The sequence below is a fragment of the Reinekea marinisedimentorum genome, assembly GCF_004341165.1.
GTDB classification, from domain to species: domain Bacteria; phylum Pseudomonadota; class Gammaproteobacteria; order Pseudomonadales; family Natronospirillaceae; genus Reinekea; species Reinekea marinisedimentorum.
On sequence record NZ_SLZR01000003.1, the window covers coordinates 1 to 57,671 of the forward strand.

Here is a 57,671-nt window from a genome sequence, read left to right on the forward strand (position 1 = left end):
GCAACAGTTAAAACGAATCAAAGGTCATAGAAGTAACGACACCTAACCGGCCATCATAGTTGTCGCGGACCGGACAAAGTAATTGACGTCTAACAGTATCGTTTTATTGCCTTAAAGAGTCCATGGCTTCATCGCGGAGATGGGCTGTACGGTGCAGCAATTCCTGACTATTTTCCAATCGCTTTATGCTGCATCGGCGAAACCTTATTCTGATAAGGCTAAACATCCAACAGGAAGCAGCCAGTGCCGGTGACGCCTGGCCCTGGCTTAGAGTTAGATTGCTCTTTAATCCAGTACAGAAGGATCCTGTTGGATGATTAAAGCTTTCATTTCTTCGAAGTGCTGTCGTGAAAAATCAGTGATTTTTTCCCAGTCACGAGCGGTTTTTTCTGCGACCTCATCCGATAAAACGTTTAGCGGTTGTCCGGTTGATAGGGCGACCGTCAGAATTTGACAGGCCCGTTCCAGTGTCCAGATGTCATCAAAAGCAATCCCAATGTCGGTGCCGGTAACCATTACGCCATGGTTGCCCATAAGTAGTCTGCTGTTGCTTTCCAGCAGGTTGCACAGGCGGGCGCCTTCTTCAACGGTATCTGCCATGCCGCCAAACATAGTATCGATAGATACTCGGTTGAAGTAACGGGCGGTATTCTGGTCAATCGGCAGGATTTTGGGGTTTTTCATAGTTGAAACTGCTGTGGTGTAGACCGGGTGCAGGTGCATCGCCACGCGAACATGCGGCAGTTTTTGGTGCAGTTGACCATGGATAGACCAGGCTGTCGCATCGACATCCGGGCGTTCAGCGCTTGATGTATCATCGGCATTAAGCAGCAATAGATCACTCGCACGGATGCGCGAAAAATGCATCCACTTGGGGTTGATGAGGAAGTCTTTGCCATCATCGGAGATGGCTGCACTGAAATGGTTTGCAACGGCTTCATGCATGCCTAGATGGGCGACGACCCTAAACGCTGCAGCTAAGTCTATTCGTGTTTGTTCTTCTGTCGATAAAGACATAATTGACTCCGGGTAACAGTGCGCAAGAACGACCCCTTGCGCACCTCAATATTTAAGGCTTTGGCATCAGCTTTTCAATGTCTTCCGGTGTAGGTGCCTGGAAGTTATATTTTTTCAACAGTGCCTGATACTCAGCGGTTTTACTGAATTTTTCGATACCTTCTATTAAGGCATCTTTGACTTCATCGTTACCTTTTCGAACAGCCATTCCGTTCAGGACGGGAAAGAGCAGTTCTTCAGAGGTGATTTCAATACGGCCACCCAGCTTTTCAACAATGCCTGCTGCCACGGAGCCATCAGTCACCTGTACCTCTACAGCCCGGGAAAGTACTGCCTGAGTGGTTTCCGGGTCGGTCGGATATTCACTAATGGCAATCGGGTCGAGGCCTTTTGCTTCACAATGCTCTGCAGATATTTGCTGAACCTTGCTTAGAAATACAGTGCCAGCCATAGAGCCTACTTTGTGGCCGCACAGGTCTTCAAAGGTTTTTGGTTTAAATTTGGAGCCGCTTAAGGCGACGATTGACTGACCACTCTTCAGATAGGGGATCATATCGATCACCTTAACCCGCTCTTCAGTGATGTACATAGAGGAGTTCAGGATATCAAATCGGCCACCGCGTAACCCGGGGATCAGGTTGGCCCAACGTGTATCGATGTTCTCGGCCTTCATGCCCATAACCTTGGCGACACCTGCTAAAAACTCAATATCAAACCCCGCCGGCTTGTTGTTTTCTATAAATTCAAACGGGGGGTAGGTCATATCTGATCCGGCGATAATTTTCCCCGGTTCTTTGAATGCCATAGCCATCGAGGCCGTCAATGCGAGCGTTATGCCGGCGATGCCAGTTGCTGCAATACGGGTGTTTCGTTTAAGTGTGTTCATGGTTATTCCTCTCTCTGGTGTTATCACATGTTGTGCTGGTCTTGGCCTTCCTGTTGTACAAAAAATGAAGCCCCTTTGGGTTTTTTAGGTAGCCTCAATTTGTTCTCTGTCGATCGAATTTCACCACTGCTTTCACCCCAGACAAGGGCGCCTTCGTGCTTGCTTGGTAGAGGGTTTTCGCCGTAGGGCAGTGCATCTTCTGCTGCGTAAACAGCAATGAAGAGTGTTCTTGGCATTTGTGTATTATTCGGGCTGGATGCATGCAGCAGGCGGGTGTGCATAAAACATACAGACCCTGCCGGTCCGAAGCAGGACGTCGGCTGCTGGCAGTATTTTTCCTGAACCTCGGGGCTTACCTGCCCGGTAAAGTTGTCATCATCCCAGTGGCTGAAAAGTTCACCTTTGTGGCTGCCGGGTATCACCTGCAGCGGACCGTTTTCAGCAGTAACGTCGCTAACCATCAGCAAGCTGGTGATCAGGTCGTCATTGCTGTGTGGCGTGAATGGAAAATCCTGATGCCATTTCACCTGAGTAGAGGTGTACGGTAATTTAGAATTCACCTTGCTGTGGTGTAGCCGTGCGCCAGAACCGCCAATGAGCTGTCCGGAATAATGTGCCAGCCTGGATGACAAAGCCGTGTGTTTGAATACGTCGGATATTTCCGTGGGGGATGCCACGCGCCGCAACGAGGGCCGTTCTGCACTGTGGTCTTTATCGACATCAAATCGGGGGCGGCCGTCTATGGTTTCTCCCCAGGCAACTTCTTGTGTTCGGCTGTCTTCGACCCAACGATTGAACGCTTCCTGCAGCGATTTAATTTCGGATGGGGTGAATACATTTTCAACAACTAGAAAACCCTGTTCATGGTACTGGTCTATCTGCCATTGCTCTAACATGGATATCTACTCCTATTCTTTTATGCTGGTGCTTTAAGCCAACGATACATTTTTCAGGAAGGCATCAACTCGCGGATTGTCACGAACTTTTAGCTGATCAGGGCTGTCGTCACATACAACGCGGCCTTTTTCCATAAAGACGATTCGATCAGATACCTTGAATGCAAAGTTCATTTCATGGGTGACAACAACCATGGTCACACCTTCACGGGCCAGGCCTTCAATTACGGTGAGCACTTCATGAACTTTTTCCGGGTCCAGTGCAGACGTAGGCTCGTCGAACAGCATGATTTCAGGCTTCATCATCAGTGCGCGGGCAATGGCAACACGTTGCTGTTGACCGCCGGAAAGCTGGTGAGGGTATTTCCATGCGTGCTCGAGCATGCCCACTTTATTAAGCAGCTGATACGCCTGCATGCTGAGTTCGGCTTTTGTCCCCATCTTGTGGTAACGCGGGGCCAGTAATAGATTGTCCAGCACAGTAAGGTGAGGGAAGAGGTTGAAGCCCTGGAAAACCATGCCAATTTTAGTTTGATGTTCCTGGTTTCGAACCAGTCGTCCTTTGTCTGCGCCATACTTTAGTAGTTTCAGGAAGGACTTTCCGTTCAGGCAGATTTCGCCATTATCGAGCTGCTCTAAACCGTTCAGCAATCGAATGAGTGTTGTCTTACCGGAGCCTGACGGACCAATAATCGATACAACCTCGCCCGGTTGAATGCTCAGGTCTACAGAGCCGAGAACCTCTACATTGTTGAAGGCTTTGTGTAGCTTGGTGGCTTGCAGTGCCGGAAGCTCAGACTCGGCAATTGGCGTGAATTTAGGTATTGGAGCTTGTCTGACTTGTTCAGCGAATGCATCCGAGAGTTGTTTTGTTTGTTTAACTTTCGTTACGTCCAGATGGTTTTCCAGGCGCTTAAGCAGAAAATCGAAAACGGTGACAATCATTATGTAGTAAATGGCAACCGCAGCCATGGTTTCGAGAACCAGGAAGTTTTGGGTATATAACCTTTGGCCAACCAGGAGAACTTCGGTTAAGGAAATCACTGAGACCAGAGATGTCAGTTTCACTATGGAAATAAATTCATTTGTTAAGGCGGGCAGGGCAATGCGTACCGCCTGAGGAATAATGACCAGCTGTTGCACGCCGATAAACCGAATGCCCAGCGCATGGGCTGCCTCTGTTTGGCCTTTAGGAACAGACAGCAATCCACCGCGATGGATTTCCGCGATATAGGCGCTTTCACATATCACCATGGCAATAAGGCCAGCCGCAAAAGGGTTGGACAGAACTGCGCCGGTGGCGGGAATCAATTGAGGCATGTTATAAACAAAAATCAGTAAGACCAGCAGTGGCAGGCTGCGGAAAAGCCAGATATAAGCCTTCGCAGGTAGACTAAAGACGGTAAATTTAGAACTTTGAGCGAGTGCAAGTATAAATCCGACGATGTTGCTGAGTACCCAGCTGGCGATACTAAGTTTAATGACCGTCCAGCTTGCCCACCAAAACTCTGATAGACTGAACAAACTAAAAAGGTATTCCCAATCAAACATCATAAATAACAACCTCAAAGTGTAAAAAGTTGATTGAATCCTGCTCTGAATCAGGTTTTCAGATACTAAAATCTGGTAATCACTATGGCGGGAGTTTATTTAGTCTGGCAATTATTTTTTTCTTCTCTTCTGGTTTAAAAAAAACTAACTAGATAAAATCTGGCTTGCCTCTCTGCTACTTTCACCGTTGTTCAACATGGCTTGCTACCACCCGATGATGATTAGCAACATCTTGGCTAGCCATCGTTAATCTGGCGCAGGCCACCGCAAAAAAGGCCGGTAATTTCTGTCATCCGCATGTGAACATCCAGCCCAAAGCCAAACTGATGTAGTTACGGTGCGCCGGTGCCCTGAAACGAATCACCTGGCTAGAAGGAGAGTGTCGTCGTTGCAGGCTGTGTTGGTTGATTTCTAAAAAGAATAATGAAATCAATAGCTTAGGGGGTGGTATGAATTGATGATCTAGGCTGGCATATCGGTTGCAAATAGAAAAGCTATCTTAGGGCCCTGTCTGGCCATATTTTTTCTACGAGGAAAGTCATGAGGTATTTCACTCTTAAGCAACTGCATTATTTTGTCACGACAGTCGAAACCGAGAGCATCGCAGAGGCATCAAGAAAGCTTCATATCGCGCAGCCGTCAATCTCCATTGCTATCAAAAACCTGGAGGACTCTTTTGATCAACAGCTGTTGATCCGCCACCATGCCCAAGGCATTTCGCTGACCCCAAGTGGCCGACGTTTTTTTAACAAAGCCAGAGAACTGCTGCGGCTTTCACATGAGTTTGAACAAAACACGCTTGCAGACAGTGAAGCGATCAGCGGCACGATATCTGTGGGTTGCTTTGAATCGGTAGCACCGGTTTATATTCCCAAACTGATCGCGGATTTTAAGAAGAAGTACCCGAATATCGTGATACAGCTGCACGATGGCGAACAGCACGAGGTGATGGTTGGTTTGCACAGAGGGGAATTTGATCTGGCATTTCTATACGACCTGGAGTTGGATAATTCTGTGCAGAAGGTGCATCTGCATGCGCCCAGTAAGCCCTATGCATTGTTACCGGAAAATCACCCTTTAGCCGGCAAATCGTCAGTCACACTGGACGAACTCAGTCGTGAACCGCTTATCCTGTTGGATGTGATTCCGAGTAAAAACTATTTCTTAAACATTTTTTCAGAAAAAGGTTTGCACCCGGAAATCGCCTACGCATCGCCATCAATTGAAATGGTTCGCTGTATGGTTGGGCGAGGGCAGGGCATCTCTGTTTTGGTCACTCGACCATGTACCGACATGACCTACGATGGCCAGAGAGTCGTTTATGTCGATATAGAAGATGAGATGGAAAGTTCTAATTTGATCATGGCGTATCTTAAAACCAATGAGCCTACAAAGCCGGCTCAACTCTTTATGGATTACTGCCTCTCTGGTGGTTTAGGTGTTTAATCCAACTGGATTTAAAGTTGAATGAGTGTGAATTCCCGGATTGAGCTAGCGATTTTTCCGAGGATATTTTTCCTATCTAGGTCGTAAAATAAAAATAATTTACTGAACTAATGGGCTGCCATAAGCTGATTTTTAATGATTCAGATCAATTAAATTTCTCTTATGAGGGCCCATGTAGATGATGAAGCCAGATTATAAAGAACTCGATACCCTGGTAATTGGTGCAGGTCAGGCTGGTATCGCAATGAGCGAGCATCTAAGCCGCCAGGATGTACCTCACCTTGTTCTGGAAAAAAACAGAATCGCAGAAGCCTGGCGCAGTTGCCGGTGGGATTCCCTAGTGGCGAATGGCCCGGCATGGCATGACCGGTTTCCAGGATTGGAGTTTTCCAACACAAGCCCGGAAAGTTTTGTGCCCAAAGAGCAGGTGGCAGATTATTTTAATGAGTATGTTAAAAAATTCGATCTGCCGGTAAAGACCGGGGTTGAAGTTTTAAGTGCCGTTAAAAACAAAAACAGCAGTGGCTTTACGGTAGAAACAACCGCAGGAACTTATCAGGTTGAGCGAATTGTTTCAGCAACAGGCCCTTTTCAGACGCCGGTGATCCCATCTATCGCGCCAACAGACGAAGAGCTGTGCCAAATTCACTCTGCAGACTACCGTAACCCGCAGCAGTTGCCAGAGGGCGCTGTGTTGGTGGTCGGTGCTGGCTCTTCTGGTGTGCAGATTGCCGAAGAATTACGGCAATCAGGAAAAACAGTTTACTTATCGGTAGGCCCGCACGATCGACCGCCGCGTCGCTACCGGGGCCGCGACTTCGTTTGGTGGTTGGGTGTTTTGGGGTTGTGGGAAGCCTCCGCCAGTGAACCCGGAAAAGAGCATGTGACGATTGCGGTCAGTGGTGCCAATGGGGGCAAGACCATCGATTTTCGTCAACTGGCAGCTGAAGGTATTCGACTGGTTGGGCGAACCCAGGCCTTCGCGAATGACTGCGTGATCTTTGATCATGACCTTGCGGATAACATTCGATTGGGCGATGAAAACTACCTGTCGTTATTAGACAGAGCCGATGCCTATGTTGAGCAGAACGGGCTGGATTTGCCGGAAGAGCCGGACGCACGAACACTGCTGCCAGACCCGGATTGCATGCTCAATCCAACCTACCAACTTAATCTGCGGCAGGCGGGTGTTTCAGCCATTATTTGGGCGACAGGGTATTCTACGGATTACAGCTGGCTCAAGGTTGAGGCGTTCAATGAGCAGAATCGGCCGGTGCATCATCGGGGTGTTGCAAACTATCCGGGGGTTTATTTTCTTGGTTTGCCCTGGCTGTCTCGTCGGGGTTCCAGTTTTATTTGGGGTGTTTGGCACGATGCTAAATTCATCGCCGACCAGATTGTGATTCAGCGCCAGTACCAGCAATACCGTAACTGATAAGTGGAGACCCTTTATGCCAACTCATACTCGTATCAGAATGTTTAACACGAAAGAAACCTACCCGAATCAATCGTTGGATAACGACCTGTGCCAAGCCGTCGTCGCCGGTAATACTGTTTATGTGCGCGGGCAGGTAGGTACCGATTTTGAGGGTAACTTAGTTGGCTTGGGTAACCCGGCCGAGCAGGCTGAACAGGCGATGAAAAATGTTAAACAATTGCTGGAAGAGGCAGGAAGTGATCTGTCTCATATCGTGAAGACCACAACCTATATTACCGATCCGCGATTTCGTGAACCGGTGTACCGCGAAGTTGGGCGCTGGTTAAAAGGGGTTTACCCCATCTCCACAGGCCTGGTGGTAGCCGGGCTGGCACAGCCGGAGTGGTTGATGGAAATAGATGTTATTGCCGTCATCCCGGAAGACAATTAAGGAGGCCTCATCATGACAATTTCTATTGCTGCTTATTGCCCGCAAACTGGCCAGATAGGCATTGCTATTAGCTCGTCCAGTATTGCGGTGGGTGCCCGCTGCCCTTGGTTGAAAGCCGGTGTTGGTGCCGTTTCCAGCCAGAACATTACGCTGCCGGCGTTAGGCCCTAAAGTCCTGGCTAATCTGGAGCAGGGGTTAGGTCTTGAACAGGCGCTGGCAACAGCGTTGGCGAGCGATCAATTCAGCGCTTACCGGCAGGTGGCCGTCATTAATGCACTCGGTGAGAGTGCCTGTTTCAGCGGTGAGGAGACATTAGGTATTCACAATACCGCCAAAGGCCAATCGTGCATCGCGGCGGGTAACATGCTGTCAGATTCGTCTGTTATTTCCTCGATGGTTTCCGCTTTTGAGGCGTCATCCGGTCAGCTCAGTAGCCGGCTGATTGCGGCGCTTGATGAGGGTGTTAAGCGCGGTGGTGAAGCCGGCCCGGTTCATTCGGCGGCCTTAAAAGTAGTGCATGCGCAGGAGTGGCCGCTTGTTGATTTGCGGGTTGATTGGAAAGATGACGATCCTGTTGCTGAATTAACAAAGCTATGGCGGGCCTACGAACCTCAGATGCAGGACTACGTGACCCGAGCGCTCGACCCTAGCCAGGCCCCAAGTTATGGAGTTCCCGGTAATGAGTGAGTGCCTGGACGATTTTTCACCACCGCTGAAGAAGATTCTCGGTCAGTTGTTGGCATTCGATACTGTCAGCCGACATTCCAACCTGGCCTTGATTGAATTTATCCAGGGTTACCTGAGCGATTTGGGTATTGAAGCGACCCTGATTTTCAATGATGAGGGCTCTAAGGCCAATCTGTATGCCCGGCTGGGGCCGGAGGTTGACGGTGGTGTTTTATTGTCCGGCCATACAGATGTTGTACCGGTTGATGGTCAGGCATGGCGTGTGCCTCCCTTCCAGTTAACGGAGAGCGATGGCAGGTGTTATGGCCGGGGCAGTGCAGATATGAAAGGTTTCTTAGCTTGTGTGCTGGAGTCTGTCCCCAGTTTCCAGCAGGCAAACTTGCGCATGCCTCTGTATCTTGCATTTTCCTATGACGAAGAGGTTGGCTGCCTTGGAGTGCGCTCGCTGATTGAACATTTAGGCTCGTCTGATAAAAAGCCAGCGATGTGTATTGTGGGTGAGCCAACGAACATGCAGCCGGTTTATGGGCATAAGGGTAAGACCGCAATGCGTTGCCATGTTCATGGTCATGCCTGTCATTCAGCCTACGCACCGGAAGGTGTGAATGCTATTGAGTATGCTGCCAAACTGGTTAATAAACTGTCTGATCTTTCCGACCAATTGAAAGCGGATAGCGATAGCCGCTTTGACCCTCCCTACAGTACATTGCATACCGGTGTGATATCTGGAGGAACCGCATTGAATATCGTGCCCAACCTCTGTCAGTTCGATATAGAGCTAAGATACCTGCCCCATGTCAATGCTCAACCGATCTTGGGTTCGTTAAAAAATTATGCAGAGTATTCGCTGAAGCCAGCTATGCAAGCGGTAAATGAGGATGCTGACATTGAGTTCGAATTGTTGGCGGAATACCCGCCGCTGCTGACCGAGCCACAATCTGATTTAGCACAATGGGTTGCGCAATGGTCTGGTTGCAGTGATCTCGGTACTGTTTCATTTGGTACCGAAGGCGGACTGTTCGATAAGGCAGGCGTCGCAACCATAGTTTGTGGTCCGGGCAGTATGGACCAGGGCCATAAGGCTGATGAGTTTGTCTCTTTGGAGCAGCTTAAAAGCTGCTGTTCAATGTTAGCAAATCTTCGGCATTGGATGAGCGTGGAGCCTTCACAATGAACTGTGACAACCGTGTTGGTGTTATGCAGAAAAAGAAAGTTGTTTATTACAACATGCCGGGTGATTTGGCGTATGAGCGACAACTGCTGCGCCAATGGAAGATCGATGATTTGGAACTGGTGCAGGTATCCGGCCAGGATATGCTTAAAGATGTGAAAGATGCCGACTCACTGACGCTGGAATACACCCGGGTAACCGCAGAGATACTAAAGAACCTACCGCAACTAAAGCTAATTGCCTTACAGAGTATCGGCTATGATGAAATCGACATAGAGGCCGCGGATGCCGAAGGTATCTATGTGACTAATACCCCTGGCTTCTGTGCCTATGAGGTGGCCAGCCATGTGATGGCGCTGCTTCTTAATTTGAACCGGCAGATTAGTTTTTACCACCAAGCTGTAAAGAGTGGGTTGGGGGTGCCATCCGCAGTAACCGGGCTGGAACGCTTGCGGGGTAAAACTTGCGGCATTGTTTCCTTTGGCTCTATTGCTCGCGAGTTAGTGCCCATGCTGCAGGGTTTTGGAATAGATGTCGTATTTTATAGCCGAACAAAAAAAGAGTCGGAATCCAAACTGTTTGGCATAACTCAGTGTGATTCACTTGAGGCGTTGCTGAGTCAGTCTGACATAGTGTCATTGCATACACCGTTAAACGAAGACACAAGGCATATGATGAATGACCGGCTTTTCTCATTAATGAAAGAGGGCGCAATTTTTATCAATACTGCTCGTGGTGCTCTGGTAGACGAAGAAGCGCTAATTAAAAGCCTGAAGTCGAAAAAAATAGCTGCAGCCGGGTTGGATGTGATGAATGATGAAAATAACTACGACAGCGAGCTGCTTCATCTGGACAATGTCATCGTAACACCACACGTTGGCTATTTATCGAACGAATCCACACTGGAAAGTAAGAAAACGGCGCTGGAACAAATTATTTCCGTACTTTCTAAAGGGCGTGCGCCGGATCATGCAGTTAATAAAAACAAAGCCATACTGAGAATTTCAAAACAGGTTTCTAACACAGAGTAGCTGCCTGCTATCAGCCTTTAAACCGATCATACGGAAAGCCAGAGTCAACAGACGGAAGGTCAGTAAAGTCAAAGTACTCGAAGTACTCAGTGGTGAGCCAGAAGAGATGGGCATGATGATGCAACTGCGTGGAAAGATAGTTCGCTAAAGCCTTATCTCTAGTGGCTGCAACGATATGGAATTATGTTAAAGTGGCGTAAATGATAATTGCTTGCATTTGGGTGGGTGTAATATTGCACACGCAAGCAGACTAATGAGCACTGCGCTAATACTGATTCTATGATGACCCAGACACTGGCTAGCCAAAACCCAACCGATGCGTTGATTACTCAATTGAGCGCAGGCAAAGCTGTTGCGCTTGGTGATGCGCACTGGTACGGCGATATTTTTGAACAAATTACGGATTTGGTTTTATCGGATGCTGTGCTTGCAGTTTGCCATACCCTGGTTCTGGAAATGGGCGCACGTTCGCATCAGGCCTGGCTGAATGATTACCTGTGTGGAAAGGCAGATAATGAAGCCGGTCGGCTGCAACAACTGCTGCTCGATAGCCTGGTCTTTCCTGCCTGGTTCGCACCATGCTATCTGCAGTTTTTTAAGCGGCTGCGTAAAAAAAACCGGAAAAGAACGGCCTCTGGGCAGCCGTCTATCCGTGTGTTGTTGGCAGAGCCAGAATTTAGCTGGTGCGAGATTCGCACGGTTCAGCAATACCGCATGCTTTGCGCGCAGCGCGACCAATCCTTATTTGAAGCCGTACACGGCCTGCAGGCAGAAAACCAGTCGTGCATTGTGCTGTGCGGTGCCTGGCATATTTTAAAGCAAACACCTGATGGCATGCCGTCTAGCTTTGGTGCTTTGATGCAGAGCGCACATGCCGAGTGTTTTTTTTCAATTTGGCCGCATATGCAAATGCAGGCGCCCGCGCACTTGTCCCAGCAGCAGTTGCCAGTGCTGATCGATTGTCGGCAATCGGCGCTTGGGGATTTGCCTTTGAGTGAAATAGTTCCTGCAATGCGCCAAGACGGTCGCGCAGTGGCAATTACAGTTCGTGATGCTGTTGATGGCTATCTTTATCTTGGCCCGCAGAAGCGACGCAGTGATTATGACTTTTCCATTTGGCAGGGGATAGATGCCCAGCTGGTGGTGGAGCGTGCTCGCTTACTGGGTGAGCGCCAACGAATGGTTGTTGAGCAGGTGCTATCTGCTGTTGTACAGGGTTAACAGCTGATCTGTAAGTCTTGAAGTAAAGTTCATAGGCGGGGCAAGTGTTGCTGGCCTAAGATCCAGATGGGCGTAGTCAATTTAATAGCAGCGACGGCAGTGACAGTATTGGTTTTCAGAAGCGTCTGGTGGTCGGCGGGTGTCTTACAAAAAATGGTGCGCTGAATAATAAAGCGCACCTTTTGTTTGGGTTAGTATTTTTGCGTTGTTTCTGCTCGTGAAACCGACTTACTTGCTGTTGCCGGTGAAGGATGTCAGCAGCTCTCTAACTTCATCAGAGGTTGCTGAATTCAGGCATTGTTGTAATAGCGTCTGGCAGGCGCGACTGTCCAGTTGTCGTATCCGTTGCTTAACTTCGGCAATGACTGGGGCAGATACAGATAGCTCACTCAACCCCATACCCACCAGAAGCGGGGTGGCGTCGAGATCACCGGCTAAGCCACCACACAGGCCTACCCAGACGCCTTTTTCTTGGGCGGCTGTTGCGGCCATACTCATCAGGCGCAACAGACCCGGGTTAAGCGGGTCGGCCAGGTAGTCTAACCCGGCATGACCGCGGTCGACGGCTGTTACATATTGCGCCAGATCGTTCGAGCCAATTGAGAAGAAATCAACCTCTCTGGCGAACGTATCTGCCTGCAGCGCTGCGGAGGGCACTTCTATCATAATTCCCAGCGGGCAGAGCGGGATACTCAGTTCTTCAGCTATGGTTTTAGCAAAGGCTTTTACTACCCGGAATTCCTGAACAGTGGTAATCATTGGCAGCATGATCTTCATTGGACCATGAACACTGGCACGTAGAAGGGCCCTGAGTTGTTGTCGCAATATTGCTGGCTTGCAAATGCCTACCCGAATGCCGCGCTCGCCCAGGAAGGGGTTTTCCTCTGCAGGGAGTGGCAGGTAGGGCAGAGGCTTGTCGCCACCAACATCCAGTGTGCGCACAATAAGTGGTCGGCCGTCCAGAGCACCGAGAATAGCCCGGTATGTCTGGTACTGTTCTTCTTCATCTGGAGGTGTTGGGCGGTCCAGGAATAAAAATTCTGAACGAAGCAGGCCGACACCGTCGGTGCCCAAGTTGACTGCCTGAGATGCTTCAGCATCATTGGCGATATTAGCGGCAACCTCAATCTCTATGCCGTCCAGGGTGATCGCAGCGTCATGCGCCTGTCTGGATGCGATATCGCGATTATCTGCTCTGCGCTGCTGTTCCTGCTTCAGTTGCGCGAGCTTTTGATCATCTGGTTCGAGCTCAACGCTTGCGCTATCGGCCTGTACCAGCAGCATGGTGCCTTCTTCGATGCTGTGGATACGCTCACCCAGGGCAAACACGGCGGGGATACCCTTGGCGCGCGCGATGATGGCGCCATGTGAAAAGGCGCCGCCATGGCAGGCTACAACAGCTTGTATGCGACCGGCATCAAGGCTGGCGGCTACCGAAGGGATCAGCTCATCGACCACGACAACGCTGCCGGCCGGAAGTGAAGCAAGATCCTGAGGCTGGCCACGCAGCACACGTAAGACTCGTAACCGCACATCCCGAAGGTCGGCAGCTCGTCCGGCCAGCAGGGAGTTGTCCAGGTTGAGCAGGGTTTTAATCTGGCTTTCCAGGGCTTCAAAGATTGCCTGCTCAGCGTTCACACCGCTGCTAATAGATTGAAGGCACTGAGATTCCAGCTCTTTGTCTTTCAAAAAGCCTATCTGCGCGGTGAATATTTCAGCAGATTCAGCAGAGCTTTCGGCTAACTGTTGCAGTCCGCTTATGGCCTGCGAAATAGCCTCTTTGAATTTGGCTTGTTCCTGTTCAATATTACTGACCGTTGAAGCATCAGGCTCGATGGCATCTGTGAGTATCCGGGCATTACCCCAGCCCAGTCCTGGTGAGGCTTTAACGCCTTTCCAAACGTTGCCCTCCGCTGCTGAGGTGTTAATTAGTGGGGGTTCCTGCTCCCAATTAACCTGGCTTGCAGTGTCTGTTGCTGCCTGTATGTTATCGCCAAGACCATCACGGATCGCCTGGGATATCGCTTCAATGGCTTCTTCAGCCTGCTCGCCCTGGGCCTGAATCTCTACCTTGTCGCCGCAATGAGTGTTTAGCGCCATCAGTTGAACAATGCTTTCGGCGCTGGCTTTCTGGCCCTCTTTAGTCACGCTGATTCTGGCCTGATATTCACCTGCTAGCGCAACCAGTTGCGAGGCTGGTCGTGCATGCCAGCCCTGCGGGTTAGGGATTTGAACCTGAGTGGTAACCATCGGGCCGTAGCTTTCGTGCCCGGCGTCTTTAGCTTTGGTTACAGCCTTCCAGTGGGCGGTCATTACCACTCCGTCGTTGGCAACTACCTCACCCTGAACTGACTCAATAGATTGCAGTTGCTTTTTGTTCGTTAGCAGAATCAGGGTGATTGAGCTGGTTGCCTCAGCTTTAATCAGTGCCAGATCGAACGAGATCAGTGGTTCACCGGCGCCTACTCGCTGACCTGCTTTGACCAGAACCTGAAACCCTTTGCCCTTCATGGCAACAGTATCGATGCCAATATGGATGAGCAGGTCTGCTCCCTCCTTATTGCGCAAATTGATAGCGTGACCGGTTGCCTCTACAGATATAACAGTGGCTTCGCAGGGGGAGGTAAGCACTGAGTTGGTGGGTTCTATGGCAATACCATCGCCGACGACACGCTGCGCAAAGGCTGGATCAGGCACCGCTTCTAATGGAATTATTTTGCCGCTCAAGGGTGCTTCGAATTGGCTGCTGCCGGACGGCACTGTAATTTCTTCAGGTGCAGAAGGCTGGCTGGCCACCGTCGCCACTGGCGCTGCATTTTCATTCGCGCCTGTATTTGGGTGTTCTGCGTTGCGGCGTAAAAGCCAGTCGATCATTTGCATCAGTGGGGAGCGTGTATCAGACATTGTATTCTCCAGATTCTGTTACTTTACAACTAATAGCTGATTGTTCTCGCCTGTTTCAATTTTCATTGGGTGTGCGAGCGTATAGGCGGCGGCATTTTCAGCGTATTGCGTACCTTCATCGGCTCCGGCCCGCCAACTCCAGAGAGTTAGCTGCCCATTTTCATCGCGCCAGAATCGGGCTGTATAAAGTGCATCGTCAGACGTCAGCAGGGCTGAGTCATGAGCGGGTAACACGAACTCACCTTCCAGGCTGTCTGACACCAGATAGCGAACGCCCGTAACTGGTGTGTCATGATGAGAGCCGCTCGGATGGTGCCAAGTTTCTTTGACAGCAAACAGCATGTACCAACAGCCCTTGTGCTGAATGACATCCGGTACTTCCATATCTGTATACCGCCGCGGATCAGCAGCAGGCGGCAATACCTTCCAGTTAATCAAATCCTGTGAATAGGCTCGGCCAATAGCTCCGCGTTTCAGCGGGTCACCCTGTTGGGCACGGCAGGTGAAGAAGGCGTAAAAACCACCTTTTTCGTCTGCAACAATACAGGGGTCGCGCCAGCCCAGATGCTTATTAAAAGCCTCTTGCTGAGTTTCATAAGGAGCACCGGGGCAGCTAAGGATTGGGTTGGCTGGGTGCTTGGTCCAGTTCACCAAATCCGTAGATGTGGCCACACCGATTCTCTGTGTGTGTCCAATATAGCCATCTTCAGCTACGTCACTTTGGCAACGCGCTGTGTAGAAAAGGTAATAGATGCCATCGTGTTTCAGGGTGTAGCCGGTCCACAGTGATACAGAATCCCAGGCTTTGGGGTCTGAATTCCTTTGCAGAATGATGCCCTGGTCTTGCCATTCACCACCGGTGGTTCGCTTTGCCATAGCGATAGCCGAGCTTCTGTGGCGCGAACGAGGAGTGCAGGATTCTGGCGCTGTCAAATAGAACAGGTACTCGTTTGTACCTTCTCTGTACAACCAGAAATCCCAGAGATAGCGATTATCGTCTGGTTTAAACATCTTTGAATCTCTGTATGTCGGGCGGGCACAGTTTGATTTGATAGTGCCCGCCGGGTTTGCGTGTTATTGCGTGTTTTAGTCGTCAGCACCGCCAATGCGCATTGCTGCCACAGGGGTGATAAGGATGGTGACCAGGCAGGAGGCCACAAACGCGAGAATCATGCCGATAATATAAGGCAGCAGTGAACTGCCGGCGATGGCCAGTGCGGGTATGCCTGTCAGCCCGATGCCGGTAAAGCCAACCTTCATCAGCACAATGAAGCAGCCAGATACTGCACCACCAATGGCAGCACCAATGAACGGGCGAACCAGACGCAGGTTGACACCAAAGATGGCCGGTTCTGTTATGCCCAGCATGCAGGTTAGAGAGGCCGGCAGTGCAAGAGCCTTAAGCTTTTCATCGCGGGTGCGCAGGAACACGCCCATTGCCGCACCGCCCTGAGAGACATTTGCAACAGCCCAGATAGGCAGCAGGAAGTTGATCGCAATATCGGCATTTGCCAGAAGGCCAGCTTCAATAGCGTGGAAGCTATGGTGAACACCAGAGATAACAATGGTGGAATAAAGGCCTCCGAAAACCAAACCAGCCAGCGGGCCAGCTTTGTCATACAACGCCTGAAGCCCGAAAGAAAGGCCGTCGCCCAAAATGCGGCCGGCTGGGCCAAGCAGCAACAGTGCAATCAAACCGGTAATCAGAACGGTCAGCAGCGGCGTAACGAGCAGGTCTGCCCAATCGGGAGTGACCTTGCGAATTCCGCGTTCAACATAACTCATAGCCCATATGACCAGAAGTACAGGAAGTACAGTGCCCTGATAGCCAATCATCGCAATATTGAAGCCGAACAGATCGATGGTGTTTTGAACACCGCCGCCCATCGTCCAAGCGTTTTGCAATGCCGGGTGGATCATGATTCCGGCGACAACAATGGCCAGAACCGGGCTGGTTTTAAACTCTCTGGCCGCGCTGTATGCAATTAATATAGGCAGGAACACAAAGGCTGTATTAGAGAACATATCCAGCAGCGTAATAGCCGCGGAGTCAGCAGCCAGCCAGTTGTAGGTTTTTACCATGCCCAGCAAGCCCATTAATAAGCCAGAGGCAACGATAGCCGGGATAATAGGTACGAAAATATTGGACAGCAGCCGCGCTAATCTCTGAATAGGGTTCATGTTAGCCATGGCGGCTTTTTTGAGCTCTTCATTGCTGGATTCTGTCAGCTGCGAGCCATACTTGCTTGCGATAGCGCCGTGGATGCGGTTTACAACGCCAGTGCCCAAAATGATCTGAAATTGACCCTGGTGGCTAAAGCAGCCATCGACCGCGTCTAATTCTTCTACCTTGGCTTTATTTGCAAGGGATTCGTCTTTTAATACGAATCGAAGGCGGGTTGCACAGTGGGCCATGGTTTCGATATTGCCAACACCACCGACGGCGTCAACCAGATGGGCTGCAATTAGTTCATCGTTCATAACGTTTTCTCTTTTGTGTCAGAAGGAGAGCTTTCATCTCTCTAGTTGTTGTTTTTAATTTCATTCGCTGGCTAGCGATACGGGTTATTTTTATAAATGGGAACGTTCCCGTTATTTGGCGAATTTAATCATTATGATTGCGGGCCAGTCAACGCTGGCAGCGCAAAAAAGTATATTAATTAGCCATTGGTCAGTGATATATCGTTATAAATACTGATTTATGTCACATATGTGCCCTTGTGATTATAAGGGATCGTTCCCAGTATGTGCATGGGGTGTTACAGAGCTGGTTAGAGGTGGGTAGCATCGAAAGAGAGGTCGATATGCGCAGCTGGTTGCCATTTGAGCTGCGGTTTAGTGTTTTTTTAAAGCGCTTTGCGCTTAAAATATCGCTTTCTTAAGCTCGGGTTTTAGTTTTTACTTTTTCTTTTTCAACAGGTTAGATGGAAGCATGCCAAGCCTTTATGACGTCGCACGTATTGCGGGAGTATCAAAATCTACGGTTTCCCGTGTAATCAACAATGAGGCCGGCGTAAAGCAGAACACTCGAGATAAGGTGTTTTCTGCCATCGAGGAATCCGGTTATGTCGTTAACCAGGTTGCTAAGGATCTCAAATCACAAACAACAAATCTTGTGGGTGTGATCGTTCCCAGAATCAGCTCGCACGCAATATCAGCAGGTGTCGAGGAGATTTCCAAGATCGCCGAGGCCGATGGAAAACAGGTGTTGCTGGCCAACAGCCGTCAGGAACATGGGAAGGAACTGGAATTCATTGGCCTGTTCAATCAGAAACGGGTAGCCGGCATTATCATCTTTGCGACTCATGTTGATGAAAAACTGATTCTCGCTATTCATACCTCTAAAGTGCCTGTGGTTGTGGTGGGGCAGGATACCTCTTCTTATGGTATTCCCTGTGTATTACATGATGACCTTGGTGTCGGAGAAGCCGCTGCCAGGTTACTGAATAAGGCCGGTTGCAGTCAGGTTGGCTTTATTGGAGCACGAGCAGACGATATTGCAGTAGATACACTGCGTTATCAGGGGTTTGCTACAGAAACACTGAACCTAACCGGTAAAGAGCCACAGTTTCGCAGTAATGGTGATTTCTCCGTTTTATCTGGTAATCAGCAGGTTCAGGCATTGTTAGACCGAGGTGTAACACCAGACGGAATCTTCTGCGCCACCGATGATTTGGCAATTGGGGCGATACAGGCTCTGGTTGCCGCTGGGCTAACACCTGGTAAAGATGTTCAGTTAGTGAGCGTTGGTAATGATGAGAAGGCTGAAATTATAACTCCCTCGCTGACAGCATTTTCTTACGCCTTCGATAGCGCGGGTCACGAGGCTGCGGAACTATTAATGGGCCTGTGTAACAACAAAACAAAGGCGGTAACTAAACTTGTGCTTGGGTTTTCACTGGTTGAGCGTGATAGCTGTAGGTGTTAACCAATATAAACCTGCTTGCCCCTTGCGGTGCTTAAGTGCAATTGGCACCGCGCAGCACGAGCTTAGCCTTCTAACGGGCGAAAATTCTGGTACTCGCTTTTAAGCCGATGTTTTCAATGTACACCGGATAATTAACCAAAAAACAAGCGAACAAGCTCCCTTCAGATCATCAGTTTGAACAGCTAATTGTGAACTGAGTCCCAGTTAACATTTAGTGATTTTAGTCACAAATAAATGCGGACTGGTTCAAGCAATTGCTCTCACTTAGCTTATAAATTTTGAATCTTCAAGTAACTTTGTCGCAATTAGTCGGTTTGACTTTTTGTGAAGGAGTACTTTGTGATTCGAAACCCTCTATCAGTTACTGAAAAGAAATCTTTTCAGACATTTTCCTGTTGTTCTCTGATTGGCCTGGTTTTTGGAGCCGCACCTGTTTTCGCTGAAAGCGTCTCAGTCAAAGACGACCTGACGGTAACAACCGATAGTCTTGTGACAGCATTGCAGGGCGATGGCGTAACCATTAACAGCCCTGTTTTTAGTGGTTACGATGCGCAGGTTGGAAGCTTTTCAGATTTCAGTTTTCTGCTGGGTGATGACTTTTCCAGCGGCGTTATTTTAAGTACCGGCAACGCTGTAAACGTTGTTTCCAGTACCAATACCAGTTCGAAGTTTTCTACGCGCTTCGATAAACAATCATACGATGATCCCGACCTGGGAGATGACCTCTACGACGCTGTTAAGTTCACGTTTGAAGTTGTGCCGGAGTACGACACTCTGGTCTTTGATTTTATTTTTGGCTCCGATGAATACCTTGAATGGGTTGACCAGGGCTACAGCGATACGTTGCGAATTCTGGTCGAAGGTGAAGACTGTGCTCTGACTGCAGACGGTCAGGTGTTTAGCATCGATACGGTCAACGACGAAGATAATGCCTACCTGTTTATCGATAACACCGACTCTGACTACGCTACGGAAATGGACGGCTTTACCGAACGTGTATCCTGCCGGGTTTCAGTAACTCCGGGAAAATCCCACAGTGTCGTGGTCGGTCTTTCTGACGTGGGTGATGCGGTTTACGATTCCTGGGCCTTCTTCAGAACCAAGAGCCTTTATTCTACCCATAGCTCAGATTACGGCGATGCCCCGGATAGCTACGCAACGCTCTCGGCATCGGAAGGTGCGTCTCATGTTGTCACCGAAGGTGTGTATTTAGGTGAATCCGTGGCTGGCGATGCCGATGGGTTTGGCGATGGTATTGACGACAGCAATGGCCTGGCAACCGATGATGAATATGATGACGGGGTAGCCAGCCTGACCGGTTTGGATGTAATACACACGGATTACAGCCTGACCGTAAACGCGACCTCGATCAATGGCGAAAACTCTACGGTACGCGGATGGATTGACTTCGACCTGGATGGCGTTTTCCAGGAAGATGAAGCCTCCGATGCGGTGACCGTCAGTGCTGGCAGCTATCAGCAGGAGGTGACTTTAACCTGGACAGAGCTGAATGGCAGTGGTGCCGATATGTATGCCGGTGCCACCTATGCTCGAATTCGTATCGCCAATTCAGATGAAGAACTTAGTGCTGCGAGCTTCTCCGGTACCTTTGCGACGGGTGAGGTTGAAGATTACGCCATGGAGATTACCGCGTCCTATGACACTACGGCGCCGGTTGTTTCCATTAATAATCCCATCGAAGTGACGTCGGATAATCAGACCAGTTACACCGTATCGGGCAGCTGTACTTATGGTGATAACGATGTTTCCGTCTCTGTCGAGAGTGCTTCGCCGGCGAATCAATCCGTTGTTTGTACCAGCGATGGAACCTGGTCGGCTACTTTCGATGTTTCGGATGTTGAAGAGGGCAGTGCCACGGTCGTTATCAATGCCAGTCAAACCGACATCAGTGGTAATGAGGGGGTAGCGGAAACCGTTTATGCCGATAAGTCTGCAACTTACCCCGGGGTCAGCATTGAAAATGTGCCTGCAATCAGTACAGCTGCTTTTACCGCGACCTTTGAGTTTACCGAAGATGTGACGGATTTCGAACTTGTCGACATCAGCGTCACCAATGCAACGGTCAGTGATTTTTCTGCGGCAGATGGCGACAGCTACAGCGCTTTGATAACGCCGCAGGAACAGGGCACAGTGACGATTGATGTTGCAGCCGGAATCGCTTTCGACAGCACCGGCATGGCTAACGTGGCTGCAGTGCAGGCAACCAGCCTGTACGACGACGGCATTGACCCGACCATTTCGATTACCGATAACGGCACCCATGGCGATGACCTGTTCAATGCCAGCGAGGCAAGCAGCATCTCGATCAGTGGACTAACCGATGCCGAAGATGATCAGCAGGTGACGGTCGTGCTAACCGATGGCACAAATACAGTGAAAGCTTACGATACCGTTGTAGACGGCAGCTGGAGTGTTTCAGAAATCGACATCAGTGGCTTTAATGACGGAGACATTCTGATCACCGCCGATGTCAGTGATGAGTTTGGCAATGCTGCACCTTCGGCTGAACAGACCGTAACGCTGGCAGCACAACTGCCAGAAATAACTGCGGATGTTGTCGGCCCTACCAGTGATACAACACCGGAATTTACTGGCACGACCGATCAGGCCGATGGCACGGTAGTCTCTGTATACGATGAGAACGCTGAGCTGGTTTGCAGTGCTGTGGTGTCTGCCGGTGCCTGGGCGTGTACCCCGGCAACGGCGATCGATGAAGGTGATTACATCTATACGGCCGAGGTGACCGACGCTAACGACAATACACAGGTGATAAGTGTCTATGTCTGGATTGACCAGGACAGTGATAACGACGGTATTCCTGATGTTATCGAAGGCGATACAGACACCGACGGTGACGGCAAGGTCGATTCAGAAGACACCGATTCGGATAACGATGGTATTTACGATTACGAAGAGGGTACTGCCGTCACACTCACCGGTACCGACAGCGATGCCGATGGTATTGATGATGCGATCGATGTAGACGAAACCGGCGGTGACGATGCGAATGACAATGGCATTGATGATGCGTACGAAGGTGTTGATTCCGATGGCGATGGTGTGATCGATACACTGGATGCTGACTCCGATAACGATGGTATTCCGGATCTAATCGAAGGCTTTAGCGATAGCGACGACGATGGCATAGCCGACTATTTGGATCTCGATTCCGATGGCGATGGCATTCCGGATGTTCTGGAGAACACCCAAACCCCGGAATTGCTCGGTTCAGATAGCGATGCTGACGGCATTGATGATGCTATTGATGTTGATGAAACCGGTGGAAGCGACAATGACTACGATGGCATTGATGACAGCTTTGAACCGACCGATACCGACGGTGATGGCATTGCGGATTACCTCGATACAGACAGCGATAACGACACCGTGCCTGATGTTGTAGAGGCTGGAAATATTCCTGCGTTGACCGGTGTCGATTCCGACAGCGATGGCCTGGATGATGCCTTAGATGTTGACGCAACCGGCGGCACCGATGGCGATGGCAACGGTGTTGACGATGAGTATGAACTGAGCGATACCGATGGCGATGGCCTTGCCGACTTCATCGACCTGGACAGCGATAACGACAGTATCGCGGATGAAACCGAAAGCGGCTCCAGTGGCGAAGATGCAAACGACAACGGCCTTGATGACAGCTACGACGTGTTAATAACCGGCGGCACCGACAGTGACAATGACGGCATCGACGATGATGTTGTTCCGGCCGATGAAGATGGCGACGGCATCGCCAACATGCAGGACCTGGACAGCGATAACGATGGCCTGATGGATGTCATTGAAGCAGGCTCTGCCGACGCTGATGACAACGGACTGGTTGATGACGATACGCTGACTTACGACCCGCCGGATACCGATAGCGATGGTAAAGACGATTACCTGGATGTTGACAGTGACAACGATGGCGTAAGCGATGCGGCAAACAGTGAAGCTGAGCCCTACGATACCGACAACGATGGTGTCATCGATGAAGCTTACAGCGAAGATACCGACGGTGACGGTATTGCCGATGTCGTTGACCAGGCGGATGCTACCTTTGGCAATGCGCTGGACAGTGATTCCGACGGCATAGAGGACAGCACAGATCTTGACGATGACAACGATGGTATTCCGGATGCGGTAGAAGCGCCGGGTGGCATCGATATAGACAGCGATGCTGACGGCATTGTTGATCGGCTGGATCTTGACAGCGATGGCGACAGCATAACCGATGCGATTGAAGCTCAGGGCGATATGAATGCCGATGCCGACTGGGATGGCATCATTGATAACTTTACGGATACAAATGCAGATGGTCTGGACGACAGTGTTTCGCCGTTAACCGGCGTGATCGATACCGACAGTGACGGTACCGAGGATTACCTCGATCTTAACAGTGATGGCGATGACTACAGCGATGCCACTGAAAATGACGATTACAACGAAGACGGTGTGATTGACAGTATTCAGGCGGCAAAAGAGCTGACCACAGCGGTGCGCGGTATCGGCAGTTTTGGGCTGGAATTTTTACTGGCACTGCCACTGCTGTTGCTTGCCCGGCGCTCAAAGCCGGTTCGTTCCACAATGCAGCCATTGGCGGCATTCGCATTACTGAGTATTGCTGGGCTGGCATATCTCCCGGCACCGGTGAGCGCGCATGAGGCCATTGCTATTCGTTATGTTGTCGACAGTGACGAGTACGGCAGTGAAATTTATCAGCCAGAGCATCACGGCGATGCCGACAAAGCCGGGCTTTCTTATGTGTCGGGCTGGTACATTGGCGCTGGGTTGGGCGGCAGCCACGTTGAACCCGAAGGCAGTTCAGATGGCTTCTATACCGATGATGATTCCAGCTGGGGTTACACCCTGTTTATTGGCAATCGCTTTCTGCCTCATTGGAGTGGTGAGTTTTCTTTTACCGACTTAGGTGAGGCCGGGCTGACCAACTCAAACCCGGCAATAGCGGCGTCGGTTCCTGATGCGGCAATTAGCTATCAGGTGCCGTCCCTGTCGGCTATGTACCATTTATTGAGTCCGAACAGCCCGTTTGATGTATATGGCCGTGCCGGATTGTCGGTCATCCTTAACGAGGCTTCCGATGACAGCATTCCTTTCACCAGTGAGACCGCGTTCCAGCTGAGTTTGGGCGCCGGTGCATCCTGGCGTTTTGCTGAACACTGGCTGCTGCGTGCCGAGGCGAGCAGTTTTGATGACGATGCGGCTTATTATGGCCTATCGCTGGCCTATATTTTCGCCCGTCATCAGCAACACCCGGAGCCGGAAGCAGTGGCGCCGACACCGAGAGAAATAGTTGTTGTCGAACCGCTGAAGAAGCCGGAGCCGGTGGTGGCCGAAGTGATTCCGGAGCCTGCAACCATTGAGATGGTCTGTGAAGACTTTAATGGAGTGATGGATAGCATTCAGTTTAAAACCGGTTCATACGATTTGACTGATGAAAGCGGTGCGGCATTGAACTCTGTTGTCGATTCCATGCTGCGCTACCCGGAGCTGGCCATTAAGGTTGAGGCGCATACCGACAGCATTGGGGATGCCGAGTTCAACCAGACGCTCTCTGAAAAACGTGCAGAATCGGTTAAAGCCTATCTCACCAGCTTCGATGTAGAGGGTAGCCGGATTGAACTGGCAGGCTATGGTGAGTCTGTGCCGATAGCTTCAAACGATACCGTTGAGGGCAGGGCGCTTAACCGTCGTGTTGAGTTCCAGGTAACCAACAACCAGATTTGCCGGCCCGAAAGTGTTGAGTAACTGGCCCGTATACTGAAGCTTTTTTAGTTTCAGTGAGCAAGCAATTGGCGAAGAAGTGAACTGAAGGCGCTCCGCAGCAAGAAAGCTGCGGAGCGTTTTTTTTAATTAGGATTTTGCGTAAAAAGGCCGGCCTAAAGAAACCGGCGCAACCAAGCGATTATTCAGCTTATCGCGCGACAGCATCACCAATACCACGATGGTGGCCAGGTACGGCAATATCGCCAGCAGGTTAGGTGAAATAGCAACCCCCAGCCCCTGAAATACCAGATGCAGAATCGACATTAAGCCAAATAGCCAGGCCCCCAGCAGTACGCGCTCGGCTTTCCAGCTGGCGAAGACCACCAGTGCCAGGGCGATCCAGCCGCGACCGGAAGACATGTTTTCTACCCACAAAGGCGTATAGGCCAGCGATAAATAACCGCCGGCAAGCCCCGCCATAGCGCCGCCAAAAATGATGGCCAGATAGCGAATGCGAAACACCGGCAAGCCAATGGCGTGTGCGGAATCCGGGTTTTCACCGACGGCTTTAAGCATCAGCCCGGCGCGCGAGTGATTAATAAACCAGTAAACCCCACCAAAAATCACGAATGAGAGATACACCAGCAGGTCCTGACCAAACAGCATGCGCCCAATGAGAGGCAGGTCGGTCAGTACCGGAATGAAGATCGGGTCGAGCCCCTGAACCGGTTTACCGACAAAGCCGGCACCGATAAAGGCCGATAGCCCGGTGCCGAAAATGGTCAGTGCCAGCCCGGTGGCCACCTGATTGGCGAACAGTTCTTGAGTAATCAGCCCGAAGATCAGCGACATCAGCACGCCGGAAAGCATCGCCAGCGCAAAGCCCAGAACAAGGCTGCCGGTGGTGAGGGTGGCAATAAAGCCAATCACCGCGCCCATCAGCATCATGCCTTCCTGGCCCAGGTTGAGCACGCCGCTCTTTTCGCAGATCAGCTCACCCAGTGCGACGATGAGCAGGGGCGTACCGGTGCGCACCATGGCGTAAAGGATGTTGGTAATTAGATCGATATCCATAAATTATCCCTCTGTGCGGAGCGCAGATGCGGGTTTACGCGGGCCAGACCAGCGCAAACGGAAGTTGATGAAGACATCGCATGCCAGTAAATAGAACAGCAGCATGCCCTGAAACAGATTGGTTAACGCCAGCGGCAACCCCAGTTCGATCTGAGCCATTTCGCCGCCCATATACAGCAAGCCCATCAGAAACGTAGCCAGCACAATACCGAACGGGTTCAGCCGCCCTAAAAAGGCAACAATGATGGCGGCATAGCCATAACCCGGCGAAACACTGGGAATAAGCTGGCCAATGGGGCCGGCTACCTCGCTGATGCCGGCAAGGCCAGCCAATCCGCCACTGATGAGCATGGTGAGGTAGGTTAAATGTTTGCCTTTAAAGCCCGACAAGCGCGCCGCGCCATGGTCCATGCCGATGACCCGAATCTGAAAACCAATAAAGGAATGGCTCATCAGCACCCAAATGGCAACCACGGCCAGCAGTGCCAGTGCCAGGCCGAAATGAACGCGCGTACCTTCAATCAGTATTGGCATCAGTGCAGAATCGCCAAACATGGCCGATTCCGGGAAATTGAAACCCTGCGGGTCTTTCAGAGGCCCGTGAACACCCCAGAGCAGAATGTTCAGCGCAATGTAATTCATCATGATGGTGGTGAGAATTTCATTGCTGTTGAAGTGGACCTTCAGGAACGCCGCAATACCCGACCACAGCATGCCGCCAAGTACACCGCTGATCATAACTAATGGCAACACCCAGAAGCCTTCGGCATCAATCAGCTGAAGCGCAACCACGCCGCCCGTTAAAGCGCCCATCAACAGCTGGCCTTCGGCCCCGATGTTCCAGATTTGGGCCTTAAAAACCACAGAGAGCCCAATGGCACAAATCAGAATGGGCGTGGCCTTAACGGCCAGTTCCGTCAGGCCATAAACGTCTGAAATAGGGGTGTAGAAGAGGGTGACCAGTGCGTGCCACGGGTTAATGCCCAGTGACGAAAACAGGATGACGCCGGTCAGTACGGTGAGCAAAAAAGCAAAGACAGGCGAGGCGTATGCCATCGCCTTTGAGCGTTCGCCCCTCGGTTCGAGTTTTATCATGATTGCAGTCTCCGTTAGCTGGCGGCCTGAAAATCGCCGGCCATTTGTCGGCCAACAATTTCAATAGATGCGTGTTCGGTTGGGGTGAGGGGTGAAATACGGCCATCGCAGATGGCGCCAATGCGGTCTGCAATCAGGAACAGTTCATCAATATCTTCCGAGACCACCAGGATGGCAGCGCCCTGATTGCGCAGTGCAATCAACGCTTTGTGAATGGCCGTTGCCGCGCCTATATCGACACCCCAGGTAGGGTGCGCGGCGACAAGAATGTCTGGCTGCTGCAGTATTTCCCGGCCAATAATGAATTTTTGCAGGTTACCGCCGGAAAGGCTGTTGGCGGTGGCTTCCCGGCCCGCTGTTTTCACCTGAAATTCGTTGTTGATACGGTCGGTAAAGTTGCGGGTGCGGTTCCAGTGCACAAAACCCTTTCTCAGTAAGTTCATCAGAAAGCCGGTGAGCAGCGAGTTTTCAGTCAGGCTCATATCCGGTATGGCACCGCGGCCGAGTCGCTCTTCCGGTACAAAGCCCAGGCCCAAGGCCCGGCGATGATTCGGTCGACGTTGTGCAACGTCCTGGCCTTTAAAAAACAGGGTGCCCGGTGGGCTGAGCGTTTCGCCACTCAGGCTGGCCAGCAGTTCTTCCTGGCCGTTACCGGCAACGCCGGCAATGCCGACTATTTCGCCCGCGTTAACCGTCAGGTTGATGTCTTTCAGTGACATACCAAAATGGCTTTCGCTGGGGATGCTCAGTTGCTTCACCTGTAACACCGGCTCGGTACCGAACTGTTTGGCAAAGGTGGCGGTGATGGGTGTGTCGGCGCCCACCATCATTCGGGCCAGGCTCGCGGCATCTTCATTTTCTGTCAGGCAATGGCCGGAAACCTCACCGGCGCGCAATACCGTAGCGCGGTGACAAAGGGCTTTTACCTCTTGCAGTTTATGGCTGATGAACAGAATGGAGCAGCCTTCGCTGGCCAGCTGGCGCAGGGTTTCAAAGAGGGTGTCGACCTCTTGCGGGGTCAATACCGAGGTGGGTTCATCCAGGATCAGCAACTTAATATCCTGCACCAGGCAGCGGACAATTTCGACGCGCTGGCGTTCGCCCACAGAAAGTGAATGAACCAGTCGGTCCGGCTGAATGGTCATGCCGTACTTTTCCGAAACGGCTTTAATTTTCTTCGCCAGGCTGGGCAGGTCGCCCGCCTCTTTACCCAGTGCCAGAGCAATGTTCTCGGTGACTGTGAGGGTGTCGAACAAAGAAAAATGCTGGAACACCATGCCAATGCCCATCTGCCGGGCAAAGGCCGGGTCTTTAATGGCGACTGGCTCGCCTTCCCAGAGAACATCCCCCTCATCCGGCTTGACCAGCCCGTAGATGACCTTCATCAGGGTGCTTTTGCCGGCGCCGTTTTCGCCCAGCAGGGCATGAATATCGCCGGCGTGAATGTCCAGATCGATCTTGTTATTTGCAACACAACCGGGGTAGCGCTTGGTTATGCCGCGTAATGAAAGCCGCAAAGGCGAAGAGTCTGTTATCACGAAAAATCCTCTAGTCGCAGGTGATGTAAATAATTGTGAGCGTGACTCAGGTTTCTGCAGTACTGGCTTCCGTGCGGTAGGCGTAGGTACTGTTAAAGCAGTAAATCATCCAATCGCCTGCAGATATGGGTTCATATTTTGGTGCTTCGCCTTCCTTGCAGCAATTGGGCAAACAGCTGACATCGGTATCAAAATCCGGCTCCACGAAGAACGGGATAGAGTAGCGCTCTTCAGAGGACGGGCTGTAAACGCGGTGGGGTGTCGACTTATAGCGGTCGTTGCTCCAACGGGCCATCATGTTGCCGATGTTGATTACAAAGCTGTCTGTAATGGGTGGTGCATCGACCCAGTTACCGTTCACGTCCTGTACCTGCAGTCCGCCCAGGTCGTCCTGCCATAAAATGGTGATGCAGCCGTAATCGGTATGGGCGCCCGCTGCCACCGGTTGCACCTCGGCTCCGGTTTCATCTTTGTGCGCTGTTCGTGGCGGGTAGTGTAAAAAGCGCAGCACACTGAGCGGGTGAGTGAATTTAGAGTCGAAGAAATCTTCATTAATGTTCAGTGCTATCGCCAGAGCGCTGAGTATCTTTTTCCCCAGGGCGAGCATATCCCAGTAGTGCTGCTCTAATATTTGCTGAAAGCCTTCAATACTTTCTGGGTACTGGTTGGGGCCGTAGAGCGGGCGTTTAGGGCCGATCAGTTCGTGGCCGGCCGGCAGGTTCAGCCCCATATCGAAGGATTCTTTCCAGTCGCCGGGCTTGCTCGGGTCTAGCTGCTCGGCGGCGGTCTCACCATAGCCGCGATGGTTGTTAGAAAGCTTTATCGAAATGCGCTGTTTTTCTGCAGCCGGCAGGGCAAAGAATTGCTCCGAAAGCTTGCGGATGGTGAGCATACGCTCTGCCGTAATGGGGTGTCCTGTCACGTAGAAAAAGCCACTGTTCTGGCAGGCAGTATCAATGGCCTGGGCAACGGTATACTTATTTGTATCGTTGGTTTCGTTGTAAAGCGGAGAGATATCGATGACGGGGATGTGCATTTACAAACCTCAAAATGCTGGGCCTTTCGGCAATTAGGCCGCACAAGTTGGCGGCCATAGGTAGGTAAAGTACGGGTGTTTAATGGGTTACTTAGGAATCTCGGCGTTGATGCCTTCTACATACCAATCCATCTGTTCCAGTTCATGGAAGGTAAGAGCAACACCTTCAGCAACCTTCAGTTCACCCTTGTTGTCTTTTAAAGGGCCCACCCATGGGTACAGGCTGCCGGATTTAATGTCTGCAATGATTTGTTCAGCATTGGCGACAACATCGGCAGGGATTGCACTGTTGAAGCTAGGAACGACAATCGCGCCTTCTTTCATGCCTTCAACCATGGCTTTAGATTCCCAGGTGCCGTCCATAACTGCCTGAATTTGATGGATGTAATGCGGAGACCATTCGTCGATGACCGATAGCAGGTGTGCATTCGGGCCGAAAGAAGACATATCGGAGGCCTGACCAACGGCATATTTACCGCGACGTTCAGCCGCCTGCATAGCCGCCGGTGAGTCGGTGTGCTGCAGAATAACGTCGACACCCTGGTCCATCATGGCATTGGCCGCATCGGCTTCTTTACCTGGATCGAACCAGCTGTTCACCCAAATAATTTTCAGCTCGGCTTCCGGGTTGTATTTATTCAGTGCTAACTGAACCGTGTTGATATCACGGATCACTTCAGGAATCGGGAAAGAGGCAATGTAACCAATCTTATTGGTTTCGGTCATTTCGGCCGCTACATAGCCGGCAACGTATCGGCCTTCGAAGGTTTTGGAAACGTAGGTGCCCATGTTTTTAGACAGCTTATAGCCGGTAGCGTGCTCGAATTTAACCTTCGGGAATTGCTTGGCAACCTTCAGTGTTGGGTTCATAAAGCCGAACGATGTTGTGAAGATCAGCTCATGGCCAGATTTGGCCAGATTGCGAATAACGCGCTCCGCATCGGCACCTTCCGCCACATTTTCAACGTAAGTGGTTTCTATTTTGTCTCCAAAATATTCTTCGGCTGAAAGACGACCCTGATCATGCTGATAAGACCAGCCGTGGTCGCCGATAGGGCCAACGTAAACAAAACCCACCTTAAGAGGGTCGGCTGCGAAGGCTGAGGAAATACTAAAGGTGGCGGCTAGGGCGCCGGTAGCAATGCCCGCTAAGAGCTTATTAAAGTGACGACGATTCATTGTGACTCTCCGGTTATGGCGATGGTGTGCCGAATTCTAAATTGATCAATCGGGCAACTTTGTAAGCAAAAAATTGACCAATGTCATATTTGTGTAATCCAAAATATTTGACATGGTTTCTGTCTGCTTTTCAGGGCGGTAGCCCGCTCTGTGGGTGTCAATTTCGGTGCGTCATAGAGCGATTCGTGCCCTAAGTTAGACTTTTCTGCTTGTTCTTAGGTTTATTTTGGTGCGTTCCGGGTGAAGGGAGTACGGCAGGCAGGCAGACTGCCGGTGCAAAGCAACGTGACTTCGACAATCACGACTGCGTTTTGATGTAACCCAGCTGATGTATGGTAGATTGGCCGGTGTCGAATAAAGGGTATTGATCGAATGGAAGGAATAACGGTGCTCCTCGGGCTGTTTGGGTTTTTGTTTTTTATCGGTATGCCGGTGGCGACCATCTACCTGCTAACGTGCAACCGCAGGCTGAATGCCGAGGTGGAAGGCTTAAACAAACGCCTCGGCCTGCTGGAAACCGGCGCGCAACTCAAGCCGGCGGCTACTTCGGCAGAAAGCGCAGCGAACGTTACTCCGCCAGCATTTACACCCGCTGAAGAACCCACAGAAACCGCTGTTGAAGAGCTGGAAGCCTATGCCACTGCTTTAGCGCAACCTGAACCGGGCGGTTCGGAGGTTGCTGCCGGGCACTTTGAAGCTGAGCCTGAAAAACCCACGGCTTACGCGGATGACCGGTCAGATTGGGCCGCGCGCGCCAGCGTAACGCAGCAAGCCGCGCAGGCGGTTGAACCGAGTCTGTTCAGTAAACTGATCACCGGAGTTATCGATAAGGTGAAGGCCTACTTTACCGAAGGTAATCTCATCGTTCGTGTCGGTGTCATAGTGTTGTTTTTCGGCGTCGCCTTTTTATTGCGTTATGCCGCAGAGCGCAGTGTGTTCCCGATTGAGCTGCGTATTGCCTGCGTTGGCCTGATTGGCATGGTCATTCTGCTGATAGGCTGGATGCAGCGGCACAAGCGGCGTATCTATGCGCTGGTGATGCAGGGTGGCGGTGTTGGCATTCTTTACATGACTGCCTTTGCCAGTGCCCGTTTTTATCAGCTGTTGCCGGCCGGGCTGGTTTTCGCGCTGATGGTTGTCATGGTTGTGATGGGTGCCATGCTGGCAATTCTTCAAAATGCGCGGGCTTTAGCCATTCTTGCGCTAACCGGAGGCTTTATGGCACCGGTGCTGACCTCTACCGGTGAAGGCAGCCACATTATGCTGTTCAGCTATTTTGCGGTACTCAATGTAGGTGTGGTGCTCATTGCGTTTTACAAACACTGGCGCTTACTGAATCTGGTCGGTTTTGCCTTCACCTTTGTGCTCTCCAGCCTTTGGGGCTTTACCAGCTATTCATTTGAGCATTACCTCAGTTGCCAGCTGTTCCTGATTTTGTTCTTCCTGTTTTATGCGGCTATCGGCAGTCTGTTTGCGCGTGATTTCACGGCAAGTGGTATCAGGGCCGTCGGTTATGTCGATGGCACACTGGTGTTTGGATTGCCGCTGGTTGCGTTCAGTATTCAGGTCGCGCTGGTGCAGGATATTAAGTTCGGATTGGCCTGGTCTGCGTTGGCGGCCGGCGTGTTTTATCTGCTGCTCACGCGCATTCTGTGGCTGCGTTTGGGGCAGAGGTTGCGGCTGTTGCTGGAGTCTTATCTGGCACTGGGCGTTGTATTCACCACACTGGTCATACCCTTTGCGCTGGAAGGCGAATGGATCACCACCGCCTGGGCACTCGAAGGTGCTGCGGTGTTATGGGTCAGTCTGCGTCAGAGCCGTAACCTCGGCGCAATCTTCGCTATTGGCCTGCAGTTTTTGGCGGGCGCGGCATTCTTTACATCCGCCGAGAGCAGCCAGAGCCCTCTGGTGTTTTTAAACAGCCATAGTCTCAGCTCGTTGCTGGTTGCATTCTCCGGGCTATACAGCGCTTATCTGCTGTACGATCAGTTCATTCGACCTCAAAAGCTGCAGAGCTGGCACGGCAAGCTGTCGTTACCGTTGTTGCTGTGGGGGTTGTTGTGGTGGTTTGTGAATGGCGCTGTTGAGTTGCTGGATAACTATATGTTCGATGGTCTGTCGTTGTTGCTGGTCTTTGTTGTCGCTTCCGTGGTGGCAATGTTGGCGTTGGCGAAACGATTGTCGTGGCATCATATGCGCTACGGCCTTTATGGGTTATTCGCGGTGGTTCCGGTGTTTACCGTTTTCACGCTGCTGCTTAATCGCCAGCCCTTCAATGATGGTTTCTGGTTGGCCTGGCCCATTGCCTGGGCAACCGGCTATGCCGCACTCTATTGGTGGGAGCACTATCAGGCGAGCTGGTTTGAGCGCGAAAGCGCGCTCAGTACGCCCGGCGCCAGCAGGCTTTGGCCCGGGTTCCACACGGTCAACCTGGTCTCTGTGGTGGTCATTACCGGCAAGTTTATTCACTGGCTGTTCGAAAGCAGGTTTGTCGGGCTGGGCGAAGCCTGGTCGCTTGCCTTATCAATGCTGCCCGCCATCGCTGCGACCCTGGCCATTCTTCGTATTCACCGGTGGCCATTTTCCGTTGCCGCTAATGCCTACCGGCGCGTGGCCATCGTGCCGCTGCTGGCCGGCCTGGCACTGTGGAGCCTGTTGATGGTTGGTAATCCCGGTGATGTGGGCCCGTTGCCTTACATACCGTTATTGAACATCGTGGATATTACGCAGGCGATTGTCTTCATTTGCCTGCTTAGCTGGTGGCATGCCGAGCGTAAAGCCGCGCTGCTGGTGCGTGACCAAAGCAGCCGTGTCTGGTTTTATTCCTTTGCCGGTGGCCTGGGTTTTATCTGGCTGAATGCGGTGCTGCTGCGCACCTTGCACCATTACTTTGGTATTGATTATCAGCCAGATGCGCTGTTTAACAGTGCTTCTGTGCAAGCCAGTCTGTCGGTTTTGTGGGCGCTGGCCGGCCTGGTACTGATGGTTGCTGCTAGCCGCAAGCAATGGCGCAGGCTCTGGCTTGTTGCGGCGGCGTTGCTCGGCGTTGTCGTCGTTAAGCTGTTCCTGGTCGATATGGCCGATACCGACACGCTGGCGTCGATAATCTCGTTTATTCTGGTTGGTTCACTGTTGCTGGTGATCGGCTTTGTCTCGCCGATTCCACCGCGCGCTGCTGCCACACAACCCCAAGCGCCGGAACAGGAGGCTGTATAGATGGCGACACCCACTTCAGCGGTTTTCGGAAAAGGCCTGACCGGCGCTTTGTTGGCCGCGCTGGTTTCCGTGCATGCTTCAGCAGAAAAGTTTGAGACGATTGCAAACCCGGTACCGGAAGATTTTGCCTATGGCGCCGAGCTGACGCTGACCACCCAGTTACCTTTGCAGTCCGTTCTTTTACCGGAAGCGTTGTATCGCGAGCAAACCTCGCATCTCGGTGATGACTTTCGTGTCTTTAACGCTGCCGGTTTGGCTGTTTCGATCAGCCGCTCGGTTGTACCAGAGCTGAACGGGCAAGAGAGCGTTTCAGAGCTGACCATCTTCCCGGTGCATGCAGATGAACTGAACACCCTTGCCGATATGCAATTGCTGGTTAGCCAAAACCCGGCGGGTACGACTATTCAGTTAACGCAGGAGCAGACCGGTTCACCTGAGGCAACAAAACAGCCAATGGTGAAAGCCTATATTGTCGTCTTGCCGGAGGCCTGGTTTGAAGGTTCAGTGCCGACGATCAGTGGAATCGAGTTCGACTGGGCGTTACCGGAATTCGGTTTCATTGAAGGTATAAACATAGAAACCAGTGCAGATCTGAAAAGCTGGCAGCGCTGGATCAGCGGAGAAAGCCTGTCGCGGTTGCAGTGGCAAAACGCCGAAGTCGGTAAGGCACGAATTGAACTTTCAGCTGTTAATCGCAGCGCCATACAACGCTATTGGCGGGTCAGCTGGCAGGGCGATGATGCCGTTGATATCCGCTCGGTCAGCGCCATTGTGCAAAACCGGCTGGAGCTGGATAACACCCAATGGCTGGACATCAACGGCCAATGGCAGATCGAAGAGCCGCAGGGTGGCAACGCCAATAACACAACGCTCAGCTTCCAGAATAGCAGCCGGTTACCGGTCAGCGGCTTGAGCCTTTTACCCAAAGAAGGCAACGGTTTTGTGGCCGGGCAGCTTTATTCGCGACCGACGGAAGAAAGCGACTGGACCAGACGCGCCAGCTTCAGTCAGTATCATATCGAGGTGAGCGAAAGCCAGCAGGTCACCAGTGAACCGGCTGGGTTTACGGCCAGCCGGGATGAATTCTGGAAGGTTGAGTTTAACACTGCCATGAGCCAAGCTCAGCTGAGCTACTGGAATTTAAAACTCGCCTGGACCCCACAGCGCATCAGCTTTATCCGTGAAGGTAATGAGCCTTTCCGGCTTGCCTGGGGTAACCCTTACGTCAGTACCCGTAACTCGGATCTGGGCTACCTGTATGATTTACTGACGCAGGATCAACAACGGCAGTTTCTGGAACAGCCAGCACGGGTGGGTGTTAAACAGACGCTGGGCGGTGCCGAGAAGCTTGAATTGAAGTCTTCTGCACCCTGGCGGGCGATCTTGCTTTGGGGCGCGTTGTTGCTCGGTGTTGCCTTAATGGCCTGGATGGCCGTGAGTTTGTCCCGGCAGATGCGGGCTGAAAGCCACCAGGCTTAGTAAAGGCCGGTTAAACAGCGGCGTGCTATGAATGCCGCTTGCTAAAATGCTGTTATTCACATCAGAGGAATCGAAGGATGAAAAAATCAGCTTACCTGGCTGCCTGGCTGGTGCTTTTTTGCACGCAAACCGCCAGTGCCCAGAGCATGGCAGACAAACTGATTGTTAAAGTATTAAACAAGCATATGCCGGCGGTGCTCTATGAGCATGCAAACCAGCAGTGGGATCTGGGCGTTTACAGCCTGCGGATCGACCGCGTGGGTATCCCGTCCTTTTCCAGCAGTGAAACGCAGTTGAAGCTGTCGTTTCCTATTGAGGCGCATATAACCGGTAAGGTTGAGCAGCAGCTGTTCGGCAACACCCTCGTGGTTAACTGCAATAACAGCTTTGCAACCGACAGCCATATTGATATTACACCGACACTGAGCAATGAAAGTTCAACCGTTAAGGTCAGCATGTTGGTTCCGATACCGGAGACCTACCTGAATTGCGATGGCCTGCGCGTGCCGATGAAAGCGATGCTCGAGAAGCTGATTGCAGAAAAGAAAGCCGAATGGGAGGCAGAACTGGAAACAGAACTGAATGGCCTGTTTAAGGAAATGGAAATTTAACCCGGCGGTAATTTGGGGTTCATATTAGTGAGCTCTATTAAAGAGACGGTTCCGGTCATTCGCAGACGCCCGGAACCGATTAGAAAGGCTGGGCAGTAAATTACCCGTTGGCCGCTTCTTTGATCGCATCAATCAGGGTGTAGGCAATAAACTCAACGTCCTGCTTGGTTAGCGTTAATACAGGGCACAGGCAAAGGGTGTTGTTGTATTTGGCAAACGAGCGGTTGGTTCGGCCAATAATTAACCCTTTCTGCATGCAGATACCCGCAACCTTGGCAGCGATGCTCTCATCCACCGGTTCTTTGCTGGCTTTATCGCTCACCAGTTCAATACCGACAAGCAGCCCCTGGCCGCGAATGTCGCCGATTAGCGGTGTTGTGCTCTGCATTTCTTTCAATATAGACAGCAGGTAGTCGCCCATTTCCCGGCTGTTTTCCACCAGGTTTTCATCTTCCAGAATACGCAGATTTTCCAGTGCTGCCGCCGGGCCTGCGGTGCAGCCGCCAAAGGTACTGATATCGCGGAAGTAAGCCTCACGCTCGCTCGGGTTATCCAAAAATTCGTTGAACACAGCCTCGGTGGTCACGGTACAGGAGATAGCCGCATAGCTTGAAGCCACACCCTTAGCCAGCGTCACGATATCCGGCTGAATACCGTAATGCTGGTAACCAAACCATTTACCGGTGCGGCCAAGCCCGCAAACCACTTCGTCGATGTGCAGCAGAACGTTGTATTTCTTGCAGATAGCCTGAATCTCCGGCCAGTAACCTTCCGGTGGAGTAATAACGCCGCCGCCCGCTGTAATGGGCTCCAGAATAACGGCACCTACGGTATCCGGGCCTTCCTTCAGGATGGCTTTCTCCAGTTCCTGAGCCGCCAGATAACCATAGTTTTCCACCTCGCCGAACTGGCTGCGGTACTCACAGCAGTGTGGGAATTCAACAAAGCCGGGTGCAAACGGGCCGTACTGGCCGCGGCGTTCTTCCTGGCCGGTGGCACTCAGCGTTGCAATGGTAGAGCCGTGGTAGTCGCGCTCGCGGTAGAGAATTTTGTGTTTCTTGCCGCCGTATTTCTTGTGCGCTATCTGACGCACTATCTTAAAGGCCTTTTCATTCGCTTCCGAGCCCGAGCTGGCATAGTACACGCGGCCCATTCCGGGCATTTTTTCCAGCAGCTTTTCGGCAAACTCAGCGGCAGGCAGGGTGCCGGCGGTGCCGGCAAAGAAGTTGAGCTGCACCAGTTGCTTGCTGATCGCCTCTGCAATGCTGGTGCGGCCATAGCCAACGTTGACACACCAGACACCGCCGGATGAGGCATCCAGATAGCTTTTCCCATGAATGTCCCAAACCCGTGACCCTTCACCCTTAACGATCATTAACGGGTCTTGCTTCTCGTGCAGACTGTGCTGGCTCAGGTGGTGCCAGACATTTGCTTTATCCTGCATGATCGCAGTTTGTTTGGCTTCAGCGGTATACAGTTCGCTCTGGTTCATAGGATTCTCCGGCTGGTGGGTAGATAGCTCTTAATGCTGATTACATTATTGGCACGGTGCTTCCGGCATTAGAGCCAGCCCATTGAATCACTGGGGCCAGCACTGGCTGGTACCATGGTGCGGCTGCAGCGAAATGAACCTCGATGGCTTTTTTGATAATCTGCATGGGCCGCCCAACCATCACAGGAGTTAACTGGCGTGGACGACCTGGTCATCAATATCGAATTCAAGCCCGGAAAGAGCTATCAGCAGCAAATACGGGAAAAGCTGGTGCAGTTGATTCAGCAGGATTATTTTGGCGAACAGACACTGCCTTCCAGCCGTAACATGGCCGCAAAGCTGGGTGTTTCGCGAAACACGGTGGTCCTGGTATACGAAAGCCTGGTCGATGAAGGTTATCTGTTGGCCAGAGAGCGACAGGGCTTTTTTGTAAACCGCGAAGTATTCAGCGATGCAGAGCTGAGTACACCGGTTGAAAGCACCCCCAGGGCAAGCAGCAGTGCCGGCTGGCACGAGCGCTTTTCCCGGCACCCATCCGCCTACAGCCGCATTGCAAAAAACAAACAGTGGATGGACTTTGAATATCCCTTTATTTACGGCCAGATCGACGCCAATGATTTCCCGATATATCAGTGGCGTGAATGCGCGCGCATCGCACAAAGCCGTAACAATCTGCAGGAATGGGTGGAAGATGTTTTTGACGATGACGACCCGGAGCTGGTTACCCAGATTCGTCATCAGGTATTGAGCAAGCGCGGCATCAGCGCCCAACCGGAAGAGGTGCTGATTACCATGGGTACCCAGAATTCAATGTTTCTGCTGGCCTCTTTGCTTGCCGATAGCACAACAACGGTGGCCATAGAAGAACCCGGCCTGCCTGATTTTCACCACATTTTTCGACACGCCGGCGCGCAAACCAAAGCTGTCCCCATCGACAAGCAGGGCATTAAAACCGGTGCCGTATTGACGGGCTGTGATTATGTTTGCGTGACCCCCAGCCATCATTACCCAACCACCGTTACCATGACCATGGAGCGCAGAAAGGCATTATTGGCGCAGGCCATTGCCGATAACTTCGTCATCATTGAAGATGATTACGACAGTGAGGTGAATTTTTGTAAAACACCGTTACCAGCGCTGAAAAGTTTGGATAACAGCGGCCATGTTGTTTATGTTGGCAGCCTGTCCAAATCGGTTTCGCCGGGGTTACGCATAGGCTATATCGTTGGTGACCGGGAGCTGATTACAGAATTACGCGCTCTGCGGCGCCTGTGTTACCGCCACCCGCCGACCAACAACCAGCGCGTCGCCGCACGCTTTATTGCGCAGGGTTTCCATGAAAGCCATATTCGTCGTATGCGCCGGTTGATGGAAGAAAAGTGGCAGCTGATGGATGCCGGCCTTAAGCAGTACCTGCCCGGTTGTAAATGCAACGGCGCACCGGGCAGCTTTTGTTTTTGGATTGAACTGCCGAAAAAGCTGCCGGCACGGTTGCTGGTGGAAAAGGCCGCCCAGCGCGGCATCATTGTTGAATCGGGCGACGCATTGTTTGCGCAGCAGAACCCGCCCGGCAACTTTATTCGCCTGGGCTACACCGCCATTGCGGTAGAAAAGATTGAACCCGGGCTTGCACTGCTGGGCGAGGTCATCACTGAACTTTCATCGGGCTTGCCGGCGGCAAGCTGACGTGCCTGGTCTTCCTGTTTACAGTTGCTGGCACTAAAGGAAATGTCGCGGCTGCATTAGGCTGCGAACAGTTAATTAAATGTAGGAGGCGAAATGAACAAGTGTGTATTAATCACCGGTGCTACAGCCGGCTTTGGATTGGCGACTGCTAAACGCTTTGCAGCCGAAGGCTGGAAACTTGTGCTTACCGGCAGAAGACAGGAACGCCTGGATGCATTGCAGGAAGAGCTTTCCAGCCAATGTGAGGTGCACTGCATAAAGCTGGACGTACGCGATAGCGATAGTGTCAGTGCTGCTATGCAGCAGTTACCGGAAGCCTTTCAGTCTGTCAGCGTGCTGGTCAACAATGCCGGGCTGGCATTGGGTACAGACCCTTGTTATCAGGCCAAGCTGAGTGACTGGCAAACCATGATCGATACCAATGTCACCGGCCTGGTGAATGTCACGCACGCACTGTTACCTTTGCTGATGAAGCAGACGCCGGCCACGGTCATTAACCTGTCCTCCATTGCCGCCAACTGGCCATATCCGGGCAGCCATGTTTACGGTGCCTCCAAGGCTTTTGTACGTCAGTTCAGCCACAATATGCGGTGTGATCTGGCCGGCAAGGGCGTTCGTGTAACCAGCCTGGAACCGGGCCTGGCTGAGAGTGAATTCAGTCTGGTGCGTTTTGGTGGCGATAAAGAAAAGGCCGATCAGCTCTATAAGGGCGCCAATGCCATTCAGCCGGAAGACATCGCCAATATTATCTACTGGGTGGCCACCCAACCGGCGCACCTGAACATTAACAGCCTGGAGGTTATGCCGGCCTCGCAGGCATGGAACAGCTTCCAGGTTGTGAAAGACGCTTAACCTTGCTGATGCTTGCCTTCAAGGCTCCGCTCAGGAGCCTTTTCACCCGCTCACTTTTTCGCTGTTTAACACCCGCCAAATAACCTTTTGAACTTGATTTCGCTAGTGGGCCATGCGCAAAGTTAGGTAACGGTTCGCTTCGCAGTTCAGCGATGATCTTCGTTGAAAAACCTTGAAATAGCGCCACTATTCCTGCGTTTTTTCGCCTTGATCTTCACTGAACTACTGTGCTCCTTAGTGACCGAACTTTACGCATAGCCCACTAGCAGGCATCATTGCATTTAATATATTAATTCATAGTTTGAGATATCTATGTCTGCGACGAAAATCGGCTTCACCTTACAGCCCCTGGATGAAGTGCTGAAACAGGCCGAATTACCGGAAACCGGCAGTCTGGTTGAGCGCGTTTATCAGTTGCTGCGCGAAAAAATTATTAATTTGTCGTTGTCGCCGGAAGTACCCCTGCCGGAAAAAGAAATAGCCGCCATTCTCAATGTCAGTAAAACACCGGTGCGAGAAGCCCTGATTCGGCTGGCGAATGACCGGCTGGTTAATATCGTGCCGAAAAGCGGCAGCTATGTGTCTGCCATCAGTGTCGACCGTTATCTGGAAGCCTGTTTTATCCGGGTTCAGCTGGAGGGCGGGTGTGTTCGTCGCCTGGCGGAGAAGGGTTTAAGCATGGCCGAAGAGGTTCACCTGCGGTCACTGGTATCGCAGCAGAAGCAGCTGCTGGAAGACGCTAGCGGTCAGTACGAAGATTTCTTCCTCGCCGATGAGGCGTTTCATAAAACCCTGTTTCAGTATGCCGGTCTGCCTGGTGCCTGGACACTACTGAACGGCGCGCAGGCAGAGATCGACCGGGTTCGTCATCTTAAAATCAGGCAGGGAATTCTCAGAAGCAGGGCGGTGATTGAAGAGCACACTAAAATCATTCAGGCGATTGTCGACCGCAGCCCGGACAGCGCCGAGGCCGTCATGGTGTATCACATTGGCAGTGTGGATGATCAAATGCTCAGCATGTCTGAAAACCCTCAGTTTCTGCAGACCATTGAATCGTTCAACCTGTTGTTGACTGCACAAAGCAAGGGGCGCAGTAAAATTCAATAGCAGGCCAGCCCGGGCAAGCGCGACACTATTTGCAAGAGCGCGACTACTGTGCGCTTTGCCGCCTTCATCTTACTTGCACTGCTGCGCTGCTTAGCGACCGAATTTTCCGCTTGAGCCACTAGGAGGTGGCAGATCGGCCGGCAAAATGGCTTGCACCTTTATTCATTCCAACCAGAGCCGCGAGGTTGCTGAAATCCATAGGTTTGCCGGTGAGATAGCCCTGAATGACGTCGCACTCCATGTCGCGTAAAAGTTTAAATTGAATCGATGTTTCAACGCCCTCAGCAACTACCTGCAGGCCAACGTTGTGGCCAAGTTGAATCAACGCAAGGACGATTTTCACCGCTGTGTTTTCATCGCCCAGAGGTGCGACAAAGCTCCGGTCAATTTTCAGTACATTGGCGGGCAGTTGGCTCAAATAACTGATGGATGAATAACCGGTGCCGAAATCATCGATGGCAATTTTTACCCCTATATGCTGAAGCTGGAATAAATTTCTTATCGCCACGGAAGCGCGGTCAATCATCAGGTTTTCCGTAATCTCAATCTCTATTAGCCCGGGTGATAAGTCGAATTCTTTCAGTTGCCTGGAAACTTTGAAGACAAAATCGGGTTGGGCAACACACTTGGCCGAAGCGTTAAACGAAATCGGGATCGGTTTATCCGACAGGTCTGCCAACTGCTTGGCCTTGGCCATACATTCGAGCATGACATAGTCGGTTAGCTGGTTAATTAAGTCGTATTTTTCGGCCAGCGGTATAAATTCACCGGGAGAGACGACGCCCAGCTCTTTTGAAGACCATCGGCAGAGCGCTTCAGCACCGACGATTTCTTTCGATTCCGAACAGACTTTGGGTTGGTAGATCAGGGTCAGTGATTGTGCGGCGATGTCTCTTTTGAGCAGCGATGCAATTGTTAATTCTCTATCGTTGTGTGCCTGCTTGCCGTTACTTTGCTGGTTGGAGGAAGCTGCAGGGCGGGTGTTGACGGCCATCTGAGCCATAAATTTATGGATGCGCTGCTTCAGTATCGGCCAATTGATGGGCTTAACGACAAAATCGTCAGCACCCTGATGAAAAGCAGTTTCAATCGATTTTTCGTCATTTAAGCCGGTGGTCATAATGATGGGTGTTGAGGTGCAGGCTTCCAGGGCTCTAATTCTTTTGCATGTCTCGAAACCATCCAGACCGGGCATTTGGGCGTCCAACAGAATCAGGTCCACCGGTTTTTCCTGCAGTACCGATAACGCGCTGTGGCCTCCGTCTGCTACAAGTACCTCTGTATTGGCGTTGCTGAGAATTTGCGTCGCTAAAGCCCGCATCGAGAGATCATCATCAACCACCAGGATTTTATACAGCGGGCCGGATTTATCTTCTGCGGAACTTACACTCTGTTTCAGCGGTATCGGTGGGTTTGTCGTCATGGTAAAAGCGCTCAACGTTGTTTAAGTAGGGTTTAGCATGATTTATTCCACTCCGGCTCATTATTGAAATTTTCTCTGAGGCCGCGGAAAGACCGGGGTAGCGGGGTGGTTTTAATTATCCCGGCCGTCCATGGCCGGTGAGTAATGCAAATGCTTTGCAAAATGCTAATCATTTTGAGTATGGAACGTCGCGCGGTTCGTTCGGCTGCTGTCACGGCATCTCTGCCGCGATATCGACTTTATAACGCGTAAAGGCTTTATGCGTTTCGTTTGCCAATTGCAGCAGAGTTGATATTGACTGCCGCACGTCGGCAAATTGGGTGTTGTCTTGTGTCAGCGAGGCGTCCAGCTGGGTTGCACATTGCTGTAACGCCTGCGCACCGAAAGTGCCAGAGCTACTCTTCAATGGGTGGGTTTCAGCTTTCAGTAACTCAAGAGACTGCTGATCCCGCGCTTCTTTAATTTGGCTGATTCGCAGGCTCAGCTCCATTAAAAAACTGTCCAGCAGCATCGGCAGGGCATCATAGGATGTTTCCCGGGCCAGCTGATGAATGGTTTCACTGTTTAGAATCTTTGCCTCTGAATCATTCGCTTCAGCGGGGCGGGCGATGGCCTGGCCTATGGTTGCTGTAGCTTCACTATTATTTAACTGCCGATCGATGACGACCATTAACTCCGGGGCGTTATAGGGTTTGCTGACGAACTCGTTCATACCCGCCGCCATGCAGCGCGACATTTCGGAGTACTCCGCATTGGCGGTCAGGGCGATGACCGGTACCGATTGGTTCATACCCGCGCAGGCTCGGAGTTTGGTAACTGCCTCAAGGCCGCCCATCACCGGCATATTTAAATCCATCAGCACCAGATCGTAAGGCTGAGCGGCCAAGTGTTCCAGCGCTTCCGCACCATTGTTGGCACAGTCAACGAGCAACCCGGTGTGTTTTAGGGTTTCGGTAATGACTAACTGATTCACCACCGTATCTTCCACGACGAGAACCCGTTTGCCGTTGAATTTATAGTCCTCTGTAGCCGAAGCCGGTGCCGGATTAGCTTGCTGCCCTTCGAATACGGCTCTTATGGTTCGGCAGGATAGGGGTTTGTACAGAGTCCGTTCCCCCGGAAGCCTTGGCAAGGTGAAGCTGCCGGGTGCAATGCGTACAAGCCGGACTTTATCGAGCGCAAGATTGGCGTAGGCAGAATAATTTTCATCAGATTCCGTTAGGTTGGCATCATCGATTAATACCAGGGTTCGGTTATGGCTGTTCTCGCCGGCGCTGCTGAGCAGGGCGTTCATGTCAGAGAAGGTCTGCACATCGACCCCCAGTTTGCTCAAATAGTTTTCAAGTGCAAAAGAGAACTGTGGGTTACCGGCTAATAGCAGGGCACGGGTGTAAGCCAGCTTCACGGGCGCGCAGTGGCATTCATCAGGCAGCCAGTGAACCGGTAATTTAACGGTGAAGGTGGTACCTTTACCGACATCAGAATCAACGGCTATTTCACCGCCCATCTGATCAATCAACTTTTTGACAATGGCCAGCCCTAAGCCGGTGCCGCCGACCAGCGTGTCTTTTCGAATATAAACCTGTTCGAATTCTTCGAATATGCTTTGCTTATGTTCAGCGGGAATACCCCGACCGGTATCCGAGACCTGAATCACCAGATAGTGCTCATCAGGCCTCGGTTCTTCGCAATCGACAGTAAGGCATATCAGGCCAGAATCGGTGAATTTAATGGCGTTATCGAGCAGGTTACGAATGACCTGAAGTGTATGGGAGACATCTAATTCAGCGCGGCCCGGAACGCCATCAGCAATCTGGCAGACCAGTTCGACAGATGCCGATTTAATTTTATGCCCTGCGGTGGCTAAGAGGTTATCCGTCAGCTCTTCTAATGCGACGGTTTCAGTGGTCGATTCAATCGCTCCGGATTCAATCCGGGAAAAATCCAATATGCCGTTAATAACAGTGAGCAGGCTGCTGCCGGAGCTTTCTGCAATAGAGATCAGTTTGCGTTGTTCCGGGTTCAGTTGCTCCCGGGAGACCAGTTGAATCGCACCCAGCACTGCGTTCAGTGGTGAACGGATTTCATGGCTCATATGCGACAGGAACCTGGATTTCGCTTCGCTGGCTTCTTCGGCTTTGTCTTTGGCGTCCATCAGTTGCTCTTGTTGCAACAGTTGTTGCCGGATATCTCGGATAAAGGCTGTCACATAGGTCCGGTTGTGTGCAGTAAAGCTGGCGGTGGAAATCTCGACGGCGATGCGTTCACCCGCCTTGTTCAGGATCAGGCTTTCACGCCGCTCGGCCGGGCCGTTATCTGAGCCTGCATGGATGATCTCACGGTATCGTTTAAGGTACTCGGTACGCTGTTCAGGCGGAAATAGCAGGGGTTCAATATTTTGCCCGACAACCTCGGAGCGCTGCCAGCCCAGCAGCGATTCAGCGGCGCTGCTGAATTCTTCAATGGCGCCCTCATCGTTGGTTGTGATGATGGCATCGAGGCTGGCGTCATAGACGGCGGTTTTAATCGCACTGGTTCTGCGTGCTTCCTTCATCGCTTCCGCCAGGTTATTAAACGCTCTGGCGGTAATTGCCAGTTCATCCTTTCCGCGCTCTGGCACATGCTCGACCTGCAGGTCTCCGCCTGCCAACCGGCTGGCCTGCAGCGTGAGCTTGGAGAGATGGCGGGTCAGGTACAGACCGAACAAAAAGGACGCCAGCGCCACCATGAGCAATTCGGCAATAGCGATGCCGATCAGGGTTTTACGGGAAGCGCTGATAAATTCAACCAGGCTTTGAATCGGCAGGCCCAGTTGCACGGTTCCCAGGTAAAACCCGGCTTCGGTCACCTCGCTGGAGACATCGTATACACCATCGTCTAACGCATCGAAGCTGTCGTCTTTTTGAAACGCCCACGCAGGCTGATCTGGCAGATTACTGATCGCCAATTCACCACGGCTGTCGATGACCCGAACGTATCTGACCGCGCCCCGCTGTGTTAACTGTTCTGTCATTTCGGCCAGCGTCGCCAAATCACTGGAAATAAGCGCGTTTTTAATTTGAGTGCCGAACAGGTCTGCGGTTTCCTGGGCTTGGCGAATGAGCGCTTGCTGGTTTGATCTGGCCAACAAGTCGATCGATTGCCAGACCAGTATCGACAGGAACAGAGCCTCAATGAGCGCAATACCAAGAATGGTTTTGGTTTTAAACGACATCGTGGTTTCTCAGTAAGGGTTGATCGCGAGCGCGCGGACGTCATCCCAGTCGGCACATTCGGCGCTCATAAAACCACTGATACCCAGCGGGTTCAGAACCCTGTCGGCATCCGGGGAGTGTTTAACCGAGATCAGGGCATCCTGGATGCGCTGTCGTAAATCGGCGGCAAGATCAGGGTGCGCGGCAATGGCGTGGGGGGTATAGCCGGGTGAGGTCCATAGCACCCGAAGCTGGTCGCGAACCTCCGGCTCCAGCGTGTTCAGTGTACGGTTAATTCCGCCGCCGGCAGGAAACAAGCCTGCCGCGACACCGCGATAGACCGCATCATGCGAGCCTACATATTTTGGCTCAAAAGGGATGTTCTCTTTGTTTAGATTAGCCTGGGTCAGCAGCGTTGCCGCGAACGCCTTGGGTGCCGGAAACGCCAGGGTGGTATTTGTCAGGTCTTTCAGGCTCTCATACCGGGAGTCTTGGCGAACCACCATTATGCCGGTAATCGCCGATCTCTCGGCCTTCGCGATGGCGGTATAGCCCGGGTCGTCATTGAAGACGGTAAAGTGATAGGGGTTCATGTAAACGATGTCGTATTCACCCGCCGCGACCCGTTCTTCAAATACGGGAATGCTTGGGGCTGTAGCAAAACGGATTTTAACGCCAGCCTGTTGCTCGACCACTTGCAGTAAAGGCACCCAATCTCTAAGCAGTTTGGTCGCTGCCTGCTGTGGCACAACACCCAAGGTCAGTGTTTCAGCAGACACGGTGAAAAGACTGCTGCAGAGCAGACAAATGGTGAGTAGCAAGGTTTGGGGTAAAAGCATCGGTGAAGCCTCCAATAGGTTTGATAGGCTTCGAGCAATTGCTATACCAGCGCTTCAGCCCACTAAGGGCGGGGTATTGGGCTGCGGCTGGGCTGCACATTTGCAAAATGCAAAGCAATTTGAGAGCTGTTAAACGCTGACGGCGCGCAATGAGACTCCGACAGCATGTCGACTAAAGACTCAGATCGCGCTTGCATCTTTATGCTGGATATATCTTAACTGTTAATCTAATATATCAGATGTAGTTTGGCTGTCGGCGTTGCCTGCGCAGTCTATTTTCAATCAGGGCTTCTACCTGGTCTTCTTAAGTACACACTCAGACTGACATGTTGAAATCATCCAAAATATCAAAAGGCTCGTTCTTTGAAATAAGCTCTATCGCCTGGCCTATGGCAGCGAACGCCGTGTTGCTGCGGTCTGTCGGTATTGTCGATCTGCTGCTGGTGGCTTCGCTGGGCGAAATCTCAGTCGCCGCCTTCGGTATTGCCGGTGCCATTATGGCGTTCATCATCGGCATACAGGGCGCCATTGCCAATGGTACGCAGCTGGTGGTTTCCAGAGCTGTGGGTGCCGGAGATAAGCTGAATGTCGGCGCAGAGACGACCTCCGGCTGGGTGGCGAACCTGGGCTTTTCGCTGCTGGCCATCGTGGCACTGTATTTTGGCATCGAGCCGCTCATTCATCTGATTTCACACAACGATCATGTCGCCGTAGAAGCGGTCAGCTATGTGAAAATATCGCTGATCCTGCTGGCGTTTTCGTCGGCTTCGCACGTTTTTGTTTCCTACTTCAATGCCTGCAAGAAAACCAAAATTCCGTTTTACGGGTTTATTCTTGAAATACCGGTAAACGTCATTTGCAGTGTGGTGCTTATATACGGGTTGTGGGGTATGCCGAAGCTGGGGCTGGCAGGCGCCGCCTGGGGCAGCGTCATCGCCATCGTTATCCGATTCACCTACCTTGCGTACCGGATGAAGCAGGAGCAAAGGATTGGCCGTGTTGCCGGCCTGGGCAAGTTCAGCCGCCGCTCGCTAAAAATACACCTTGATGAAGTGATCCCCATTGTCGCCAACTTTGTGGTGTTGCTGACCGGTCAGCTGGTGCTGCAGGCACTCTTTGCGCAACTTTCGGTTTCTTCTTACGCTGCCATCACACTGATACTGCCGTGGATTCAGATCGGTTCGCTGTTCGTGAATTCCTGGGCGCAATCGAGCACGATTATTGTCAGCCAGTCGCTGGGGCAGAAAAACTACGCCGTCATTCCGGATTTTGTCCTTGAATCCAAGCTGGTGGCGACGGCCATGTCGCTGCTGATGGTGCTGGGCTTTTACCTGTTCAGTCTGTCATTGCCGTACCTGTATGGGAACCTGTCAGCCGAGACCATCGCGGCACTGGCTATGATCGCGCCGTGCTACATTTTTATTCCAATATTCAGAACCAATAATATGTTTTGCGGCAATATGATCCGGGCGATGGGCGAGAGCTATCTGATCGTGCGAATCAATATAATTACGCTGCTGTGCATCTCCATTCCGCTCTGTGCTCTGTTGATTTATCTGGGCGCGCCGCTGTTCATGGTTTTCGGCATCATCATCTTTGATGAAATGCTGAAGTTCTATTTTTTCCAGAGAACATTGACCAATAAACTCAACAAATACCGGGCTATGAATGCTAATAGCGATCCCGTTTCCCTAGGTTGCGGTCAGCCGGGCTCGTGATCTAAAAAAAGCAATTGTCGCCAGTTCAAATAGTCACTGAGACCGGCTGCTAAAAAGTGACTTGAACAGCTCTACAGTCTGAACAATACCTTCCTACCCGTTGACCAAATTGTGAACAAAGCAGCTTGGTCGCTGTCGGGTTTTATCTATCATTCGCCTGCGAAATTTACAGGGCTCAGAAAAATCGCCAACCCGGTTTCAGGCTGAACCTTGCTGCTGTTTTCCAATAAAAACAAACAAACCTGTTGCAAGGCGATAGCGATTGATGGAGACAATTCAACATGATTAGAAGAAGCATGATGCTTTTAGCGGCGCTGGTAAGTCCTCTGGTATTTGCCGAGACCACGACGATTTCGAGCCTGGAAGAATTTATTGATCTGATGGATGAGAGCAATCTCGATATTAAAATGGTGGCAGGCACCTACCACATTGATGAGGCTGCCAAGTCGTATTTCGAGGGCGGCGACTGGCCCGCCAACGTCGCCAATGAAGCGGGTGAAGAGGATGTCTGGCCGGGCCTGTTCGATTTTACCGGCAGTAATAACAGCTTCGATTTAACCGGTGTCACCTTTACTTTTGACTCCACCATTATCAGTGATATGCCCAATGCGGCCCATGGCATCCTGGTGGAGCTGGGCGGCGAAAATAACGTCTGGAAAGGTTTTAACTTAGAAGAGGTGCCGGATGAAAATGGAGACTATGGCGTTTATTCAAACATTTCTGGCGGTACCATTTTAAACATTACCGGCAGTGGTCATGAGTTTTCAGATTTAACCGTGAAGGCGCGTTTCTCCCGGCCCTATGGTTTTGGCTCTCTGTATGGCAAGACAGGCAGCAGCTCTGGCACTTTGCCCAACGTTCGGCTGGGTAAAAAAACGGCGGTATTCATTGATGATGTGCAAGACAGCAGCTTTGAAAACATTCTGATCGATCACAGTGGTTTTGGTCATGTACTGGCCTTTAACGGGCCGATTGATAATGTCACCGTTGACGGCGCAACGTTGATCAGTGAAACCCGTTCAACGGATAGCTTACGTGAAAACGGGATTGCCGGAGCCGACCGCAATGGCGTTCCGTTTGGTGTGCGCTATAACAGTGTCGATCTGATTGGCAGTGAAGACAACGATGAGTTTTTCGAAAACTTTGATACCGATAATCTGGATCAGTGCCAGAGCTTATCTTCCGGCGATCAGTACGCGCCAATACAGGAAGGTTATCAATTTACCCTGTCAGAGGCTGCTTTCCGTGGCTATAACATGGATGAGATAAATAGCCTGACCATTCGCAATGCTCATGTCATTGGTGCCCGTTCAGGTATTGCATTAAGTACCGCCGCTGGCGCGATTGAGGTTGAAAACTTTACCGCAACCGGTATTGCCGGGCATGGCGTTCCAGCCTGTGATGGTGCTTGGAACAGCGACAACGGCGGCGAAGGTGACGCTACGGCCTTTGGTCCGTCATCCAATAGCGTGCTGATTAATGCGGCGGCAGATTCAGCCTACGCCACGGTGATCGAACTGAACGAAGGCCAGGACAACATCACTGCCGATATACAAGTGCTCGACCCGGAAAATGGCTACTTCCGCCCCAGCGATTCTACGGCGTTAGCCCTGATCAGCGGTAACCAAAATGCGGTCCGTCTGTGGCGGGAGGATAATTCCGCTCTGGAAGAAGACCTGATCATCAAGGTTGGCCACAGCAGCAACGAGGCCAGTGAACTATTGCTGTGTAACATGACGCAGCAGGCGGTGACCCTTTCCGACACCGTTACTGATTCTGTCATTTATTCCGTGGGCACCGTGACTGACTACAGCGATGGCTCGAATACTGTTTATCAGCTGGGAAGCGCCAGTGACGAGCCTGAGCTCTGCCAGCTGATTCAAACTGGCTATTCGCGAAACAATTCAGAGATTGCCGAACGCGATCTGCAATGGGGTGATCAGATCTTTATTGCCGCAACCGGCGACAACAATTACGACAGCGATTGCGGTTGGTATGGCTGTCAGGTTGGCTATATGGATGATGATAAAGCCTTACAGTTAGCCTCCGGTAACGATGACCCGGACAGTTTTTATTTAAGGCAGGATCCGGATGAAAGCTATGGCGCATCCTGCGTAGAATGGGGCGATAAACTGGTACTGGCTTATACGGCCGATACCTACGAAACAAACAGCTGTGGCTGGTACGGTTGCCGCGTTGCTGAACTGAACGATGACGCCAGTGGCCTGCAGTTTTCTCACGGCGGTGATGACCCGGCTTCTTTTGTGGTGCGTCCGCCGGCCGGTGAAACGGCATCGGGCTGTGTCAGCACACAGGATGAAGTGGTTCTGGCTTATTCCACTCAAGCCTACGAAACCAGCAACTGTGGCTGGTATGGCTGCAGAGTGGTGCAATACGATGGCAGCGATCTGGTTGTCGCTCACGGCGATGATGATCCGTCGGGCGTTTACCTGCGTTCCTGGGAGCAGGCCTTTGAAGACTATGAATACGAAGCGCCGTACCAGCGTGACCCGCGTTCATGGACGCTGGAAGACGGTAAGTTAATTTACAGCACCGGTGCATGCTTCACTTATAAAGGGAACGGTGTATTCATGCTGACCGATTGTGATCAGGTCGATTCTGACTGGAGTTTGAACAGCGATAACCATCTGCAATGGTCGAGTAACCCGTGGGGACTGGAAGGTGGTGCCTGTTACGGTTATCTGGGTGCCAGTGACTGGGGCTTCGACAGTTGTGATGACATCAACACCTCGTTTGATGAAGACAACAACGAAATACACCACGACTCTAACCCCTGGAGTTACGAAGGCGGTGCCTGCTTCGACTACTTAGGCGGTGGTGAATTTGGTTACATCAACTGCGACGATTTCTGATCGCAGCATTGATCGGCCATAGCGATTCAGCGTTATGGCCGGTTTTCTTAAACCACAACACTTTTCAGCAGCGCTTTAACGCGGCGAATATTCGGATAAACCAAAAAGGCGTGCAGGTGCGCGCCAATGCTCGCCAGCCGTTTTTTCTCTGCCTGCAGCTTTTCACAGCGGGCATCCATCAGGCGTTCATCGATAAACTTTTTAATGTTGGCACTCTGTTCTTTGGCATCGTTAAGGTGACGACCGGCAATGATCTTCATGGCCTGAATGCGGTTGCCAATATTGCTGGAAACACTGCCGCTGCGCATCAGGTAGTTCATGGTGATCTCATTGGTAAAGCCAACATGGCCAATCTTGCTCAGTTTCAGCCATAAATCCCAATCGCTGGCGCTGGGCAGTTCGCTGTCGAAGCCATTCACGGCAATAAAGGCATCGCGGCGGCACATGACGGTAGAGGTGCCAACCACATTTTCTTTCAGCAACTCGGCGGTGGCTTTATTCAGCTGGCGGTAGCCGGTGGCGTGACCGGAGCGTTCAATCAGGCTTTTAAACTCTGGCCAGTAGCTGAAGCAGGGCACTATGCCATTCGGGTGTTCGTCGCTGACATGCTGATAGTCGGTAAAGGTCAACACGGTGTCCGGGTTGTGCTCCATGTAAATTAGCTGATCATTCAGCTTACCCGGCAGCCAGGTGTCATCCGCATCCAAAAAGGCCAGATATTTTCCCTGCGCCACCTGAACGCCAATGTTGCGTGCTTTACCCGGGCCGGCACCTTGCTCCAGCACCACGTTGATATCACTGCGTTGTGACTGCAGCTTTAACAAGTAATCGCGTGAGCCATCGGTTGAGCCATCGTCAACGAACACAATCTCCAGGTTAGACATCTTCTGGGCATCGATGCCGGCAATACAGTCGGGCAAATACGCCATGCAGTTGTAGTTAGGAATAATGATGCTGATTTCAGGTTGTTGAGTGTTCATAGCGTACTCCTTTGAGTAGACAGGTATTGGTTTAATGCGATCGTCAGGGCGATCAGGATATAAAGGGGCCAGATAAAGCCCTGAGTTAAGAAGGTGCCGGAGGTACAAAAGCTGACAATACCGGCAAGCAGGGCCGGGCTGATTTGAGTCAGCGCCGGGTTATCTGAATTCAGGGTGTCGCGAATGTTGCCGATGGCCAGCTTGTAGCAGGCCAGTACCAGGCTGAGAAACAGCGCCAGGCCAATAAAGCCGGCCTCGGCCAGTATCTGGAACCAGGTGCTGTGTACGGCGTGGTTTTTGCCATCCCAGTGCGGCGTGTGGAAGTAGTAGTTGGCGTAGAAATTATTAATGCCCACACCGGTAATGGGGTTGTGAACGGCCATGCTCATCGCAGCCTGCCAGGCGTGAATGCGACCCATGGCCGAGGCATCGATTCCAGCCTCGGCGCTGCCACCGGAAGAGCGGTCGCTGATGCCGGCAGCGGCAACCAGCATAACCATTAAGAAGCCGCCGGCGCCCATCACCAGCAGTTTATTCTTAACCTTCAACCAGGCCAGCGTGCCGAACACAGCACAGATGCCAAGCAGGCCGCCACGCGATTGAGTGCAGATGATCGCCCACACCACCAGAATGCTCACCAGCAGCGCCAGAATCCTGAAAAACGGGTTCGCCTTGCTATTGAGCGAAGCAGAAACGGCGAAACTCAACGGGAATGTCAGCACCAGCGCCAGATCATTCGGGTCGCCAATCATTGAGCCGATATCCCGGCTGATGGTGACACGCGTGCCTTCCACCAGACCAATGCCGTTCATCTTATTGAAGATGGCAATGCAGCTGATGATGGCCCCGGCAACCAGTATAAAAACGGTGGTCAGGTGAAAATCTTTTGGCGTCCGCACCAGCCAGGCAATGGCAAACACCATCGCGATAACCTTCACATACGAACCCTGCAGAATGGCCATGGCGCTGCCGCGGTCGGTCGCCATAAAGGCGCCAAAGACGATGAGTATAAAAAACATCAGCAACAGACCCATCAGCGGGTGCCAGTAAGCCTTGATCTTTTCAGTTAAAAACAGGTGCCAGCCGAGCACGCCAAAAGCGGCAAGCGCCAGCAGCTGAGGGATTTTCAGTGGCAGCAATGCTGGTATGGCTTCGTGAATACGGAAGAACGAAAACACAATAAAGCCCAGACAGACCCAGACCGGAAAGCGCAATACCGCCCATGCCGCAGGCACCATTAATGGCAACACCAGCAGCACCAGCGGTTGCTTGAGCAGGTGGGTTGCCGCCAGCATCAGCGCCGCGCCCACGATCAGCAGGATCACCTTCGGGGTCATTATTCTGCCTCCAAAGCCAGTTTGACTGGCCGCGAGAATAGCTTCAGCTCGTGCGTTGTTGCCAGCAACCAGGCGAAGAAGGCCAGGGTTTGACCAACACACAGCAGTAGCATGACGCCGGTAGTGAAGCCGGCAAACAGGGTGGCCGCAACCAGCAGGCTGTGAATGATCAGCAGATGAAAACGGTAGGGCAGGCGCAGCAGACCCTGGCTTACACGCACAAACACCAGCGCGCGCAGGGCGTAGAGCATAACGAAGGTGATAACGACACCCTGCAACCCGAGCCAGAGGCTCATGGCGGAGAACAGCGTCAGCGCAATCATTGCCATCACCAGATTAATTTTGAAGACAATGTTCGGGCGCTCACCGCTGTAACAGCCGATGTTCAGCAGGTGTGACATCTGCTTAAACGCCATACCCAATGCAAGCCAGGGCAGAATTGAAATAACCGTGCTGTAGCGCTGCGGCAGCAGTTCGCTGATGAGCCACGGGGTTACTGTTGAAAGCAGCAGCACCATCCACAGGCAGAAGTGCGATACCAGCTCACCCATGCGCGCGGTGCGTTTTTCACCGTCGGCATTCTTGAGCATCTGAAAGCGCTTGGGGAACCACCACAGCGTCAGCGGTTCGCAGGCAATGGCAATGATCATCGCCAGTTGCATGGCCAGCGCGTACTGAGCCAGCTCGGCCAGACCAACGGTCGCTGCGAGAATCCAGCGCTCGGCACCGGCCGCCACAAACAGCAGTACGCCAGAGCACATCAGCGGCCAGCCGTACTTAACCAGGGCGCGGCCCTTTTCAGCACGCCATTGCCAGCGGATGTTACGGTGCTGCAGCAGGATCAGGGCAATGGCCAGCAGTGCGCTGGTTATGAAACCGGACAGCAAAATGCCGGTAACGCCCCAACCGGCATGCAGGAAGGCAAAGGTGGCCGCAGCCTGAGTCAGTGCTTTACCGCTGGTGAGCAGGAAAAAGGTTCCGGCACTGTCCTGCAGGCGCAGCCAGCTTAATGGAATGTTGATCAGCGCACTGACCAGCAGCGTTGCAGAAGCCAGCGCCAGTTGAACCGGGTTAAGCTGCGGCAGCAGGTGGTTGGCCGCAACGCTGGCAAACAGGTACACAATAAAGCCATAGCTGGCGATCTTCGCCTGTTGCAGCGTGGCGGTGCTGATCAGTTCATTGCGCTGATCCGGCTGGCTGTCACCCCATTGTTTGTACAGGGCCTCGGTAAGGCCAAAGCCAACCAGAATGCTGCCAATGTTCAGTACCGAGAGCCACAAATCGAGCTGACCGAATTGCTCCGCGCTGAGTGCATTGGCGACAACCGGCAGCATCAGGAATGAAACACCCTTCATCAGAAACAGACCCATGCCGTAGTAGAGCATTTGCTTCAACTCATGCGTCATGGCGATGCCCCTGAATGGCCAGAGACATCTTCAAGGCACTGATTTCGCAGCTGTACAGACAGGTGACCCGCATTCTGGCGCGATGGATCAGCGAGTTGCGTTCCGCCGCAGTGAATGCCAGGTTTTTCTCAATGGCACTGGCAATATTGTAGGGTGCGTTGGGCAGGGTGAAGGTGCCGGAATCTTCGGTCAGAATTTCCCGGCAGCCCATAAATTCGGAACAGATCACCGGAAGGCCGAGCGCCATGGCTTCTTTAACCACCAATGGGCCGGTATCGCGGTCACCGTTTTCTGCTTTGCAGAAGGGCGCGCACAGTGCCGCATAGCTGGCGGCGTTTTCAATAAACCATTCCGCCGGTTTGGCACCCAGTAATTGCACCTGCCGTTTTAGGCCCAGGGCCTGAATCTGCTGTTGCAGTTGTTCGCGCAGCGGGCCATCGCCCACGATGTCCAGACCGGGGCGGTTCTTCTCCGGCATCATTGCCAGTGCGCTTAACAGATCGGGCAGGCCTTTTTTCTCGGCCAGACGACCAATAAACAGTAACCGCTGGTTGTGGCTGGCCGGTGTGCGCAGTTCATAGCGGGATGGGTCGATGCCACAGGGGATCAGCGGAACCTGCTGCTTAGGCGCCAGCTGCTGAAACAGCTGCTGCATGTCTTCGCAAACAGCAACGGCAAAGGAGGCGTGCTGCAGCTTCAGCGCAAGATCGGTCGGCGACACATACACATCAAAGCCGTGACCTACAAAAGAAACGGTACAGCCCAGCAGCTTGGCGGCAACAATAGCGGTCGCCGCGGTATGCAGTGCAAAATGTGCGTGCAGGTGGCTGCAGTTTGCCTGTGAAGCCAGGTATGCCAGCTGGCCGGCGCTTTTGATCAGCGACTTTTTCGGCAGGCCGGTTTGTTGTTGCACAAAGGAAAGCGCACGCGCACTGTTGGCTGCATTCTTGCCCCACATGGCCAGCGCTTTAACGGTCGGTACTGCGATGATCTTTTGGGTTTGTTCAGCCAGTGGCTTATCAATGGGCTGACCCTGTTCCGGGTTGCTGGCAAAGGCGAATGGCGCGATGCCGAAGCCGCGATCCTGCAGTGCCCGCATTTCATTACCTATGAAGGTTTCCGACAACACCGGAAAATCACCCAGAACGTATCCTATGGTTTTCATGCCTGCTCCTTAGGCTGATTTAGAAAGGCTGCGCGATGGCTGGTTATCCATCTGCGACCACACCGCACTGAAGCTCACGGTCGGCAGGTGGTTGCGAATGGCAGACCACTGCTGTCGTGCAGATTCTTCCGGCAGGCATTGCATTTCGGTCAGGCATTTTTGCAACACGGTATCCGGTACGGTTTTCAAGAGCGTTGAGTAGTTGAATATAACCTCGCCGGCCTTGCCCCAGCTGTCTTTGCCAAAACGGCTGGCAAGCGCCGGGTAGCGGGTGGCAAAGGGCAGCCCTTTGGCCAGTGGCTGGTTGGTTTTATCCCAGGTGACCTCGGCAAGTTTCGGTGACAGCTTTTTAATGGCCTTGCGATGGAAGCTGCTGCCCAGCTTGTATTGCACCGGCAGGTGCGCCATGTAGAACAGCGCATCTTTGTTCAGGAACGGGTGGCTGCGCAGGTAGTGTTTATCGAGCAACTGCTGACCGCTGGCGACCATGCGGCTAACGCGCTGTTGCAGGTAAAAGTTATCCAGATACATAGCTGGCGTTGCAAAGGCATCGGCATGCTGGTTAATTTTTTCTGTCAGCAGAGCCATCAGCTCATCTTTGTACTGCGGTGCAAAATTGAAGAAAGGTTGCGCCGTTTTCATGAACTCCTGCTCAATGTAAGACTTTGCCCGTGGCATCATCTGTTCATGCAGCGAAGCCCGGCCCAAAAGGCTGTAGCCCGGCATGCCGCGGTCGTAATAAAACGCGCGCACGGTTTCAGCGCCGGTGCCGGTAATCAGGGTTCTGTTTTCGGTTTGCTGCAGCAGGCTCTCACTGAGCACCGCGTGGGCATGGTGAACCGGTACCTCGCCACCGCCCAGATGTGCGATGCGGCGGTAGGTCTGCCAATCCCAGTTTTGACTTTCCTGGCTTCCGGTAAACAGCGGAATGTTGGCAACATCGGCAAGCTGCCGGGCAATCTGGTAGTCGCCACTGTTGCGGGCACCGTAGGTTAAGGCTGCCGGCTTTTTACCCAGGGCTGTTGCCGCCGCCAGAATCAGGCGTGAATCCAGACCACCGCTGAGGGAAACCAGCGGCCGGTCATCCTGCTCGAAGCTCAGTCGCACCGCTTCAACGAAAGCGTCCAGTGCATCATTAAAGTTGGTTTGCCAGTTGCTCAACAACGGTTTGCTCTGCTGCTGGTGGTTGGTTTGGCCATTGGCACCGAAGACCATAGAGCTGCCCGCGCCGTGGTAGCTCACCTGTTGCCACAGGGTTTGCTGATCAAAAAGCTGGCCCAGTGCAACCAGTGACCGCATGGCCTGCGGGTTGGCTTTCGGCGTCGATAGCAGCTCACTGACGCTGGTTCGTTGATTGCTGAACACGACCTTGTCCTGTAAATCGATCTGCCAGATTGGGAATAAACCCAGGGTGTCGATGCCCATTTTTACCGAGCAGTGGAAGTGGTCAATCATCAGCCAGCTGCGGCCCCAGGCGTGGGGTGAATCACCCTTCAGCAGTTTGCGGATCAGAGTGGCGTCTTCCTGAGTGCAGGCCGGATCACCCCAGCAAATAATGGTGCAGCCGTGCTGTTGCCATTTACTGACGCCGGCACTCGCCGTGGCGCTATCGCCGCCGTTCTGTTCATAGCTGACGGATTTGAGTTGTTTGTCGAATACTACGGTGATGCTGTCCATCTCCACTCTCCAGCAAGTTGTGTTTGCAGGAGTTATTGCAGTGGCTGTGCCGGGTATAGAAAACATATTAAAAACAATGGCTTAGCGGTTTTTTCGGGTGTTGTATCCGGTTTGGCATTTTCATTTTGCAAATCAAATTGCCAACTGCACACGCCAGGTTGGCATTTTGAAGTACTGATCCGAATATGACCAAAGCCGCGTCATACGGGCCTATCCGCGCTATTCACTGCGATTGGCGCGACACTTGCCATTCTCAGGCAAACAGACATTAAACCGGAGGACGTGATGACCCAGGCCAACCAGTACCACTCTTTGCGCCAAACACTGAAGCACAGCCCAGCCTGGT

39 protein-coding genes (1 of these 39 running past the window's edge) are annotated in these 57,671 nt (G+C 52.0%); 18 read left to right on the plus strand and 21 right to left on the minus strand.

What is annotated here, in order from left to right:
• Nucleotides 1-285 precede the first annotated feature (285 nt).
• The 4 genes from BCF53_RS04220 to BCF53_RS04235 are packed head-to-tail and all read right to left on the minus strand — an operon-like array spanning nt 286 to nt 4,353.
• The gene (locus tag BCF53_RS04220; RefSeq protein WP_132700250.1) at nt 286-1,017 is read right to left on the minus strand and encodes a class II aldolase and adducin N-terminal domain-containing protein; all 732 of its coding nucleotides are present in this window, start codon (nt 1,015-1,017) and stop codon (nt 286-288) included.
• Between the two features lie 52 nt (nt 1,018-1,069).
• Nucleotides 1,070-1,903: an ABC transporter substrate-binding protein gene (locus BCF53_RS04225; protein ID WP_132700252.1), complete on the minus strand. Its 834-nt coding sequence runs from the start codon at nt 1,901-1,903 to the stop codon at nt 1,070-1,072.
• A 23-nt stretch (nt 1,904-1,926) separates the two neighbouring features.
• A complete protein-coding gene (locus BCF53_RS04230; protein WP_132700254.1) occupies nt 1,927-2,799 on the minus strand; it encodes a phytanoyl-CoA dioxygenase family protein in 873 nt (290 codons plus the stop codon).
• A 33-nt stretch (nt 2,800-2,832) separates the two neighbouring features.
• The gene (locus BCF53_RS04235; protein WP_132700256.1) at nt 2,833-4,353 is read right to left on the minus strand and encodes an amino acid ABC transporter permease/ATP-binding protein; all 1,521 of its coding nucleotides are present in this window, start codon (nt 4,351-4,353) and stop codon (nt 2,833-2,835) included.
• 537 nt (nt 4,354-4,890) lie between these two features.
• On the opposite strand from BCF53_RS04235, the gene BCF53_RS04240 reads away from it, so the two are divergent.
• The 7 genes from BCF53_RS04240 to BCF53_RS04270 all read left to right on the plus strand — a co-directional run bounded on the left by BCF53_RS04240 (nt 4,891) and on the right by BCF53_RS04270 (nt 11,774).
• Entirely contained in the window at nt 4,891-5,796 is a 906-nt protein-coding gene (locus BCF53_RS04240; protein ID WP_132700258.1) for a LysR family transcriptional regulator, read from the plus strand.
• A 178-nt stretch (nt 5,797-5,974) separates the two neighbouring features.
• Entirely contained in the window at nt 5,975-7,231 is a 1,257-nt protein-coding gene (locus BCF53_RS04245; RefSeq protein ID WP_243645765.1) for a flavin-containing monooxygenase, read from the plus strand.
• Between the two features lie 16 nt (nt 7,232-7,247).
• Entirely contained in the window at nt 7,248-7,664 is a 417-nt protein-coding gene (locus BCF53_RS04250; RefSeq protein ID WP_132700260.1) for a RidA family protein, read from the plus strand.
• Nucleotides 7,665-7,676: 12 nt separating this feature from the next.
• The gene (locus tag BCF53_RS04255; protein ID WP_132700262.1) at nt 7,677-8,351 is read left to right on the plus strand and encodes a DUF1028 domain-containing protein; all 675 of its coding nucleotides are present in this window, start codon (nt 7,677-7,679) and stop codon (nt 8,349-8,351) included.
• The gene (argE, locus tag BCF53_RS04260) at nt 8,344-9,525 is read left to right on the plus strand and encodes an acetylornithine deacetylase (protein WP_132700264.1); all 1,182 of its coding nucleotides are present in this window, start codon (nt 8,344-8,346) and stop codon (nt 9,523-9,525) included. Before BCF53_RS04255 ends, argE begins: the two co-directional genes overlap by 8 nt.
• Nucleotides 9,522-10,553 carry a C-terminal binding protein gene (locus tag BCF53_RS04265; protein WP_132700266.1) on the plus strand — a complete coding sequence of 344 codons (1,032 nt, stop codon included), beginning with the start codon at nt 9,522-9,524 and terminating at the stop codon, nt 10,551-10,553. The genes argE and BCF53_RS04265 overlap by 4 nt, the downstream gene beginning before the upstream one ends.
• 282 nt (nt 10,554-10,835) lie before the next feature.
• Nucleotides 10,836-11,774, plus strand: coding sequence for a hypothetical protein (locus BCF53_RS04270; RefSeq protein ID WP_132700268.1), 939 nt, complete (start codon nt 10,836-10,838; stop codon nt 11,772-11,774).
• Nucleotides 11,775-12,002: 228 nt separating this feature from the next.
• Here BCF53_RS04270 and ptsP read toward each other — a convergent pair whose 3' ends face one another.
• From ptsP to BCF53_RS04285, 3 genes are all read right to left on the minus strand, one after another.
• Complete coding sequence (gene ptsP / locus BCF53_RS04275) at nt 12,003-14,678, minus strand: phosphoenolpyruvate--protein phosphotransferase (RefSeq protein ID WP_132700270.1); 2,676 nt, start codon at nt 14,676-14,678, stop codon at nt 12,003-12,005.
• An 18-nt stretch (nt 14,679-14,696) separates the two neighbouring features.
• The gene (locus BCF53_RS04280; RefSeq protein ID WP_165901805.1) at nt 14,697-15,554 is read right to left on the minus strand and encodes a glycoside hydrolase family protein; all 858 of its coding nucleotides are present in this window, start codon (nt 15,552-15,554) and stop codon (nt 14,697-14,699) included.
• Between the two features lie 210 nt (nt 15,555-15,764).
• Nucleotides 15,765-17,159, minus strand: a complete 1,395-nt coding sequence (locus tag BCF53_RS04285) for a sucrose-specific PTS transporter subunit IIBC (RefSeq protein ID WP_132700274.1) — start codon at nt 17,157-17,159, stop codon at nt 15,765-15,767.
• 451 nt (nt 17,160-17,610) lie between these two features.
• Between BCF53_RS04285 and BCF53_RS04290 the strand changes: the two genes are divergently transcribed.
• On the plus strand, nt 17,611-18,606 hold the full coding sequence (locus BCF53_RS04290) for a LacI family DNA-binding transcriptional regulator (protein ID WP_132700276.1): 996 nt from the start codon (nt 17,611-17,613) through the stop codon (nt 18,604-18,606).
• Nucleotides 18,607-18,945: 339 nt separating this feature from the next.
• The gene (locus BCF53_RS04295; protein WP_132700278.1) at nt 18,946-24,390 is read left to right on the plus strand and encodes a choice-of-anchor L domain-containing protein; all 5,445 of its coding nucleotides are present in this window, start codon (nt 18,946-18,948) and stop codon (nt 24,388-24,390) included.
• A gap of 105 nt (nt 24,391-24,495) precedes the next feature.
• On the opposite strand, the gene BCF53_RS04300 is transcribed toward BCF53_RS04295, so the two are convergent.
• The 5 genes from BCF53_RS04300 to BCF53_RS04320 form a co-directional block, all read right to left on the minus strand.
• Nucleotides 24,496-25,422, minus strand: a complete 927-nt coding sequence (locus tag BCF53_RS04300; protein WP_132700280.1) for an ABC transporter permease — start codon at nt 25,420-25,422, stop codon at nt 24,496-24,498.
• Between the two features lie 3 nt (nt 25,423-25,425).
• Nucleotides 25,426-26,517: an ABC transporter permease gene (locus BCF53_RS04305; protein WP_207902653.1), complete on the minus strand. Its 1,092-nt coding sequence runs from the start codon at nt 26,515-26,517 to the stop codon at nt 25,426-25,428.
• A 14-nt stretch (nt 26,518-26,531) separates the two neighbouring features.
• A complete protein-coding gene (locus BCF53_RS04310) occupies nt 26,532-28,055 on the minus strand; it encodes an ABC transporter ATP-binding protein (protein ID WP_243645766.1) in 1,524 nt (507 codons plus the stop codon).
• 46 nt (nt 28,056-28,101) lie between these two features.
• Nucleotides 28,102-29,091 carry an isopenicillin N synthase family dioxygenase gene (locus BCF53_RS04315; protein WP_132700284.1) on the minus strand — a complete coding sequence of 330 codons (990 nt, stop codon included), beginning with the start codon at nt 29,089-29,091 and terminating at the stop codon, nt 28,102-28,104.
• An 87-nt stretch (nt 29,092-29,178) separates the two neighbouring features.
• Nucleotides 29,179-30,270 (minus strand): BMP family ABC transporter substrate-binding protein, encoded by a 1,092-nt coding sequence (locus BCF53_RS04320; protein WP_132700286.1) that lies wholly within the window; start codon nt 30,268-30,270, stop codon nt 29,179-29,181.
• A 372-nt stretch (nt 30,271-30,642) separates the two neighbouring features.
• Between BCF53_RS04320 and BCF53_RS04325 the strand changes: the two genes are divergently transcribed.
• From BCF53_RS04325 to BCF53_RS04335, 3 genes are all read left to right on the plus strand, one after another.
• A complete protein-coding gene (locus tag BCF53_RS04325) occupies nt 30,643-33,486 on the plus strand; it encodes a DUF2339 domain-containing protein (protein ID WP_132700287.1) in 2,844 nt (947 codons plus the stop codon).
• Nucleotides 33,487-34,965 carry a DUF3999 family protein gene (locus BCF53_RS04330; protein WP_132700288.1) on the plus strand — a complete coding sequence of 493 codons (1,479 nt, stop codon included), beginning with the start codon at nt 33,487-33,489 and terminating at the stop codon, nt 34,963-34,965.
• A gap of 77 nt (nt 34,966-35,042) precedes the next feature.
• Nucleotides 35,043-35,576, plus strand: coding sequence for a DUF4403 family protein (locus BCF53_RS04335; RefSeq protein WP_132700289.1), 534 nt, complete (start codon nt 35,043-35,045; stop codon nt 35,574-35,576).
• Nucleotides 35,577-35,676: 100 nt separating this feature from the next.
• Here the strand turns inward: BCF53_RS04335 and BCF53_RS04340 are convergent, their stop codons facing one another.
• The gene (locus BCF53_RS04340) at nt 35,677-37,068 is read right to left on the minus strand and encodes an aminotransferase family protein (RefSeq protein ID WP_207902654.1); all 1,392 of its coding nucleotides are present in this window, start codon (nt 37,066-37,068) and stop codon (nt 35,677-35,679) included.
• A gap of 198 nt (nt 37,069-37,266) precedes the next feature.
• Between BCF53_RS04340 and pdxR the strand changes: the two genes are divergently transcribed.
• The 3 genes from pdxR (at nt 37,267) to BCF53_RS04355 (ending at nt 40,713) form a co-directional block, all read left to right on the plus strand.
• Entirely contained in the window at nt 37,267-38,754 is a 1,488-nt protein-coding gene (pdxR, locus tag BCF53_RS04345) for a MocR-like pyridoxine biosynthesis transcription factor PdxR (protein WP_132700290.1), read from the plus strand.
• A gap of 93 nt (nt 38,755-38,847) precedes the next feature.
• Nucleotides 38,848-39,606, plus strand: coding sequence for an SDR family oxidoreductase (locus BCF53_RS04350; protein ID WP_132700291.1), 759 nt, complete (start codon nt 38,848-38,850; stop codon nt 39,604-39,606).
• Nucleotides 39,607-39,918: 312 nt separating this feature from the next.
• A complete protein-coding gene (locus tag BCF53_RS04355) occupies nt 39,919-40,713 on the plus strand; it encodes a GntR family transcriptional regulator (protein ID WP_132700292.1) in 795 nt (264 codons plus the stop codon).
• Between the two features lie 118 nt (nt 40,714-40,831).
• On the opposite strand, the gene BCF53_RS04360 is transcribed toward BCF53_RS04355, so the two are convergent.
• From BCF53_RS04360 to BCF53_RS04370, 3 genes are all read right to left on the minus strand, one after another.
• Nucleotides 40,832-42,136 (minus strand): two-component system response regulator, encoded by a 1,305-nt coding sequence (locus tag BCF53_RS04360; RefSeq protein WP_132700293.1) that lies wholly within the window; start codon nt 42,134-42,136, stop codon nt 40,832-40,834.
• 211 nt (nt 42,137-42,347) lie between these two features.
• Nucleotides 42,348-45,350 carry an ATP-binding protein gene (locus BCF53_RS04365; protein WP_132700294.1) on the minus strand — a complete coding sequence of 1,001 codons (3,003 nt, stop codon included), beginning with the start codon at nt 45,348-45,350 and terminating at the stop codon, nt 42,348-42,350.
• Between the two features lie 9 nt (nt 45,351-45,359).
• On the minus strand, nt 45,360-46,109 hold the full coding sequence (locus BCF53_RS04370) for a phosphate/phosphite/phosphonate ABC transporter substrate-binding protein (RefSeq protein WP_243645767.1): 750 nt from the start codon (nt 46,107-46,109) through the stop codon (nt 45,360-45,362).
• Nucleotides 46,110-46,495: 386 nt separating this feature from the next.
• Between BCF53_RS04370 and BCF53_RS04375 the strand changes: the two genes are divergently transcribed.
• Nucleotides 46,496-47,887 carry an MATE family efflux transporter gene (locus BCF53_RS04375; protein ID WP_132700296.1) on the plus strand — a complete coding sequence of 464 codons (1,392 nt, stop codon included), beginning with the start codon at nt 46,496-46,498 and terminating at the stop codon, nt 47,885-47,887.
• Nucleotides 47,888-48,168: 281 nt separating this feature from the next.
• Complete coding sequence (locus BCF53_RS04380; RefSeq protein WP_132700297.1) at nt 48,169-50,760, plus strand: hypothetical protein; 2,592 nt, start codon at nt 48,169-48,171, stop codon at nt 50,758-50,760.
• 47 nt (nt 50,761-50,807) lie between these two features.
• On the opposite strand, the gene BCF53_RS04385 is transcribed toward BCF53_RS04380, so the two are convergent.
• From BCF53_RS04385 to BCF53_RS04405, 5 genes are read right to left on the minus strand one after another with little or no spacing between them, the layout of a single operon-like run.
• A complete protein-coding gene (locus tag BCF53_RS04385) occupies nt 50,808-51,740 on the minus strand; it encodes a glycosyltransferase family 2 protein (RefSeq protein ID WP_132700298.1) in 933 nt (310 codons plus the stop codon).
• Nucleotides 51,737-53,077, minus strand: coding sequence for an O-antigen ligase family protein (locus tag BCF53_RS04390; RefSeq protein ID WP_132700299.1), 1,341 nt, complete (start codon nt 53,075-53,077; stop codon nt 51,737-51,739). The genes BCF53_RS04385 and BCF53_RS04390 overlap by 4 nt, the downstream gene beginning before the upstream one ends.
• Nucleotides 53,077-54,483 (minus strand): lipopolysaccharide biosynthesis protein, encoded by a 1,407-nt coding sequence (locus BCF53_RS04395; protein WP_132700300.1) that lies wholly within the window; start codon nt 54,481-54,483, stop codon nt 53,077-53,079. Before BCF53_RS04395 ends, BCF53_RS04390 begins: the two co-directional genes overlap by 1 nt.
• Entirely contained in the window at nt 54,473-55,648 is a 1,176-nt protein-coding gene (locus BCF53_RS04400; protein ID WP_132700301.1) for a glycosyltransferase, read from the minus strand. Before BCF53_RS04400 ends, BCF53_RS04395 begins: the two co-directional genes overlap by 11 nt.
• A 9-nt stretch (nt 55,649-55,657) precedes the next feature.
• Complete coding sequence (locus BCF53_RS04405) at nt 55,658-57,325, minus strand: asparagine synthase-related protein (protein ID WP_165901806.1); 1,668 nt, start codon at nt 57,323-57,325, stop codon at nt 55,658-55,660.
• 285 nt (nt 57,326-57,610) lie between these two features.
• Between BCF53_RS04405 and BCF53_RS19520 the strand changes: the two genes are divergently transcribed.
• Nucleotides 57,611-57,671 carry the start of an acyltransferase gene (locus BCF53_RS19520; RefSeq protein ID WP_132700303.1) on the plus strand. It continues 686 nt past the right edge of the window, so 61 of the gene's 747 nt are visible here — the first part of the coding sequence; it begins with the start codon at nt 57,611-57,613; the stop codon falls past the right edge of the window.

Coding starts and splice junctions, on each gene's coding strand:
- BCF53_RS04395 (WP_132700300.1), bottom strand. CDS start 54,483: ATGACGCATGAGTTGAAGCAAATGCTCTACTACGGCATGGGTCTGTTT.
- BCF53_RS04240 (WP_132700258.1), top strand. CDS start 4,891: ATGAGGTATTTCACTCTTAAGCAACTGCATTATTTTGTCACGACAGTC.
- ptsP (WP_132700270.1), bottom strand. CDS start 14,678: ATGTCTGATACACGCTCCCCACTGATGCAAATGATCGACTGGCTTTTA.
- BCF53_RS04270 (WP_132700268.1), top strand. CDS start 10,836: ATGACCCAGACACTGGCTAGCCAAAACCCAACCGATGCGTTGATTACT.
- BCF53_RS04250 (WP_132700260.1), top strand. CDS start 7,248: ATGCCAACTCATACTCGTATCAGAATGTTTAACACGAAAGAAACCTAC.
- BCF53_RS04330 (WP_132700288.1), top strand. CDS start 33,487: ATGGCGACACCCACTTCAGCGGTTTTCGGAAAAGGCCTGACCGGCGCT.
- BCF53_RS04315 (WP_132700284.1), bottom strand. CDS start 29,091: ATGCACATCCCCGTCATCGATATCTCTCCGCTTTACAACGAAACCAAC.
- BCF53_RS04340 (WP_207902654.1), bottom strand. CDS start 37,068: ATGAACCAGAGCGAACTGTATACCGCTGAAGCCAAACAAACTGCGATC.
- BCF53_RS04290 (WP_132700276.1), top strand. CDS start 17,611: ATGCCAAGCCTTTATGACGTCGCACGTATTGCGGGAGTATCAAAATCT.
- BCF53_RS04380 (WP_132700297.1), top strand. CDS start 48,169: ATGATTAGAAGAAGCATGATGCTTTTAGCGGCGCTGGTAAGTCCTCTG.
- BCF53_RS04220 (WP_132700250.1), bottom strand. CDS start 1,017: ATGTCTTTATCGACAGAAGAACAAACACGAATAGACTTAGCTGCAGCG.
- argE (WP_132700264.1), top strand. CDS start 8,344: ATGAGTGAGTGCCTGGACGATTTTTCACCACCGCTGAAGAAGATTCTC.
- BCF53_RS04235 (WP_132700256.1), bottom strand. CDS start 4,353: ATGATGTTTGATTGGGAATACCTTTTTAGTTTGTTCAGTCTATCAGAG.
- BCF53_RS04350 (WP_132700291.1), top strand. CDS start 38,848: ATGAACAAGTGTGTATTAATCACCGGTGCTACAGCCGGCTTTGGATTG.
- BCF53_RS04365 (WP_132700294.1), bottom strand. CDS start 45,350: ATGTCGTTTAAAACCAAAACCATTCTTGGTATTGCGCTCATTGAGGCT.
- BCF53_RS04405 (WP_165901806.1), bottom strand. CDS start 57,325: ATGGACAGCATCACCGTAGTATTCGACAAACAACTCAAATCCGTCAGC.
- BCF53_RS04255 (WP_132700262.1), top strand. CDS start 7,677: ATGACAATTTCTATTGCTGCTTATTGCCCGCAAACTGGCCAGATAGGC.
- BCF53_RS04245 (WP_243645765.1), top strand. CDS start 5,975: ATGATGAAGCCAGATTATAAAGAACTCGATACCCTGGTAATTGGTGCA.
- BCF53_RS04265 (WP_132700266.1), top strand. CDS start 9,522: ATGAACTGTGACAACCGTGTTGGTGTTATGCAGAAAAAGAAAGTTGTT.
- BCF53_RS04325 (WP_132700287.1), top strand. CDS start 30,643: ATGGAAGGAATAACGGTGCTCCTCGGGCTGTTTGGGTTTTTGTTTTTT.
- BCF53_RS04375 (WP_132700296.1), top strand. CDS start 46,496: ATGTTGAAATCATCCAAAATATCAAAAGGCTCGTTCTTTGAAATAAGC.
- BCF53_RS04320 (WP_132700286.1), bottom strand. CDS start 30,270: ATGAATCGTCGTCACTTTAATAAGCTCTTAGCGGGCATTGCTACCGGC.
- BCF53_RS04230 (WP_132700254.1), bottom strand. CDS start 2,799: ATGTTAGAGCAATGGCAGATAGACCAGTACCATGAACAGGGTTTTCTA.
- BCF53_RS04335 (WP_132700289.1), top strand. CDS start 35,043: ATGAAAAAATCAGCTTACCTGGCTGCCTGGCTGGTGCTTTTTTGCACG.
- BCF53_RS04280 (WP_165901805.1), bottom strand. CDS start 15,554: ATGGCAAAGCGAACCACCGGTGGTGAATGGCAAGACCAGGGCATCATT.
- BCF53_RS04400 (WP_132700301.1), bottom strand. CDS start 55,648: ATGAAAACCATAGGATACGTTCTGGGTGATTTTCCGGTGTTGTCGGAA.
- BCF53_RS04360 (WP_132700293.1), bottom strand. CDS start 42,136: ATGACGACAAACCCACCGATACCGCTGAAACAGAGTGTAAGTTCCGCA.
- BCF53_RS04355 (WP_132700292.1), top strand. CDS start 39,919: ATGTCTGCGACGAAAATCGGCTTCACCTTACAGCCCCTGGATGAAGTG.
- BCF53_RS04285 (WP_132700274.1), bottom strand. CDS start 17,159: ATGAACGATGAACTAATTGCAGCCCATCTGGTTGACGCCGTCGGTGGT.
- BCF53_RS04390 (WP_132700299.1), bottom strand. CDS start 53,077: ATGACCCCGAAGGTGATCCTGCTGATCGTGGGCGCGGCGCTGATGCTG.
- BCF53_RS04300 (WP_132700280.1), bottom strand. CDS start 25,422: ATGGATATCGATCTAATTACCAACATCCTTTACGCCATGGTGCGCACC.
- BCF53_RS04225 (WP_132700252.1), bottom strand. CDS start 1,903: ATGAACACACTTAAACGAAACACCCGTATTGCAGCAACTGGCATCGCC.
- BCF53_RS04305 (WP_207902653.1), bottom strand. CDS start 26,517: ATGATAAAACTCGAACCGAGGGGCGAACGCTCAAAGGCGATGGCATAC.
- BCF53_RS04385 (WP_132700298.1), bottom strand. CDS start 51,740: ATGAACACTCAACAACCTGAAATCAGCATCATTATTCCTAACTACAAC.